The sequence below is a fragment of the Deltaproteobacteria bacterium genome (assembly GCA_016709225.1).
Lineage (GTDB): Bacteria > Myxococcota_A > Polyangia > Nannocystales > Nannocystaceae > Xiheibacterium > Xiheibacterium phototrophicum.
This window is the reverse complement of sequence record JADJEE010000002.1, coordinates 344,751-402,421: the sequence shown is the minus strand read 5'-3', so window position 1 is coordinate 402,421 and position 57,671 is coordinate 344,751. Positions and strand designations below refer to the sequence as shown.

At 71.2% G+C, this 57,671-nt stretch carries 46 protein-coding genes (2 of these 46 cut by a window edge); 26 read left to right on the top strand and 20 right to left on the bottom strand.

All coding sequences use genetic code 11. The features are described 5' to 3' along the window. The 3 genes from IPH07_15890 to IPH07_15880 all read right to left on the bottom strand — a co-directional run. On the bottom strand, positions 1-1,049 hold the 5' portion of the coding sequence (locus tag IPH07_15890; GenBank protein ID MBK6918874.1) for a tetratricopeptide repeat protein. Its footprint begins 316 nt before the window's first position; 1,049 of the gene's 1,365 nt are visible here — the first part of the coding sequence; the start codon lies at positions 1,047-1,049; its stop codon lies beyond the left edge, outside the window. 1,362 nt (positions 1,050-2,411) lie between these two features. Next, complete coding sequence (locus IPH07_15885) at positions 2,412-7,607, bottom strand: hypothetical protein (GenBank protein ID MBK6918873.1); 5,196 nt, start codon at positions 7,605-7,607, stop codon at positions 2,412-2,414. A 3-nt stretch (positions 7,608-7,610) separates the two neighbouring features. Then, positions 7,611-9,467 (bottom strand): peptidylprolyl isomerase, encoded by a 1,857-nt coding sequence (locus IPH07_15880; GenBank protein MBK6918872.1) that lies wholly within the window; start codon positions 9,465-9,467, stop codon positions 7,611-7,613. 491 nt (positions 9,468-9,958) lie between these two features. Here IPH07_15880 and IPH07_15875 point away from each other — a divergent pair, with 491 nt between their 5' ends. The 7 genes from IPH07_15875 (at position 9,959) to IPH07_15845 (ending at position 18,494) form a co-directional block, all read left to right on the top strand. Continuing rightward, positions 9,959-10,990, top strand: coding sequence for a rod shape-determining protein (locus IPH07_15875; protein MBK6918871.1), 1,032 nt, complete (start codon positions 9,959-9,961; stop codon positions 10,988-10,990). 40 nt (positions 10,991-11,030) lie between these two features. Beyond that, positions 11,031-11,915, top strand: a complete 885-nt coding sequence (gene mreC, locus IPH07_15870; GenBank protein MBK6918870.1) for a rod shape-determining protein MreC — start codon at positions 11,031-11,033, stop codon at positions 11,913-11,915. A 20-nt stretch (positions 11,916-11,935) separates the two neighbouring features. Then, positions 11,936-12,481: a hypothetical protein gene (locus IPH07_15865; GenBank protein ID MBK6918869.1), complete on the top strand. Its 546-nt coding sequence runs from the start codon at positions 11,936-11,938 to the stop codon at positions 12,479-12,481. Beyond that, complete coding sequence (mrdA, locus tag IPH07_15860; GenBank protein ID MBK6918868.1) at positions 12,478-14,616, top strand: penicillin-binding protein 2; 2,139 nt, start codon at positions 12,478-12,480, stop codon at positions 14,614-14,616. The genes IPH07_15865 and mrdA overlap by 4 nt, the downstream gene beginning before the upstream one ends. Next, a complete protein-coding gene (gene rodA / locus IPH07_15855) occupies positions 14,616-15,734 on the top strand; it encodes a rod shape-determining protein RodA (GenBank protein MBK6918867.1) in 1,119 nt (372 codons plus the stop codon). Before mrdA ends, rodA begins: the two co-directional genes overlap by 1 nt. A gap of 110 nt (positions 15,735-15,844) precedes the next feature. Beyond that, positions 15,845-16,882, top strand: coding sequence for a hypothetical protein (locus IPH07_15850; protein ID MBK6918866.1), 1,038 nt, complete (start codon positions 15,845-15,847; stop codon positions 16,880-16,882). Positions 16,883-17,066: 184 nt separating this feature from the next. Then, on the top strand, positions 17,067-18,494 hold the full coding sequence (locus IPH07_15845) for an MYXO-CTERM sorting domain-containing protein (GenBank protein ID MBK6918865.1): 1,428 nt from the start codon (positions 17,067-17,069) through the stop codon (positions 18,492-18,494). Here IPH07_15845 and IPH07_15840 read toward each other — a convergent pair. Continuing rightward, complete coding sequence (locus IPH07_15840) at positions 18,491-19,033, bottom strand: DUF2062 domain-containing protein (GenBank protein MBK6918864.1); 543 nt, start codon at positions 19,031-19,033, stop codon at positions 18,491-18,493. The two genes, IPH07_15845 and IPH07_15840, sit on opposite strands and share 4 nt — an antisense overlap. 313 nt (positions 19,034-19,346) lie before the next feature. Between IPH07_15840 and IPH07_15835 the strand changes: the two genes are divergently transcribed. The 4 genes from IPH07_15835 (at position 19,347) to IPH07_15820 (ending at position 22,469) form a co-directional block, all read left to right on the top strand. Beyond that, entirely contained in the window at positions 19,347-19,946 is a 600-nt protein-coding gene (locus IPH07_15835; GenBank protein ID MBK6918863.1) for a TetR/AcrR family transcriptional regulator, read from the top strand. Beyond that, positions 19,943-21,097, top strand: a complete 1,155-nt coding sequence (locus IPH07_15830; GenBank protein ID MBK6918862.1) for a ferritin-like domain-containing protein — start codon at positions 19,943-19,945, stop codon at positions 21,095-21,097. The genes IPH07_15835 and IPH07_15830 overlap by 4 nt, the downstream gene beginning before the upstream one ends. 9 nt (positions 21,098-21,106) lie before the next feature. Then, positions 21,107-21,709, top strand: coding sequence for an HAD-IA family hydrolase (locus tag IPH07_15825; protein MBK6918861.1), 603 nt, complete (start codon positions 21,107-21,109; stop codon positions 21,707-21,709). A gap of 391 nt (positions 21,710-22,100) precedes the next feature. Further along, entirely contained in the window at positions 22,101-22,469 is a 369-nt protein-coding gene (locus IPH07_15820; GenBank protein ID MBK6918860.1) for a ribosome-associated translation inhibitor RaiA, read from the top strand. A 30-nt stretch (positions 22,470-22,499) separates the two neighbouring features. Here the strand turns inward: IPH07_15820 and IPH07_15815 are convergent, their stop codons facing one another. The 4 genes from IPH07_15815 to aroC are packed head-to-tail and all read right to left on the bottom strand — an operon-like array spanning position 22,500 to position 26,716. Beyond that, a complete protein-coding gene (locus IPH07_15815; GenBank protein ID MBK6918859.1) occupies positions 22,500-23,819 on the bottom strand; it encodes a glutamate-5-semialdehyde dehydrogenase in 1,320 nt (439 codons plus the stop codon). 10 nt (positions 23,820-23,829) lie between these two features. Further along, a complete protein-coding gene (proB, locus tag IPH07_15810) occupies positions 23,830-25,023 on the bottom strand; it encodes a glutamate 5-kinase (protein MBK6918858.1) in 1,194 nt (397 codons plus the stop codon). Further along, positions 25,020-25,607, bottom strand: coding sequence for a hypothetical protein (locus IPH07_15805; GenBank protein ID MBK6918857.1), 588 nt, complete (start codon positions 25,605-25,607; stop codon positions 25,020-25,022). Before IPH07_15805 ends, proB begins: the two co-directional genes overlap by 4 nt. Then, a complete protein-coding gene (aroC, locus tag IPH07_15800; GenBank protein MBK6918856.1) occupies positions 25,604-26,716 on the bottom strand; it encodes a chorismate synthase in 1,113 nt (370 codons plus the stop codon). Before aroC ends, IPH07_15805 begins: the two co-directional genes overlap by 4 nt. Here aroC and IPH07_15795 point away from each other — a divergent pair. Continuing rightward, the gene (locus tag IPH07_15795) at positions 26,615-27,547 is read left to right on the top strand and encodes a hypothetical protein (GenBank protein ID MBK6918855.1); all 933 of its coding nucleotides are present in this window, start codon (positions 26,615-26,617) and stop codon (positions 27,545-27,547) included. The two genes, aroC and IPH07_15795, sit on opposite strands and share 102 nt — an antisense overlap. Before the next feature lie 27 nt (positions 27,548-27,574). On the opposite strand, the gene IPH07_15790 is transcribed toward IPH07_15795, so the two are convergent. Together IPH07_15790 and IPH07_15785 are read right to left on the bottom strand one after the other, a co-directional pair. Beyond that, positions 27,575-28,480 carry an alpha/beta fold hydrolase gene (locus IPH07_15790; protein ID MBK6918854.1) on the bottom strand — a complete coding sequence of 302 codons (906 nt, stop codon included), beginning with the start codon at positions 28,478-28,480 and terminating at the stop codon, positions 27,575-27,577. After that, positions 28,465-29,151, bottom strand: coding sequence for a hypothetical protein (locus IPH07_15785; GenBank protein ID MBK6918853.1), 687 nt, complete (start codon positions 29,149-29,151; stop codon positions 28,465-28,467). Before IPH07_15785 ends, IPH07_15790 begins: the two co-directional genes overlap by 16 nt. A 110-nt stretch (positions 29,152-29,261) precedes the next feature. Between IPH07_15785 and IPH07_15780 the strand changes: the two genes are divergently transcribed. The 6 genes from IPH07_15780 to ftsZ all read left to right on the top strand — a co-directional run bounded on the left by IPH07_15780 (position 29,262) and on the right by ftsZ (position 34,769). Then, complete coding sequence (locus IPH07_15780) at positions 29,262-29,474, top strand: hypothetical protein (protein MBK6918852.1); 213 nt, start codon at positions 29,262-29,264, stop codon at positions 29,472-29,474. 52 nt (positions 29,475-29,526) lie between these two features. Beyond that, entirely contained in the window at positions 29,527-30,981 is a 1,455-nt protein-coding gene (gene xseA / locus IPH07_15775) for an exodeoxyribonuclease VII large subunit (GenBank protein MBK6918851.1), read from the top strand. 7 nt (positions 30,982-30,988) lie between these two features. Beyond that, on the top strand, positions 30,989-31,759 hold the full coding sequence (locus IPH07_15770; protein ID MBK6918850.1) for a TerC family protein: 771 nt from the start codon (positions 30,989-30,991) through the stop codon (positions 31,757-31,759). Next, positions 31,756-32,589 carry a shikimate dehydrogenase gene (locus IPH07_15765; GenBank protein MBK6918849.1) on the top strand — a complete coding sequence of 278 codons (834 nt, stop codon included), beginning with the start codon at positions 31,756-31,758 and terminating at the stop codon, positions 32,587-32,589. Before IPH07_15770 ends, IPH07_15765 begins: the two co-directional genes overlap by 4 nt. A 24-nt stretch (positions 32,590-32,613) precedes the next feature. Further along, the gene (locus IPH07_15760; GenBank protein MBK6918848.1) at positions 32,614-33,207 is read left to right on the top strand and encodes a hypothetical protein; all 594 of its coding nucleotides are present in this window, start codon (positions 32,614-32,616) and stop codon (positions 33,205-33,207) included. Positions 33,208-33,452: 245 nt separating this feature from the next. After that, positions 33,453-34,769 (top strand): cell division protein FtsZ, encoded by a 1,317-nt coding sequence (ftsZ, locus tag IPH07_15755; GenBank protein MBK6918847.1) that lies wholly within the window; start codon positions 33,453-33,455, stop codon positions 34,767-34,769. A gap of 183 nt (positions 34,770-34,952) precedes the next feature. Here ftsZ and IPH07_15750 read toward each other — a convergent pair whose 3' ends face one another. Continuing rightward, the gene (locus IPH07_15750) at positions 34,953-35,492 is read right to left on the bottom strand and encodes a hypothetical protein (protein MBK6918846.1); all 540 of its coding nucleotides are present in this window, start codon (positions 35,490-35,492) and stop codon (positions 34,953-34,955) included. 184 nt (positions 35,493-35,676) lie between these two features. On the opposite strand from IPH07_15750, the gene IPH07_15745 reads away from it, so the two are divergent. Further along, positions 35,677-36,021: a hypothetical protein gene (locus tag IPH07_15745; GenBank protein MBK6918845.1), complete on the top strand. Its 345-nt coding sequence runs from the start codon at positions 35,677-35,679 to the stop codon at positions 36,019-36,021. On the opposite strand, the gene IPH07_15740 is transcribed toward IPH07_15745, so the two are convergent. After that, positions 35,997-37,304 carry a hypothetical protein gene (locus IPH07_15740; GenBank protein MBK6918844.1) on the bottom strand — a complete coding sequence of 436 codons (1,308 nt, stop codon included), beginning with the start codon at positions 37,302-37,304 and terminating at the stop codon, positions 35,997-35,999. The genes IPH07_15745 and IPH07_15740 overlap by 25 nt on opposite strands. Before the next feature lie 179 nt (positions 37,305-37,483). Here IPH07_15740 and IPH07_15735 point away from each other — a divergent pair, with 179 nt between their 5' ends. Next, positions 37,484-38,563, top strand: coding sequence for an FtsQ-type POTRA domain-containing protein (locus IPH07_15735; protein ID MBK6918843.1), 1,080 nt, complete (start codon positions 37,484-37,486; stop codon positions 38,561-38,563). 12 nt (positions 38,564-38,575) lie between these two features. After that, positions 38,576-39,847 (top strand): cell division protein FtsA, encoded by a 1,272-nt coding sequence (gene ftsA / locus IPH07_15730; GenBank protein MBK6918842.1) that lies wholly within the window; start codon positions 38,576-38,578, stop codon positions 39,845-39,847. Here ftsA and IPH07_15725 read toward each other — a convergent pair. Further along, positions 39,844-40,605, bottom strand: a complete 762-nt coding sequence (locus IPH07_15725) for a PrsW family intramembrane metalloprotease (GenBank protein ID MBK6918841.1) — start codon at positions 40,603-40,605, stop codon at positions 39,844-39,846. The two genes, ftsA and IPH07_15725, sit on opposite strands and share 4 nt — an antisense overlap. Positions 40,606-40,727: 122 nt before the next feature. Here IPH07_15725 and IPH07_15720 point away from each other — a divergent pair, with 122 nt between their 5' ends. Then, entirely contained in the window at positions 40,728-41,618 is an 891-nt protein-coding gene (locus tag IPH07_15720; GenBank protein ID MBK6918840.1) for an alpha/beta hydrolase, read from the top strand. Positions 41,619-41,781: 163 nt separating this feature from the next. Here IPH07_15720 and IPH07_15715 read toward each other — a convergent pair whose 3' ends face one another. The 5 genes from IPH07_15715 to IPH07_15695 are packed head-to-tail and all read right to left on the bottom strand — an operon-like array spanning position 41,782 to position 49,953. Further along, positions 41,782-45,396, bottom strand: a complete 3,615-nt coding sequence (locus IPH07_15715) for a CHAT domain-containing protein (protein MBK6918839.1) — start codon at positions 45,394-45,396, stop codon at positions 41,782-41,784. A 34-nt stretch (positions 45,397-45,430) separates the two neighbouring features. After that, positions 45,431-46,276, bottom strand: a complete 846-nt coding sequence (locus tag IPH07_15710) for a caspase family protein (protein ID MBK6918838.1) — start codon at positions 46,274-46,276, stop codon at positions 45,431-45,433. A gap of 31 nt (positions 46,277-46,307) precedes the next feature. Further along, positions 46,308-46,706, bottom strand: coding sequence for a hypothetical protein (locus tag IPH07_15705; GenBank protein ID MBK6918837.1), 399 nt, complete (start codon positions 46,704-46,706; stop codon positions 46,308-46,310). A 15-nt stretch (positions 46,707-46,721) separates the two neighbouring features. Beyond that, a complete protein-coding gene (locus IPH07_15700; protein MBK6918836.1) occupies positions 46,722-47,087 on the bottom strand; it encodes a hypothetical protein in 366 nt (121 codons plus the stop codon). A gap of 7 nt (positions 47,088-47,094) precedes the next feature. Then, the gene (locus IPH07_15695; protein ID MBK6918835.1) at positions 47,095-49,953 is read right to left on the bottom strand and encodes a protein kinase; all 2,859 of its coding nucleotides are present in this window, start codon (positions 49,951-49,953) and stop codon (positions 47,095-47,097) included. A 131-nt stretch (positions 49,954-50,084) separates the two neighbouring features. Between IPH07_15695 and IPH07_15690 the strand changes: the two genes are divergently transcribed. From IPH07_15690 to IPH07_15680, 3 genes are all read left to right on the top strand, one after another. Then, positions 50,085-50,699 (top strand): sigma-70 family RNA polymerase sigma factor, encoded by a 615-nt coding sequence (locus IPH07_15690; GenBank protein MBK6918834.1) that lies wholly within the window; start codon positions 50,085-50,087, stop codon positions 50,697-50,699. 234 nt (positions 50,700-50,933) lie between these two features. Then, complete coding sequence (locus IPH07_15685; GenBank protein MBK6918833.1) at positions 50,934-53,372, top strand: hypothetical protein; 2,439 nt, start codon at positions 50,934-50,936, stop codon at positions 53,370-53,372. 6 nt (positions 53,373-53,378) lie between these two features. Further along, on the top strand, positions 53,379-55,328 hold the full coding sequence (locus IPH07_15680; GenBank protein ID MBK6918832.1) for a hypothetical protein: 1,950 nt from the start codon (positions 53,379-53,381) through the stop codon (positions 55,326-55,328). Positions 55,329-55,375: 47 nt separating this feature from the next. Here the strand turns inward: IPH07_15680 and IPH07_15675 are convergent, their stop codons facing one another. Together IPH07_15675 and IPH07_15670 are read right to left on the bottom strand one after the other, a co-directional pair. Next, positions 55,376-55,768 carry a hypothetical protein gene (locus tag IPH07_15675; GenBank protein ID MBK6918831.1) on the bottom strand — a complete coding sequence of 131 codons (393 nt, stop codon included), beginning with the start codon at positions 55,766-55,768 and terminating at the stop codon, positions 55,376-55,378. Continuing rightward, positions 55,765-56,184 (bottom strand): hypothetical protein, encoded by a 420-nt coding sequence (locus tag IPH07_15670; protein ID MBK6918830.1) that lies wholly within the window; start codon positions 56,182-56,184, stop codon positions 55,765-55,767. Before IPH07_15670 ends, IPH07_15675 begins: the two co-directional genes overlap by 4 nt. Before the next feature lie 139 nt (positions 56,185-56,323). Between IPH07_15670 and IPH07_15665 the strand changes: the two genes are divergently transcribed. Further along, positions 56,324-57,671, top strand: partial view of a hypothetical protein gene (locus tag IPH07_15665; GenBank protein ID MBK6918829.1) — the 5' portion only. 599 nt of this gene lie beyond the right edge of the window; only the first 1,348 of its 1,947 coding nucleotides appear in the window; the start codon lies at positions 56,324-56,326; its stop codon lies beyond the right edge, outside the window.

The window sequence follows — 57,671 nt, the reverse complement described above, 5'->3', positions numbered from 1 at the left end:
TTGCAGCCCTCGTCGAGCAGGGTGTCGTAGGTCTTCTTCTTGGTCGCGTCCGGCTTGGCGGCGGTCGGCTTGCTCGGCGTCGCGGGCGTGGGCTTGCTCGGTGTCGGGTTCGACACGGCGACCGGCGAGGGCGCGTCGTCGTCGGGCGTGGGCTCGACGGGAGCGCGCGGCGACGGCTCGCTCGGGGGCGGCGGCGCGGTGGTCGGGCCGCCGTCGGTCTCTGCCATCGCCACCACCGCAGCGTCGTTGCGGAGCAAGCGACGCTGCATCGCTTTGGCCAGCGGTTGACGTGGGATCTCGCGCAGTACGCCGTCGACGATGTCGCGGGCTGCCGCGGTGTCACCCTCGTGCGCGATGGCGCGGGCGGTCAGCAGGCGCACGAGCGTGGTCTGCCGCTCGCACGTGCGCAGCTGGTTGGTGATCTCGTGGGCGAGCTCGGCCGCGACGGGCTCGTCGAGGTCGCGCCACAGCGGCACCGCGATCGCGGCCGCGCGCAGCTCGGGATCGCGGAAGGTCGGCATCAGCACGACGGGGTGGCTCTGGGTGAGGTCGGCACCCGAGGCCAGCTCGGCGCGGGCGAGCGCGGCGTCGAGGCGGGCGCGATCGATCGATGCGTCGGACAGGCCGTCGGCGAGCGCGCGGGTGCGGGTCACCTCGCGGCCGACGCGGTGCAGCGCCGCGTCGCGACCCTCATCGTCGAAGCGCGCGCGCACGGCCGCCTCGAGTGCGAGTGCGGCGTGGATCTCGACCAGCTCGAGGCGGGCGGTGTTGGCCTTGGTCGCAAGCGTGGTCTGCTCGGCGAATTGCTCGAGCTCCTCGGCCGCGCGCTCGAGCGCGTCGAGGTCGAGGCTCTCGCGGGCGGTCTGGGCCCGCGCGACCAGCTCGCCGAGACCCGCGCTGACCCTCACCGCGGGCGCGTGGGCCTCGATGCTGGCGGCCGGGCGCGGCGTGTTGGCGGCGTACGCGACCATCGCGCTGCCACCGAGCAGCCCTGCGAGCACGACGGCCGCGCGACCGGTGTGCGGATCGGGGGGGAGTGGTTTGCGCATGATCGGCTCCCCGCTCGCGCCGGGGCGCAAGACGGTCGTCGCTAGTTTCGCAGATCCCCGCGGCGATCGGCAAACCCGCGCCGGCGACGGCCCCGCGTCGGCGCTCACGATCACGCGATCAGCCGCGCGGGTCCGCCGGCCGTGGGCTCGCGATGGCGGCACCCGGCAGGCCCAGCGCCCGCAGCAGGCGCTCGGCCCGGTCGCTGCGCAGGGTCGCGACGGCGTCGAGCTCGGTGCCTTGTCGCGCACCGACCTCTTCCGCGAGGGTCCGCAGCGCGCCGCGAAGCTCCTCGCAGGTGCGGATCGAGGTCACCCACCAACGCAGGGACAGCTCGCCGCGCAGCTGGTGCAGGCGCTCGGGTGTTGCGAGCCAATGCTCCAGCTCGCCGAGCATCGCCACGCGCGTGACGGCATGCAGGGCGACGGGCCGCGCGGCGAGGACGTCCGCAAACCGACGGGCGCGCACGCCGGTGGTCGCGTGGGCCGGGTTCGCCAGGGTCGCGAGCGCGTCGAGCCGATCGGCGAAGGTATCCTCGTCGTCGGCCAGCAGCGACGCGAGGCCGGAGTCGTGGCCGACCTGGGCGTGGCACTCGCGAAAGCGCTGCTCGTCGTCGGTCCACTCCGGGCGCCGCGGGAGTCGGCGGGCCGGCACGGTGTCGAGCGCCGCCATGGCGGCGAGCGCCGCACGGATGCCGGCGTGTCCCCCGAGCCAGCCGGCATCGTCGTCGTCGTGGACCTCGCCGAATCGGATCGCCGGCGGCAACGTGTCGGCCAGCGCACCGCGACCGGCGAGGAACGCCGCCACGTGGGTGAGCCGCTGCGCGATCTGGGCGTCGCCGTGACGCTCGTGCAGCTGGGCCAACAACCACGCGAGCCCCGATTGCAGCGGTCGGTCGGCGGCCCAGCGCTGCGCGGCCTCGAACAGACCCAGCGGTCCTCCGACCAACGCGGCCGCGGCGGCCAGCAGCGGCGGCATGCGGTCGAGTGGTCCGCGGACCGCGAGCTCGCTCGCCAGCTGGCGCAGCGACGGCAGCAGCACACGCGCCACGTGCACCGCGTCGATGCGGCCGAGCGCACGGACCCACGTGTCGCGGCCGTGTGCGTAGACCTCGTGCAGCGCGGCGAAGATCATCACCGGATCGCGTTCGCGACCGTGGGCTTGCAGCCATGCGCCGATGCTGTCGAGCTCGGCGCCGCGGCCGGCCGCGAACGCCAGCGGCAGTGCGAGCGTGCGTGCGGCAAGATCGTCCGGGTCGGCCTCGCGCGCGCGCGCCAGCAGGTCGGCGGCGGAGGCCGCAGCCGACTCGCGTTGGCTCGGCGTGTGGGCGGTCGCGCCGCGGTCGAGCGCGATGCGGGCGGCCCTCACGTAGTTGCGGGCTCGCTCGCGCGGTGAGGCGCAGACCTCGGCGTAGCGCACCAACGCCGATGCGAGCTCGCCCGGCATGTCGTGGTGATCGAGGAGCTCGACCTGCAGGCGCAGCAGACTGCGGTGCTGCGGCTCGATGCGGAGGCCGGCTCGGCAGGTCGACAACGCGCGCGTGACATCGCCGCCGCCGTACTCGAGCGCGGCCAGCTCGGCGGCGACGTCGGCGAGCTCGGGCGCGTCGTCCATCGCGAGCTCGGCGAGGCGAGCCCGCAGTACCCCACGCGATCCTCCGGTGCGGCGACCTCGGCGAGCACGTGATCGAGCTGGGCGAGCGCGCGGCGTCGGAGATCGCGGTCGCCCGAGTTGGACAGGTGTGCGAGATCCTCGAGCGCTTCGGCAGTGCGCCCGAGCAGGCGGGCGAGGCTGGCCCGCTCCAGTCGCAGCGCCGGGCCGATGCGGGTCTCGGGGATCGCCGCCAGCGCGGCGAACACGTGCTCCTGAAGGGGCTGTGCGCACGAGAGCACGACGTCGCCGAGCAGCGGCGGCAGCTCGTCGTCGTCGCAGTCGGGACCGAGCGCGTGCAGCAGTGCCTCGGCGGCCCGCTCGGCATCGCCGAGGCGGTGCCACGCGACCTTGGCGGCGGCCAGCCAGGCCGGGCGTGCCGCAGTGCCGCCGGTGGCCTGGGCGCGCTGCCGATGGCGCTCGAGCTCCGCCATCAGCTCGTCGTCGTTCTCGGCGACGCTGCGGCCGGCCTCGCGCAGCCGCAGCAGCAATCGATCGATGCGCGCGCGCGCGTCGGGGTCGAGCGCGCGGGTGGTCGGTGGCGTGCTCGCGAGCTGATCGGCTGCTTGCTGCGGCTGTGGCAGGCGCAGCGCCAGGAGGGTGGCGCGCCGCTCGACCTCGTCGTCGTCGATCTCGACGACCGCCGCCGCCAGTCGCTGGCAGGCGCCGACGGCATCACCGTGCTCGAGCGCGAGCTCGCCGAGCTCGAGCTCGATGCGCGCGCGCGCCGGGCCCGGCCCGAGCGTGCGCAGGGCCGCCTCGAGTGCGGGCACCACCAGCGTCCACTCGTCGCGCAGTCGCGCGAGCTCGAAGAGGATCTGGCGCGCGCCGGGGTGGGTGGGATCCGACTGCAGCGCCGCGAGGGCGTCCTCGAGCGCGACCTCGGCCTCGGGCCCGCGGGGCTGCCGGCGCCAGCGATCGCGCAGTGCGATGGCGTGCCGGTGGTGGGTCTGCGCGCGCAACGAGGCCGGCAGGTTGAGCTCGCGCAGGTGTGCGAGCACGACGCCGAGCTCGACGCTGCGACCGGCCCGCTCGTGGATGCTCGCCAGCTCGAGCAGGGCGTGCGGGTGATCGGGGGCGTCGCGCAGCGCCGCCGACAGCAACGCGAGCGCCTCTTCGTCGCGATCGCGGCGCGCCAGCGAGCGGGCTGCGAGGGTGGCGAGCTCGGCCCGCACCGTCGGCGCGATGCCGGGGTGCTGCAGCCCCTCGCGCACGTAGGCGAGCGCGATGTCGAGTGCGCCGCGGCGCAGCTCGATCCGCGCGAGACCCTCGATCGCTCCTGCGGTCCGCGGCGCGAGCTCGAGCGCCGCCAGGTAGTGCTCGACGGCGGCCGAGGCGTGCTCGGGGTGGTGCGCGAGCACATCGGCGGTCAACGTCTCGAGCTCGGCGCGGCGGCCCTCGTCGCGATCGACCGCCTGCGCCTGCAGCCGTGCGACCACGCGTTCGGGCGTCGCGACCCCCGCCAGCAGCACGCGCAACCGCCGACCGACCTCGCGGTGGCCGTCGGGATCCGAGAGGAACGCGTCGAGGTAGGGCGCAATCGCGTCATGGGGACGGGCGAGCGGGCCGTCCAGCAGCTCGGCGACGCGCAGCCGCACTGCGGCCCAGCGCGTCGGATCGTCTCGCAACGCCGACGCTCGAAGATCGAGCACGCGCACCAGATCGTCGAAGCGGCGGTGCCGGCGGTGGGCGTGGGCGAGGCAGGCCAAGCCTTCGTCGGGTAGGGCACCCGCGCTCGCGAGCAGCTCGTAGGTCGCCGCGGCGGCATCCTCGTCGCCGAGCACCTCGCGCTGCAGGCGGGCGAGACGTCCCAGTAGCGCGAGTCGAGCAGCGGAGGTCGCCGCGTCGGGCGGCCCGCCCTGCGCGAGCTGGTGCTGCAGCTCGTGCGCGAGGTCGGTCCAGCGACCCTGTCGTTCGAGTACGTCGGCGAGCTCGAGCCGCAGCTCGTCGGCGACCGCGGCGTCGGCGAGCTCGCCATCGGCCAGCTCCATCGCGAGCCGCAGCGCCTGCTCGGCACGCGGCGCATCGCCGAGGTGGTCACGCAACAGCGCCGCCAGCCGCCGCAGCGTGTGCAACCGCTGCGTGCCACGCTGCCGGGCGAACGTGCTGCGGAGCAGCGTCGACAACTCGTTCCACCGCTCGCGCTGCTCGTAGAGCCCTGCGAGGCGCTCGGCCAGGTCGCTGCGCTGGGGCGCCTCTTCGATCGCGCGCGCGAGGTCTGCGATGGCCTCGTCGGGGCGGTCGAGCTGCTCGGCGAGCAGGTGCGCGCGCTCGTCGAGCGCCTCGATGCGGGCCGCGCCGGTGTGTCGCTGCGCGATGTTGGCGAGCAGGCTCGCGCGTCGCTCGGGCTCGACCGCGGTGGCCAGCACGTCCTGCCGACGCGCACGGGTGGCCGCGTGCTCGGGCATCCTCGCGAGCACGTCGTCGAGCAGCTCGATCGCGACCGCATGGTCCCCGAGTGCGAGTGCGGCGTCGACACCCCGGGCGGCGGCGGCGGCATAGGCGTCGTCGCCCATCGGCAGCTGCGACAGCATCTCGCGCACCACCGCGATCGCCCGCGCGAGCGCACCCTCGGCGAAGCACAGCTCGAGCAGCGCGAGCCAGCCGGCGGCGTCGTGGGGCGCTTCGTCACGGGCCACCGTCAGCTCGTCGATCGCAGCGTCGAGCGCTCCGGCGGCGGCGAGCAGCGCGGCGGTGCGCCGGCGCAGGCGTAGGCGCTCGTCGGCATCGGTCGCATCGTCGGCGCGGATGCGTAGTCGCTCGATGGCGACGGCTGCAGCGCCGAGGCGCTCGAGCGCATCGACGAGCAGCGCAGTGGCGCCGTCGTCACGCTCACGGCCGAGCGCGACCGCGAGCGTGATGACGGCGTCGGCGTGCTCGCGGTGACCCAGTGCGGCGATGGTGGCGTGTGCCCGCGCAACCGGGTCGATGGTGGCGATCGCGTCGGCAACCCGCGCGAGGCGCTCGTGCCAGCGGGCGTCGACTTCGTCGCGGATGGGCTGCGCCGAGACGCGATCGACCAGCGCCAGCGCGGCTCCGTGGTCGCCGGCGGCATGGGCCCGCTCGGCGGCACGCACCCACGACGGCACTGCGCGCGCGTCATCGCCGTGCAGCGCGAGGACGTGGGCGTCGAGCGCGGCGATGCGATCGGGATCGTCGCTCGCCGCCGCGATCACGCAGATCGAGGCCAGGTGGTCGGGTCGCACGGCGAGCATCCGCTCGCACGCGGCGACCACCTCGGGCCGCGTGGCCGCGGCGGCGATCCCCGCGAGGTGGTGCAGATCGACCTGCGCGTACGCGAAGTAGACGTCGAGGGCGACGCGGGCGTCCTCGTGGGTGGCAGCGCCTTGCACGGCCGCCCATTGGTGGGCCAGCGCGCCATGCACGTCACCCTGGGCATCGGCCATCGCCGCCAGCCGACGGTGGAGCTCGGCGTCGCCGAGCTCGTGCGCCGCCGCAGCCAGTCGCGCGTGCGTCGTGGCATCGGGCACGCTGCGGTCGAGCAGCTCGGCGGCGAGCTCGGCCCACGCGGGCCCGCCTCCGCTTTCGATCGCGGCCACCACCGCCGACCACGCCGCGGCGTCGTTGCGCACCGCGAGCCAGGCGTGCCCGAGATCGACGAAGCCCTGCGCGCGCGCACGCGGTCGCGCCTGCGCCGTGGCCTCGGTCATCGTGCGCAGCGCGAGCGGTGGATCATCGAGGTTGGCGAATGCGTGGGCCCGCGCGAGCTCGGCGGTCAGCAGCGGGGTCGCGGGCTCGTGGCTGCATGCGGCCAGCTGCGCGCGCGCCTGGGCGAACGCACCCGTCGCGGCGTGGGCGTAGGTCAGCGCCAGCGCGCAGCGAAGCCGCTGGGCGGGGCCCTGCAGCACCTGCGACCACACCCGCACGTGTCGCTCGAGCTCCTCGTGATCGCCGTGGGCTCGAAGCGCCGCGACCAGTCGGCGGTTGGCGTCGCGATCGGTCGGGCGCAGACGCAGCCGCGCGCGCAGATACGCGAGTCGCCGCCCCGGTAGCGGTGCCGCGAGCTCGCCGGCCCAGCGCAGCGCGGCGTGTTGCGCCATCGGAAGTCCGCGCGTGGCCTCGATGACCTCGTCGACGGCATCGCACGCGCGCGTCGCCTGGTGGTCGACGAGCGCCGCGCGGACGCGGGCACACAGCGCCGGCACGGGATCGTCGGCCGATGGCGTGGGCGTGGGCGCGGGCGCGGTCGCGCCGCTGCGCCAGGCCGCGCTCGCGCGCCGCTCGTCGAGCACCGCGTGCTCGAGGGTGAGCCGCTCGAGCGCGGGCAGCTTCCAGCCCGCGCGCACGAACGGCAGCCGCAACGCCTCCATCGCAGGGTCGAGCCGGATCTCGGACTGGTCGCCGCGGCGGGTCGGATCGAGCGCGCGCGCCAGCGCCAGCCACAGTGCGTCGTCACCCGGGTGGTGGCGACCGAACACCCAGCGGTGTCCCGGCGTCAGTGCGAGGCAGCGCCCCGCCCCGCCCACGCGCAACGAGGTGCCGAACCACGCCCACGCACCGGCGTGGCCGCGGCCGCCGATCGCGATCCACGGCGCGGGTCGATCACCCTCGCGCAGCGTGACTGCGGGCTCGAACTCCACCGTCTCGACGCGGATGCCCGCGACCACCCGCCCCAGCAGGCGCGCGGTCAGCCACGCCTGCACGCTGTGGCGCTCGACCTCGAGGCCCATGCGCTGCACCGCGCAGCGACGGTGACGGAAGCGGCTCGCCGACAGCGGCCCCTCGAGCGGGAACTGCACGCCGGGCACCACGGCCTCGTAGTCGACCAGGTGCACCCCCGGCGCGAGCGTGCGTCGCTCGACCGCGAGCAGCGCTCGATGATCGCGCAGCATGAGCGACAGACCCAGCAGGTTGCCGATGCTCGGCTGCGGCCGCTGGGTCTCGCTCATCGATCAGCCGTCGCCGGGAAACCCGCCGCGACCGCCGCCCCGGAGCATGCCGCCGCGGTTGCCCACGCGATCGCACAGCTCGTAGGGCTGCTGCGGCGCGGTGGTGCCGTCTTCGTTCGCGACCTCGTAGCTGACGAGCTTGGTCAGCTTGTCGGCGTCGCCACTGATCTGGCCCTTGGCCTTGCCCTCGATGCAACGCCGGTGGGTCCATCGCGCGGTGACCTGCTGCCCCTTGCGCGCGACCAGCTGGCGATAGAGCTCGCGCCTCGCGTCGGCGAAGCCGGCGTCGGTGGCCTCGCTCTTCTCGATCACGCCGGCGAGCGCGTAGTCCTGTCCGACCTCGAACACCTGGTCGAGCAGTCCCTGATCCGGGGTCCCGGCCCACGCCGCGGTGATGAGCTCCGGGGCGGTGCCGAGGCCCGGCGGCGCGTCGCCCTTGGCGAACGAGCCGGTCTCGCTGAGCTCGACGCGCTTGCGGGCGTCGCGGGCGTCTTCGATGCCACCGCCGTCGCCACCCAGCGCACTGCCGCCGCGGAAGACGTCGGTGAGCGCAGCGCCGGCGACGATCGCCGCGAGGTCCTCCTGCGCGGCGGTCTTGGCCAGCGCGCGACCCTTCTCGCGACGCAGACCCTCTTCGGCCAGCTCGGGCAGCGCGTCGGCCTCGGGGATGTCGCCCTCGCGACGCGCTCGCACCTGCACGAGGTAGAACGCGTTCGCGCCCTCGATCACCTCCGAGAGCGTGCCGGGCTTCGCGGCCTGCACCGCGGCATCGATCGCCGGATCGATGCCCGAGCCGACGCTCTCGCTGATCCAGCCCAGCTCGCCGCCTCGCAGCGCGCTCTCGTGGCGCGAGAACTCGCGGGCCAGCTTGCGGAAGTCCTCGCCGCGATCGATGCGGCCGCGCAGCGCGGACAGCTGCGCGCGGACCGTCGCCGCCGGATCGTCGCCCGGCTTGCCCTTGCGCGGCTTCGCGGCCGCGCCTGCGTCGGCGGCCGGCGGGTTCTTCGGCGGCCCCTCGCCGGCATCGTCGGTAGCGTCGGTGGCACCGTCGGCACCGTCGGCACCGTCGGCGGCCGGGCTCGCCGAAGCTGGCTTGTCGAGCGCGATCAGCCACACCCGCGACTGCTTGGGCAGCTTCGCGAAGCGGCTGCCCTGGCTGGCGTACTGCTGGCTCAGCTCCGCGCGGTGGGCCTCGAGGTACTTCGTGACCTCGGCGTCGTCGAGATCGATGAGCTCGCCGAACTGCAGCGGCTCGTAGCGGGCGTAGCGGAGATTGAGGCGGTTGGCGCCCTCGTCGTAGATGCTGCGCAGCTCGCCCTCGCCGACCACCGCCGAGCCGGCGAGCAGATCGCGGACCGTGCGAGCGAGCAGCTCGCGGCGTTGGATCTCGAGGTACTTCGGCTCCGACACCTGCAGCTGGGGCAGCAGCGACTTGGCGAAGATCTCGTAGTTGAACGCCAGCTCGGGGCTGAGCCAGTCGGCGGTCTCGCCGAGCACGATGAAGTGACCCGCGAGCACGAGATCTTCGGCATCGTGCGCGGTGGCTTCGAGCCCGAGCGCGTGGCCACCCTCGACCAGCACCTCGCGCTCGATCGCGGCCTCGAGCACCTCCTCCTTGACGCCCATCAGCTGCTGCAGCCGGGCATCCTTGGGCACGTTGACGACGCGGCGCAGGACGTTGAACTGGTAGCGGTACTCGTCGTCGCCGATCGCGGTGCCGTACGCCTTCGCGTACGCGCCCGCGCCGAAGCTCAGCGAGTCACTGGGCAGTCCGAACTGCAGACCGAAGACGAGCGCGAGCGCACCGAGGATGAGCCACGCGAAGACGCTCGAAGCAGAGCGGCGCAAGAAGTCGAGCATGGGCGGGCTAGGAAGGTAGCGAGAAGCGCCACAAACCGACAGCCACGGAGCGGGGGAACCAAGCGGGTGGGGACGGCGCGGCCTTCGCGTGGTGCGCCGTCGCGAGGGGCATCGACCCTCGCCGCCCCACGCGGGCGCTCGGCCGGCCCCGGCCTGGCCCCCGGCGGCGCGCGGCCTCGCTGGGGCTTCCGCGGCGCCGGGGCTGCACCCGTGCGATCCCGCGAATTCCCTCGCAGGGTGCCGTGGATCGCCCCTCCGAGCCGGGGCGCACCGTGGGGATCGGTGCCGGCGCGGCGCATTCCCGCCGGCGCGGCTCGGCCTCGTGTGATCCCGCGGCTTGCCGATCCCAGCAACCGTCGTGTATTGGAGTGCGACTCCACGGTCGCTCGCGCTGCCCCACCACGCCCCAAGCGTTCGGGTGGCCACTCGTCCGCCGCGGCGCGTTCCTCCACAGGTCCGTCGCCAAGGACCTCCGCTCCCGGCACCACGCGATGCTGTTCGACTGGGTATACGGCCTGTTCTCGAACGATCTGGCGATCGACCTCGGTACCGCCACGACGCTCACGTACGTGAAGGGCAAGGGCATCGTCGCGCACGAGCCGTCGGTGGTGGCGGTGCAGAAGAACGCCAACCAGAAGCGGGTGCTCGCGGTCGGCAAGGAAGCCAAGGAGATGCTCGGGCGCACGCCCGGCAACATCGTCGCGATCCGGCCCATGAAGGACGGCGTCATCGCCGACTTCGAGGTCACCGAGGCGATGATGCGCTACTTCATCACGCGCGCGCACAACCGCCAGACCCTCGTGAAGCCGCGGATCATCATCTGCGTGCCGTCGGGGATCACCGAGGTGGAGAAGCGCGCCGTCCGTGACTCGGCACTCGCCGCCGGCGCCCGCGAGGTCTTCCTCATCGAGGAGCCCATGGCCGCGGCGATCGGCGCCGGCCTGCCGATCACCGAGCCCGGCGGCAACATGGTCGTCGACATCGGGGGGGGCACCGCCGAGGTCGCGGTGATCTCGATGGCCGGCATCGTCGCGTGCAAGAGCTGCCGCGTCGGCGGTGACAAGATGGATGAGGCGATCATCCAGCACATCAAGCGCAAGTACAACTTGCTCATCGGTGAGCGCACCGCCGAGCGCATCAAGATCGAGATCGGCACCGCGGCGCCGACCGAGGTCGTGATGACGATGGAGGTCAAGGGGCGCGACCTCGTCGCGGGCATCCCCAAGACCGTCGTGGTCGACTCCGACGAGATCCGCGAGGCGCTGTCCGAGCCGGTCAGCGCGATCGTCGACGCCGTGCGATCGGTGCTCGAGCGCGCGCCGCCGGAGCTGTGCGCCGACATCGTCGACAAGGGCATCGTGCTCACCGGTGGCGGCTCGCAGCTCGCCAACCTCGACGTACTGCTCTCCGAAGAGACCGGTCTGCCGGTGTTCCTCTCCGACGAGCCTGAGTTCGCGGTCGTGCTGGGCTCCGGTGCCGCGCTCGACGAACTCGACCTGCTGCGCGAAGTCGCGTTGCAGTAAGGGAACAACGCGGCCCCGAGCGGCCGTCCGAAGGTGCCCGATGGCAGTGTCCCTCCGCAGCGTGCGCAATGGTGCCTTGGTGGCGCTGTTGCTCGGCATCCCGGTGATGCTGTTGCGCAGCAGCCTGAAGGACCCCCACCAGATGGGGGCGTTCGATCGCGCGATCCGTCGCATCGGCGGCCCGCTCGAGGCGGCGGTCTCGTACTCCTTCGGCATGCTCGGCGGGTTCTTCGAGCGCTGGGTGCTGCAGGCGCGCCTGCAGGACGCCAACGAGGAGCTCGCGGGCGAGAACCGCGAGCTCAAGCAGAAGATGCGGGATCTCGCGCAGCTCGAGGAGGAGAACACGCAGCTGCGGCGCGCGCTGCAGATGCGCGAGCGCGTGCCCGAAGACATGATCCCCGCGGAGCGCGTCGGCGTCGATCAGTCGCCGTTCTTCCGCGTGGTCAACATCCGCATCGACCGCGGTCGCAACGTCGCCGAGCCCGGCATGGCGGTGTTGTCACCCGACGGCGTGGTCGGCCGCATCGACAAGAGCTTCGACGACTACAGCGACGTCATGTTGATCACCGACGCGCGCAGCATGGTCGCCGTCGAGGTCGCACGCAATCACGCGCAGGGCATCCTCGAGGGCGACAGCGAGGACAGCTGCGTGGTCGATGTCTCGAAGGACTACGAGGTCCAGCTCGGCGACATCATCCAGACCAGCGGCGTCGACGAGCTGTTTCCCAAGGGCCATCCGGTGGGGCAGGTGGTCGGCATCGAACAGCTGGTGGGCGATCAACAGCGGCTGCGCGTGATGCCCAGCGTGCAGTTCGATCGCCTCGACGTGGTGTGGGTGGTGCTCGCCGCGGCGCCCGCGACCGACCCCCAGGCCGAGCACGTGTCGTCGCTGCCGCAGGCGCGCGGCCTGGTGCCGATCCGCTAGCCCTCGGGCCCGAGACCGTCATGCTGCGCGCGTTCACGTACCTCATCGTCGGCTGGCTGCTGGTGGCGGCGACCGGCGGCCTCGCCGAGGTGCTGGGACTCACGATCGTGCTACCGGCGACTTCGGCGGTGGTGATCGCACACGCTGCATTCACCGGGGAGCGTGAGCTCATCCCCGGGCTCGCCGTCGCGGTGAGCCTCGGCTACATCGAGGATCTCCACCAGGGCGCGCCGGTCGGCGTGCTCTCGCTGTCGCTGGCGGTGGCGTTCCTGGTGCTGCACTGGGCCGCCGGGCGCATTGCGGTGCGGGGCTGGCCGATGCGGGCGCTGGTGTCGCTGATGGCGGTCGCGCTGATCGACGCCGCGACCCTCGCGATCCTGCTCGCGCTGGCCGAGCCGCTCTCGGTTCGCACCGAGGCGTTGCTGCCGATGCTGATCGGGTTACGCTGGCATGCGCTCGCGACGGTGCTGGTGGCGCCGCCGGTGTGGGCGCTGCTCTCGCGACTGTTCGACCTGTTCCGCCTCGAGCCGCGCCCGCCCTCCGATCTCCATCTGGACCCGCGATGATCGACCTGCGCCAACCCGACAACCTCCGAGAGCTGCGGTCGCGGTTCTCCGGCATGGTGTTGGTGGTGTTCCTGGTGTTCTCGGGCCTGATGCTGCGGCTGTGCCAGCTGCAGGTGCTCGAGGGCGAGCACTACGCGCGTCGGGCCGAGCGCAACTTCGTCGACGTCGTCGATGTCGAGGCGCCGCGCGGCCGCATCTTCGACATCCAGGGCCGCCCGGTCGCCACCAATCGTCCCGCCTACACGCTCTACTTCACCGCGTGGACCCGCTTCCGAGCCGACGAGGACGGGGGCATCAGCGCCACCGAGGACGGTGAGCGCGAGAGCATCGACGACGAGACCGTCGAGCTGCTAGCCTCGTTGTTCGACTTCGTCGACGACGAGGACCGCGCGCAGACCCTGGGCCGCATCGAGGAGCTGCGCGGCGACGAAGACCGCGGTCGGCACGCGCAGATCCTCCGTCGCAACCTCGGCTGGGACGAGTTCGCGCGGCTGCAGGCGCGGCTGGGCGCGCTCGATCCGTGGATCGAGATCCGCGAGAGCTCGCGCCGCTTCTACCCCGAGGGCGAGCTGACCGGCTTCGTCACCGGACACATGGGCAACATCGATCGCGAGTCGCTCGAGCGCTCCGACCACCTCTCGTATCGCCCCGGCGATCGCGTGGGGCAGACCGGCATCGAGCGCATGTGGGAGAACTATCTGCGTGGGCGCCTCGGCTCGCGCTCGCGGGTGGTCGACGCCGCGCGCCGCGAGGTCGCCGAGCCCACCGCCGAGGCCCTCGCCGCGCTGCCGCCGGATCGCGATCCCATCCCCGGCCAGGACATCTACCTCACGCTCGACCTCGACCTGCAGCGCGTGGCCCACGACGCGGTCGCGGCCAAGCTCGCGGGGGCCGTGGTCGCGCTCGAGGCCGACACCGGCCGCGTGCTGGCGATGGTGTCGGTGCCGGGCGTCGACCCCAACCGCTACGAGCAGCCGATCCCCGGCGAGCTGTGGCGGCAGTGGTCGGAGAGCCCGCTCAAGCCGTTCATCGACAAGACCGTGCAGGAGCACTTCTTCCCCGGCTCGACCTACAAGGTCGTGTCGGCGCTGGCGGCCCTGTCCGATCCCGAGTTCGACCCCGACGCCGAGATCGAGTGCACCGGCTCGGTGCTGTTCGGTGGACGCCGCTTCAAGGACACCCACGTCCACGGCAACGTCGATCTCGAGCACGCGATCATCCAGTCGTGCAACACCTACTTCTACACGCTCGCGATGCGCAACACGCTGAGCCTCGAGCGCGTCGAGCAGTTCGCGCGCGCACTCGGCCTCGGTGAGCGCTCTGGCCTCGGCATCAACGGCGAGGTGAAGGGCACCATCCCGACCGAAGAGTTCGAGGCGCGCGAGGGCACCTACCAGGGCGGCGTGCGGCTCAACAGCGCCATCGGGCAGGGCAACGTGAAGGTCACCGTCATGCAGCTCGCGGTGGTCTATGCCGCGCTCGCCAACGGCGGTCGCGTCATGACGCCGTACCTGGTCGATCGCATCGAGACCAACGAGGGCAAGCTGGTGCTGGCCAACGAGCCCAAGCCGCGCAACGAGGCCCCGGTCATCAACGCCTACGATCGCGAGCGCATCCATCGTGGCCTGGTCGGGGTCGTCAACGATCCCAGCGGCACCGCCTACAGCGAGCGCCTCGCCAACGTGGTCGTCGCCGGCAAGACCGGCACCGCGCAGGTCGGTCGCGAGTCCGCCAACAACGAGATCGAGATCGCCGGCTGGGACACCACCGAGCACCACGCATGGTTCGCGGCCTACGCCCCCGCCGAGGCGCCACGCATCGTGGTCGTGGCGGTGGTGGAGCACGGTGGCACCGGCGCCGATGCAGCTGCGCCCATCGTGATGAAGGTGATCGATCACTACCTCGGCAGCACCACCTCGGAGACCGGCGAGCGACCGCGCGGCTTCGGCGTGCCGCCGCCGCTGCCCGGCCGCCCGGACGCCGACCCCGCGGCCGCCGATGGCGACGGCAAGCCCGGCGAGCGCCGCGATCCCACGCGCAACCCCCCGGAGACCAAGCCCAGCAAGCCGGCCCAGCAGCCCGCGAGCGAGCCGGCGCTGCCAGCCCACCGCGCCGACACCCGGAGTCCCGACTGATGCGATCGACGCTCGAGCGACCCCAGGATCTGCTCAGTCGACTGCGGCGGTCGATCGACTGGGTCATCGTGATCCTGACGTTTTCGATCGTCACGCTGGCGATCATCAACCTCAACAGCGCCGGCAAGGGCGACTGGACCGGTCGCGTGGCGACGCAGCTGCGCTGGGTCGGCCTCGGGACCATCGCGATGTTCGTGGTCACCGCGATCGACTATCGGGTGATCTACCGCGGGGCCTACGCTGCGTATGGCGTCGCGGTGGGGTTGCTCGCGCTGGTGCCGTTGTTCGGCATCAAGGTCAACAACGCCCGGCGTTGGCTGGGCACCGGCGACTGGCGCCTGCAGCCGTCGGAGCTGATGAAGATCGTCATCATCGTCGCGCTCGCGCGATACCTGCACGACTCGTCGTCGCGCACCAAGCCACGTGGGCTGCGGGACCTCGTGCTGCCGAGCGCGATGGTGCTGGTGCCGATGGCGCTGGTGGTCTATCAGCCCGATCTGTCGACGGGCTTGATGATCGCGATGCTGGCGATGTCGCTGCTCGCGATCACCGGCCTGACGCTGCGCAGCGCGTTGGTGCTCATGTCCGCCGGCGTGATCGCGTTCGCGTTGGGTTGGAGCTACATGCTTTCGTACCAGCGCAAGCGCATCGACGTGTGGCTCAACCCCGAGCTGTATGCCGACGACGAGGGCTACCAGACCATCCAGGCGATGATCGGCGTCGGTGACGGCGGGTTCTTCGGTCGCGGCATCGACAAGGGCACCCAGAGCTCGCTGGGATTCCTGCCCGAGCCCTTCACCGACTTCCCGTTCGCGGTCTACGCCGAGGAGTGGGGCTTCGTCGGCGGGGCAATGCTGCTCACGCTCTACATGAGCCTGATCCTGTGGGCGATCAACATCGCGTCGCAGGCGCGGGACCGCTTTGGTGCGTTGGCATGCGTCGGCGTCGCCGCGTTGTTCTTCTGGCACGTCACGATCAACGTCGGCATGGTGCTGCAGCTGCTGCCGGTATCGGGCGTCACGCTGCCGTTCATCAGTGCGGGTGGCTCGAACGTGCTGACGATCATGCTCGCGCTGGGCGTGCTGATGAGCGTCTCGCGATCCCGCCACGTCCGCTGACGTTGGGGCAGCTCGCCGCGCACCGGCTTGCACAGGCGTTGCGGCGAGCCTGCGCAGGTCGGTTCGCACGGTGACGGCGCGGGAAACCATGGCCATACTCTGCGACCGCAATGCGCCCCATCGTCGGCGTGCTCACCAATCCGAATTCCGGCAAGAACCGCCGGCACCCCCAGCGTCGCCGCGACCTGGAGCGGGCCGTCGGTGCGGCGGGGATCGTGCGCGAGACCTGCGACGTGGACTCGCTGCCCCGTGTGCTGGAGGAGTTCCTCGACGCGGGCTGCCGCTGGTGGGTCTGCGATGGCGGCGACGGCACGCTGCACTGGATGTTGTCGGTCGGGCACGAGCTCGTGCGCGCGCGGCGTGCCGCGGGCGTCATGGTCGACTGGCCGGGCATCGTGCCGGGTAACGGCGGCAGCATCGACTTCGTCGCCCACAAGGTCGGCATCCGCGGCGACGCAGCGCAGCTCGTGCGAGTGCTCGTGCACCGCGTGCGGGCGGGCGTGCCGCTCGACACCGTCTCGATCGACACCCTGCACGTGCAAGGTCGGCGCGCCGACGGCAGCGGCATCGATCATCTCGGCTTCGCATCGGCGGTCGGGGGCATCGCGCAGCGCTTCTTCGACAAGCTGTACGAGCGCAAGCCGGTCGACGCGTGGTCGATCGCGCGGGTGATCGGTCGTTCGACCGCCGGCGCGTTCGCCAATCACACCCCTGGGCTCGGCCAGCTGTTGCCAGCCGAGCTCCGCGACTACGCCGAGGCGGTGTTCGAGCCGACCCTGGCCCACGTCGACGTGGATGGGCGCGCGCTGCCGTTCGAGAGCTTCGCCTCGCTGCAGGTCGGCGCCATCGACATCAGCCTCGGTGGCGTCGTGCGGACCTTCCGGCACGCGCAGGCGCCCGGGGTCCTGCACGCGCAGGCGATCTCGACCTCACCGCTGGGCATCGTCGCGAACCTGCCCAACATCGTGCTGGGCACCCCCATCTGGGGTCGCCAGGTGTTCGACGGCACCGCGCAGTCGATGCAGGTTCGGGCCAAGGGCGGCAGCACGCTCGATCCGGTGATCGATGGCGAGCTGTTCCGCGGCTTCGCGGCGCTGGACATCGCACGGGGCCCGTCGCTCGACGTGCCGGTGTTGCACGCCGCCTGAGCACACGCGCACGCTCGTACCGTGGCGAGTTCGTGCGTGCCGAGAGGGAACGCACGGGTCGCCGTGGGCGCCTCGATCATCGGACGATCGATCGGCAAGGGCGACGGCGCTCGGACACGTGGTCGCCACCTGGACGGTTGACAGCGAGGGCTGCGACGCGGCAGCGTCCCGCTCGGAGTTTGCCATGAAGCGCACCATTGCCACTCTTTTCGCCACTTCCTCCTTCGCGATCGCTGCGACCGCCAACGCCGACGAGCTGCAGAGCCGTCCCGAGCCCCTCGGTGCGTACGATTACGACGCGGCGCCGGCGGTGCTCTTCGTGCCGACCGAGCCGGTCGACCTCGTGCCGGCCACCATGTGCCCGGTGTCGACGGGCGGTCAGAGCAACTCCGGCCTCGGCTGCATCGCTGGCCTCGAAGAGGCGGGTCCGAGCACCCCGGGTGCCGACGTCGCGGACATCGTCGACGGCCTCACGACCGCGTTGGCGCCGTACAACGTCCGCGTCACGACCACGCGTCCGCCCGAGTACGTGCCGTACCTGATGCTGCTGGTCAACGACACCGTCTCGAAGACGGGCACCAGCTACACGTGCACCGGCGCGCCGATCGGCTGCGACGCCAAGCCCCGCCACGAGATCGCGTCGATCAGCGGCGGCACCATGAACTGCGACATGCCCGACCGCGTGCAGTCGGCGCTGATCGCCTTCGGCTACATCTCGGGCCTCGAGAACACCGACGATCCGACCGACGTGATGTACTACCGCCCCGCGTCGGACACCGGCGGGCCCGACTGGACCATGCCGTCCACCACGTTCGTCGACACCTGCGTCAACCAGGTCGAGAGCATCGATGGTGAAGACAACACCATGACCAACAACCTGGTGTGCGGCTACGTCCACGAGTCGTACTGCGACATGCAGGACGGGCAGATCAACCCGCACCAGGAGCTGCTCGGTGTGTACGGCGCGGGACCGTTCGTCGAGGACACCACGCCGCCGACCGTCGACATGATGACGATCGCGAACGACGGTGACGTGCTCCCGGCCGGCAGTGGCATCGACTTCCAGGCGATGGTCTCGGACGACAGCAACCTCGTGTTCGCGCGCTGGACCATCGAGTCGCCCGCGCTCGCAGGGCTGCCGGGCGCCGACGAGAACGGCCGCACCTGCAAGGGCACCAACGGCGTGTGCGCAGTCGAGTACTCGGGCGGCGCGGCGCCCTACTACGACTCGTCGGCGGGCTTCAGCACCGGCCCCGAGTTCGCGGGCGCGCTGCCGGGCGGCGACTACACCGTGACGTTCGAGGCCTCGGACCTCTCGGGCAACACCATCGAGCCCATCGTCGTGCACGTGACCATCGAGGGCGATGGCGGCACCGGTGGCGCGGATACCTCGGGTGGCGGCAGCGCCAGCGCCAGCGCCAGCGACACCAACGCCAGCGACAGCAACGGCGATAGCAGCAGCGAGGGCTCGGGCGGCGGCTCGGCCGACAGCGGTCAGACCGACGACAGCGACGGCGGCTGCAGCTGCACCACCGAGCCCGGTGCCGGCGGAGGTGCGTTCGCGCTGGGCCTGTTCGGCCTCGCGTTCGCCCGTCGTCGCAACCGCCGCTAGTGCGGCGAGGTGGTGCTCGGCGTCGGAGCCTCCGACGCCGGCCCAGCCGAAGGCGTCGCGCCGCGCTGCGGTTCGACGCCTTCGTGCGTTGGGGCGCCGGGGTGACGCCAGCGGCGGACCGCGAGGTGGACCAGCGGATAGCCGAGCGCAAGCGTGACCGCGACCAGCACCGCGGCACCGATCGCGAATGGCAGCAGCATCGACTGCAGCAGCGCGAAGAAGCCCGCGGCATCGAGCGCGCGCAGGCTCGCGAAGCTCGGCGCGGGTCGGCCCAGGAGCGCCAAGCCGATCCACAGCTCGCTCGCGTAGAAGAACGCGCCGGTCAGCGGGTTGACGACCGCGGTGCCGACGTAGGTCGCCGGGAGGTTGCAGCGCAGCAGCGGCGCCAACGCGAGCGCGACGAACATGCCCGCGAACGGGACCGGCAGCAGCGACAGCGACAGCCCCAACACGAAGCCGCCCGCCACGCCCCGCGGGGTCCCGCCCAGCGTCAGGAGCGACCGCAGGCCGGAGCGGAGCGAGCGCGTGCGCGGTGCCATCGTCGGGGGAGGCCCGCGGCGACCGTGGCGGTCGCCGCGTCGGGTCCATTCGCAGTCTAGTACCTCGACACAGGGATTGTGACGGGCCATAACACCGCCCTGACCGCGCCTCGCTGCGTTGCCGCACCTTGAAATACGCCCGGTATTCCGGCGGCACGGCGCCTTGCGGAGTCGCGGCCATGACGGCGTTCTGACCCATCACAATCCCTGTGTCGAGGTACTAGCCGCCGCGGGTGGGGTTTCGAGGCGGTCGGTGCGATCGTCCGCCCGCTGAACTTGCGAATCTACCCGCAGGTCGATTAGCCTCTTGGGCGTGGGACGTCCTCCGCTCTCGGCGATCTCGACCGCGACGCCGGAGCGAATCCTCGACGCCGCACGGATCGAGTTCGCCGCCGCCGGCTTCGCGCAAGCCAAGCTCGCCGACATCGCCGCGACCGCTGGCATCACGCGTCCGTCGCTGCTCTACCACTTCGACTCGAAGGAGGCGCTGTACGCCGCGACCGTGGCGCGCTGCTTCGATGGCCTCGCGCGCGCGCTGGCGGCCCAGGTCACCGCGACCGGGCCGTTCGTCGACCGGCTGCGCGCGACCATGCAGAGCTACCTCGCGTTCGTCGAGTCGGAGCCCGAGGTCGCACGCATCGTGCTGCGCGAGCTGGTCGCGGGCACCGGGCCGGGCGCCGACATCCTGATGAACCAGGTCGCACCGCTGGTCGATCTCGTCGAGCGGTTCATCCGCATGCAGGGCCGCGGGGTCGTGCGGGGTGACGTGCCGCTGCGTGCGGCGATCCTGCAGATCGCGACCGATGGGCTCGTCCGCGCCGCGGCCGGCCCGCTGCGCGTGCCGTTGTGGGGCGCAGAAGATCACGCGCAGAAGCTCGCCGAGCTGTTGCTGCTGGAGGAGGAGTACCGATGAGCACCGAGTCCAACGTCCGTGACGTGTCGGCCCTGTCCGCGGTGGGGCGCTCGCGCAACCCCAAGGTGTTCCTCGATCTCGTGGGTCCGGCCGTGCGCGGCTTCTTGCTCGAGCGCGGCAAGCAGGGGCCCCGCACGACGCTGGCGACCCGCAACGACGCCCAGTTCGTGTGGGACTACGAGCGCAACCGGGCCGATCTCGCCAAGCTCTACGACGCCGCCAAGCGCTCGCAGTGGAACGGCGACACCGATCTCGACTGGAGCATCCAGGTCGATCCGCACGACGAGCGCTACGAGCTCATCCCCGACGCGTGGTTGCCGCTCACGGATGTGCCCGAGTACCGCACGCTGCCCAAGCACACGCAGCAGACCCATCGTTGGGCGCTCACGTCGTGGATCCTGTCGCAGTTCCTACACGGCGAGCAGGGCGCGCTGTTCGCTGCCTGCCAGGTCACCGAGGCGGTCGAGTGGCTCGACGGCAAGCTCTACGGCTCGACCCAGGTGGTCGACGAGGGCCGACACGTCGAGGTGTTCCATCGCTACCTCGACGAGAAGCTCGGCAAGCTCTACCCCATCAACGACAACCTCTACACCATCATCGATGCGCTCATGACGGACGGCCGCTGGGACCTGAAGTTCCTCGGCATGCAGATCATGATCGAAGGCCTCGCGCTCGGTGCGTTCGGGACGCTGCGGCAGGGCACGCGCGAGCCGCTGCTTCGCGAGCTGCTCAAGTACGTCATCACCGACGAGGCCCGGCACGTCACCTTCGGGGTCATCGCGCTGCGCGACTACTACGGCCGCATCGCGGAGCGCGAGCGTCGTGAGCGCGAAGACTGGGCCTACGAGATCACGGTGCTGTTGCGCAACCGCTTCCTCGGTCACGAGTTCTACGACGAGTACTACGCCCACGTGATGCCCCGACGACGGTGGGACAAGCTCGTGCTGGGCTCGACCTTCATGCAGCGCTTCCGCGACACCATGTTTCGCCGCCTGATCCCGAACCTGCGTCGCATCGGCTTGCTCGGCGATCGCGTGCGGCGGCACTACGAGCGGCTCGGCCTGCTGGCGTTCGAGCACCTCCCGGCCGCGCCCGACCTCACGGCGGCCGAGATGTTCGGCGACGACGGCAATCCGGTCGGAGCCGTGTAGAGTCTCGTCATGGCCGATGGCGCGCCGGTGCTCCTGCTCGACGTGATGGGCACGTTGGTGCACGACCCGTTCTTCGTCGAGGTGCCGGCGTTCTTCGGCTGCGATCTCCAGGCGCTGGTGGTGCGCAAGCACCCGAGCGCGTGGGAGCAGTTCGAGCGCGGCGAGATCGACGAGCCCGAGCTGGCGTCGATGTTCTTCGCCGACGGCCGCACGCTCGACGTCGCGGGCCTGAAGGCAGCCATGCAGGCGGCGTATCGCTTCCTCCCTGGGATCGAGGCGCTGCTGCAGGAGCTGGTGGCGGCGCAGGTGCCGATGCACGTGCTCTCGAACTACCCGCACTGGTATCGCCTCATCGAGGAGCGCCTGGCGCTGTCGCGCTACGTGCCCTGGACGTTCGTTTCGTGCGAGACGGGCGTGCGCAAGCCGGAGCCTGCGGCGTATGCAGGCGCGGCCGCGACACTCGGCGTCGACGTCGGCGCCTGCGTGTTCGTCGACGATCGCCGGGTCAATTGCGAGGCTGCCCGGCAGCTGGGCATGCGTGCCGTGCACTTCCGGGACGCTGCGACGCTGCGTCACGCGCTCACCGAGCACGGTGTGCGGCTACCCACCTGATCGCGTGGGAGCGGGATTTCGAGCGGGCGAACGCCGTGGGCGCGCGCACCGACAAAACGGCCACGTGCGGTCCGCCGCATTCGCGTCAGCTCGGGTCCCGGCCACGGCCGCACCGAAGGGGCGAACCCCGTCGAGGCCGCGGGGGGCCGCCCTGCGCCGATGCCCCAACCGCCCCTTTGCGGCGCGGCCTGGCCGGCGACGCGGCAGGGACTTGGACCCGGCAAGGTTTTCGGTGCCATCACCCCATCCAAGCTGGCAGGTCCGCCCCGAATTCGGTCATCATGGACAGTGGTTGTCCGTGTCGTGGAACCAGTCCCCGGGCCCGCAGCCTGGTCGCCGTCGCGGCCAGGTGATTCGTGCGTGCTGCGAGGGGTCGTGAAAAGGAGCGCACATGAAGCTGCCAATCGAGATCACGTTCCGCAACGTCGCCCACACCGAGGGGGTCGAAGAGCGCATCAAGGCCAAGGCCGCGAAGCTCGACAAGTTCTTCGACAACATCACGAGCTGCCGCGTGGTCGTGGAGGCGCCGCACAAGCACCACCACAAGGGCAACACGTACCACGTGCGGATCGAGCTCACGGTCCCGGGCGGTGAGATCGTCGTCAACCGTGATCCCCAGGAGGCGGACCACGAAGACATGTCGATCGCGCTGCGCGACGCGTTCAACGCTGCCCAGCGTCAGCTGCAGGCATACGCCGAGAAGCACAACCCCTCGACGTCGCACTCCAACATGCGCATCACCGAGGTGCTCGGCTCCTAGACGGGCTGCTCGCGCGCGCCTCGCAGCCGCTCACGTGCGGTTGCGATGGCGGAAGCGACGCTTGCCCGGGCCGTAGTCGCCGGCGACCTGGCCACTGCCGCGGAGGATCCAGCGGTAGGTGACCAGGCCCTCGGCGCCGACGGGCCCGCGCGCACCCAGCTTGCTGGTGCTGACGCCGACCTCGGCACCGAGCCCGAAGCGGTAGCCGTCGGCGAAGCGCGAGCTCGCGTTGTGGAAGACGCAGGCCGCGTCGACCTGCGCCAGGAACTCGGCCGCCACGGCATCGTCGCTGGCGACGATGCACTCGGTGTGGCGCGAGCCGTACTGCTCGATGTGGGCCAGGGCGCCGGCGAGGTCGTCGACGCCGCGCACGACCAGCTCGAGCGCGCCGAACTCGTGGCCGTAGTCGTCGTCGCGCAGCGGGCCGATCGCGCCGTGGCGGGCCCGGGTGCGCTCGCAGCCGCGCAGCACCACGCCGGCGGCGGACAGCGCTGCCACGGCCGCGTCGAGCGCTGCGGTCGCGCCCGGCAGCCACAGCAGCGCCTCGATGGCGTTGCACGCCGCGGGGTAGCTGCACTTGGCGTCGAGCGCGACGCGGGCGGCCATCGCCGGCTCGGCGCTGTCGTCGAGCACCAGGTGGCACACGCCTTCGGCGTGCGCGAGCACCGGGATGCGACTGTGCTCCTGCACGTGGCGTACGAACGCCGACGACCCGCGGGCGACGACGAGGTCGACGTCGCGGTGCAGCGTCAGCAATGCGTCGACGTCGGCGCGGTCCTCGAGCAGGGTGATCGCGGCGCGATCGAAGCCCTCGCCTGCGAGCGCGTCGCACAGCACTTGGGTCAGCGCGGCGTTGCTGCGCGCGGCCTCGCGGCCACCCTTGAGCACGACCGCGTTGCCGCTGCGGATCGCCAGGCCGACGATCTGCGGCACCGCGTCGGGGCGGGCTTCGAACACCACCGCGAGCACCCCCAGCGGGCATGCGATGCGGCGCAGGTTGAGGTCGTCGTCGAGGTCGCGATCGATCGTCACGCGGCCCAGCGGATCGGGCTGCGCCGCGAGCTGCCGCAGCCCCTCGACCAGCCCGGCGAGCTTGGCATCGTCGAGCCCGAGGCGGGCGAACGCCGCGGCGCCCAGCTCCCCGCGCTCGACCGCGGCGCGGGCGTCCTCGAGGTCGGCCGCGTTGGCGCGTAGGATCGTCGCGCGCAGGCTCGGGCGTTCCAGCGCGTCGGCCATCGCGAGCAGCACCGCGCGGCGTTCGGGACCGCTGACGCGGCCCAGCGTGTGTCCGGCGCGCCGCGCAGCGCGGGCTGCGGCCGCGATCGTGGCGGTGCGTGCGTCGTCCGTCATGGCGGTGTTGTTAGCGGCCGTCGGTGGTCAACACGAGGTTGTCACGGGTCACCAGCGCATCGTAGCCGCGATACCCGAGGATCGCATCGATCTCCGTGCTGTGGTGACCGGCGAGCGAGCGGCACGCCGCGGCACCGTAGTTGACGAGGCCACGGCCGAACACGCGGCCCGAGCGATCGCGGATCTCGACGAGGTCGCCGCGGTCGAACTCACCCTCGATCTGCAGCACGCCGATCGGGAGCAGCGAGGCCTTGCGTTGCAGCAGCGCTGCGATCGCGCCGTCGTTCACGACCAGCGCGCCGGTGCGCGGGCCTTGGGCGAGCGCGCGGCGGCGGGCCGGGCGTGGCGCGGTGGGCCAGAACACGGTGCCGAGGTCCTCGCCCGCGAGCAGCCGCGTGAGCACCTGTGGCGCGTCGGCGCCGACGATCGCGGCCGGGATCCCGGCCTCGGTGACGAGCTGCGCCGCCGCCAGCTTGCTGGCCATGCCGCCGGTACCGCCGCCGCTGCTGCCGTCGGCGCGGCCGCGATCGTCGTCGGCGACCCCGAGGCGATCGGGGATGCGACGCGCGTCGGGGTCGATGCGGGGGTTGGCGGTGTAGAGCCCGTCGACGTCGGTGAGCAGCACCAGCAGGTCGGCATCCAGCGCGCGAGCGACGAGCGCCGAGAGCCCGTCGTTGTCGCCGAACGCGACCTCGGGGCCCTGACCGCCGTCGGCGATGCGGATCTCGATCAGCTCGCGCACACTGACGCTGTCGTTCTCGTTCAAGACCGGTAGCGCGCCGAGCTCGAGCAGGCGCATCAAGGTCGTGCGCACGCACAACGCCCGATCGCGATCGGCGAGGTCGTCCTGCGTCAGCAGCACCTGCGCCGCCGTGACCCCCAGCTGGGCGAACGCCTGGGTGTACAGCGCCATCAGGTGGCCCTGACCGACCGCCGCGCAGGCCTGGCGCAGGCCCAGCGATCGCGGGCGCTCCTGCAGCGACAGCGCACGCATGCCCATGCCGACCGCGCCGCTCGATACGAGCACCAGCTCGAGCCCACGTCGACGCAGGCGCGCGAGCGTCTCGAGCAGCGCGTGCACGCGGCCGGCGGCCAGCTCGATGCCGTCGTGGGTCACCACGTGGGTGCCGAACTTCACGACGATGCGGCGGGCGGCGGCGAGCTCGCTGCGGGCGGGCACGTGTGGGCGGCCGGGCAGGTTCATGGCAGCCATCCCATCGGATCGTCGAGGCCCTCGCGGGTCTGCACGCGGCCGCGGCGTTGGCTCGCGATGGCCTGTCGCGCGTCGTTCAGGATCGCGGCCGGGATCCGCACCGAGGCCTTGGCACCGTGCAGCGCGATGCCGCCGCGCAGCAGATCGCGGCGCACGCTACGGACGTTGTCGAAGCCGAGCCGCTGGCTGCGGCCCGCGGGATCGACGTCGAGGATGGCGCCGTCGGTGACCATCACCGAGCGTCGTGAGAGCCGCTCGCGCACGATCGCGAACACCACTGGCAGGCTGACCGCCGCCAGCGGCTGCCACAGCGATGACAGCGGCTGCAGCCAGAACTCCGGCACCACCAGGGTGACCAGCAACAGCGCGACGCCGACCAACGTCGCGCCGATGACGATGGGGGCCCGCTCGATCTCCTGCTTCTCGCCCCACCACACCAGCGCCTCGCCGAACTCGAGGTGACGCGCGAGATCCAGCGGCACGACCCCGGGGGAGGGCGGTGCGCCGTGGGCGAGGATGCGTCGGCCACCGCCGCCGCCGCCTTCGCTGCCGCCCGGTAGCACCGACAGCGTCACGGCTGCAGCTCCTGCACGCGCACGCCACTGCGACGCAGGAGCGCGTCGAGCACGACCAGCGCCGCCATGGCCTCCACCATCGGCACCGCCCGGGGTAGCACGCAGGGATCGTGGCGCCCACGCGCGCGGAAGCGGGTGGCCTCACCGGTGCGCGTCACGGTGTCTTGCTCGACGAACACGGTCGCGACGGGCTTGAACGCCACTGCGAAGCGGATGGTTTCGCCGTTGCTGATGCCGCCCTGGATGCCGCCGCTGCGGTTGGTGCGGGTCGCGACCGCCAGCGGTGCGCGCTCGGGCGCCGGCACGAACGCGTCGTTGTGGGCGGTGCCGTGCATGCGCGTGGCTGCGAAGCCCTCGCCGAGCTCGAAGCCGCGACTCGCCGGCAGGCTCATCATCGCGTGCGCGAGCGTGGCCGAGAGCTTGTCGAACACCGGCTCGCCGAGCCCGGCCGGCACGCCGCGCACGATCGCGCGGATGATGCCGCCGACGGTGTCGCCGCGCTTGCGCGCGTGCTCGATGCTCGCGGCCATCGCCGCGGCCGCGTCGAGGTCCGGGCAGCGCACGTCGGTGGCGTCGACGCGCGCACGGGTGAGGTCCGCCTCGTCGATGGGTCCGGCATCGACGTCGTGCACGCGCTCGACCCACGCCACGACCTCGATCCCCCGCAGCGCCAGCAAGTCCTCCGCGAGGGTGCCGGCGGCGACGCGCGCGACGGTCTCGCGGGCGGAGGCCCGTCCACCGCCCTCGACGAAGCGCAGCCCGAAGCGCGCGTCGTAGGTGAAGTCGGCGTGCGACGGCCGGTAGACCCGGTGCAGCTCGGCGTAGTCGCCGGCCTTGGCGTCGGTGTTGCGCACCATCATCGCGATCGGTGTGCCGAGTGTGAGGCCGCTGGCCGGCTCGACCCCCGACAGCAGCTCGATGGTGTCGGCCTCACGGCGCTGCGAGCCGAGCGGCTGGCCCGGTCGGCGCCGCGCCAGCTGGGCCGCGATCCGCTCGTGGGGGAAGCGGTGGCCGGATGGACAGCCGTCCACGATCACACCCACGGCACCACCGTGCGACTCGCCGAAGGTGGTGACGCGGAATCGTTCGCCGATCGAGTTGCCCGCCACGAATCGCCGTTCGCCCGCGAGTGTAGCAGGCCCGCAGCCGGCCCGCGGGGGCGGCCCTACGGTCGCGAACTCGACAGCCGCGCCGCGTTCGTGATCCACTGCGAGCTGCAGATGGCCGACGACGAACGACTGTCGCGACTCGAGACGTTGCTCCGCATCGACGAGCGCATCGCCGTGCTCGAGAAGGCGCGGCCCGAGCGCTCGCCGTGGTGGCGCAACGCGCCGCTGGTGGTCGCCTACGGCGGGGTCCTGGCGCTGGTACCCGCACTGGTCACCGGCGTGTCGAGCTACTTCCAGAACCAACGGCAATACGAGCTCGCCCACCGCGAGCACGAGCAGCAGCAGACCCTGGCGTATCTGCAGCTGGCGGTGGACGCCGCCGCCCCCGAGGCCACCCGCGCGCAGGTGCTGCGATTCCTGGTCGCGCTCGATGCCGACGATGCCGTCGGGATGTGGGCCACGGGCGAGCTCGCGCGGGTCGAGCAGAAGCTCGACGTGTTGGGGGTCGAGCACGAGTCCGCGGTCACCGAGGCCGAGAGCGCCGAGCAGCAGGCCAAGCTGGCCGAGCGCGACGCCGCGGCGGCCGAGGCCAAGGCCAAGGCCAACCCGCAGGAGGCCGCGATGGCGGCGGCGAAGGTCGCCGACGCCAAGAACCTGCGTCGGCTCGCCGACCGGCGGCACGATCGCGTCGATGATCTCGCGACCCGCACCGGTGATGCGCCGCTCAAGGTGATGGAGCTGCGCAACGCCGGCGTCGAGGCCAAGCCGGTGGTGATCGATCGCTCGGCGTTGGATCTCGCGCTGCGGACGGCGGCCGTGGTCGAGAAGTGACGTCGCCGACGGCGGGGGCGATTGGCTTCAGCGATCGAGGAACCCCTCGAGCGCCGCGCGCCACGGCTGCGGCGCTTCGATCGCGACCGTGTGGCCGACGTCGTCGATGATGATCGCGTCGGCGTGCAGGCGCTCGGCGAGCGCGCGCACGTCGGCCGGGGCCGCCAGGCGATCGAGCGCGCCGCCGATGCACAGTGCGTCCACGCCGGCCGCGCCCGCGCGCTCCGCCAGCGCGGCGGTGGTCCACGGCGAGTCGTCGGCGAGCTGCTGGGTCTGCCGCATCAGCGCCAACACGCCGTCGTAGCGGTTGCGCTCGATCGACGCGCGGACCATCGCTTCGATCGAGCCGGCATGCCGGGCCAGGTAGGCCGGGCCGAGGATGTCGGGCAGGCTCACCCGCGCCAGCGCCTCGAGGTCGCCGGTCGCCAGCGCGGCGATCCAGCCCTGCACGACGAGCCGCGCGAGCACGCTGCGATCGAGGCCAACCCCGCAGATCGCGACCCGCCGCAGCAGCGCCGGCGCGGCCGCGGCGATCGCCAGCGCGACGCGCCCGCCGAACGAGAACCCGCACAGGTCGACCGGCGTGCGCAGGCCCAGTGCGTCGACCAGCGCGGCGAAGTCCTCGACCTGCTGCGGCAGCGAGCAGTCGTCGAGCGGTAGCTCGGTCATGCCCTGGCCGCGGGCCTCGTAGACGATGGTCTCGCGGCGCTCCGACAGCGGTCGCAGGTGCGCGCCCCAGCTCGCGAGGGTCTGCGTCATGCCGCCGATGAGCAGCAGCGCGGGGCGGTCGTCGGCCTCGCATGGTCGTCGGTCGACGCGCATGCGGCCGCCGCGTCGGGCGAGATCGATCCACTCGGGCATGGCAGCGGGCGCGAGCTTAGCAGGCCGCGGCCGCGCGGCGCTGCCGACCTGCGGCGTCAGCCGGTCGGCCACCAGGGATCGTCGGTGCCGTCGTCCTGATCGCACAGCGCGCGCTCGAGGGTGCAGTCGCCACCACCGAACTGGATCGCCTCGGCCACGCAGTCGCCGCACGCGGCCTGGTCCTCGTGGCACGCGGTGTCGCAGTATTCGTTGGCGCAGAAGACCAGCGCGCCATAGCTGCGGATGGTCTCGGCGTTGGTGCGCGAGAAGCAGGTGTCGGCGCAGCCGGCGGGCGCCGACTGGCTGGCCTCGCACGCGCGCAGGCAGTCCTCGAGCCCGGTGCACGACAGCTGCTTGCCGGCGCCCGGCACCACGCACCAGCACGCGTGCTGGCCCTCGGTACTCGCGAGCAGGCACGAGAAGTTGAGGTTGCCACCGCAGACGTCGGTGCACGAGTAGACGGTCGCCTCGCCGGTGCTCGGATCGCAGCTGCGCAGGGTGTCTTGGTTCTCGCAGCGATCGTCGCTGGCGATCACGCACGCGTGGGCCTCGGCGCCGCCGCTGCCGCTGCCGCTGCCGCTGCCGCTACCACTGCCGTCACTGCCGCCGCTGCTGCCGTCGGTGGCGGGCGTCGAGGAGTCGGCCGACTGCAACTCCTGGAACAGCGAGCAGCCGGCGACGGCGATGCCGACGGTCAGGGCCGCGGCGACGGACGCCGCGCGGGCGGTTCGGTGCGTGGTCACGGCGGCAGTAGACCCCCCGGCTTCGCCTCCAGGCCAATAACTGGCCAAAGCCGCCGCTTGGGTCGGTGGGGCTGCCGCGACGCTCGCGGTTGCCCTACCATGTCCAACCGATGGCCGACCCCGAACGGACCCCATCGGGCACCCCGAGCGGAGCCACGGCTGCGCCGTCGGGCCGGGAGCAGATGCGGGTCGCGTTGGGGCTGCCCGCCGGGCGCACGCTCGCCGAGGTGCTCGGCGAGTACGAGGCCCGCGTCGCGCGACTCGAGCGGGAGCTGCGGGAGCTCCGAGGCTTGTTGGAGTCGGCGCATCGCGCCGTGGTTTGACGACCCGCGGCGCCCGACGGCCGCCCCCCACCAAGAGCCGAGACGTTCCGAGATGGCGCAGACCGAGCTGTCCTTCCGACCCGGGCGGCCCGCACGTGACGGCGACGGCCCCAACGTGCTGACCGTGAGCGCGCTGGTGCGGCTCGCCCACGGCACCCTCGACGGGCGCATCGGCGTGGTCTGGGTCGAGGGCGAGGTCTCGAACCTGCGCATCGGCGCGGCCGGTCACGCCTTCTTCACGCTCAAGGACGACGACGCGATGTTGCCGGTCGCGATGTGGCGCTCGAGCATCGAGCGGCTGCGCTTCCGGCTCGGCGACGGTCAGTCGCTGCGCGTGTGCGGCCGGGTCGGCATCTTCGCCAAGCAGGGCCGCTTCCAGCTCTACGCCGATCGGGCGGAGCCCGCGGGGCTCGGCGCGCGCATGCTCGAGCTCGAGCAGCGCAAGGCCAAGCTGGCCGCGATGGGCCTGTTTGCGGCCGAGCGGAAGCGACCGCTGCCGAGCTGGCCGCGGATCGTCGGCGTGATCACGTCGGCCCACGGCGCGGCGCTGCACGACATCGTCGAGGTCGGTCGTCGCCGCTGCCCCACGCGGTTCCTGCTCGCGGCCGCGGTGGTGCAGGGCGACGACGCGCCGCGCTCGCTGCGGCGCGCGCTGGTGCGCTTGCAGGCGTGGCCGCAGGTCGACGTGATCATCATCGGCCGTGGCGGCGGTTCGACCGAGGACCTCTGGGCCTTCAACGACGAGGCGCTCGCCCACGCCATCGCCGCGTGCCCGGTCCCGGTGGTGTCGGCGGTCGGGCACGAGGTCGACGTCACGATCTGCGATCTGGTTGCCGATGTCCGCGCCGCCACGCCGTCGCAGGCGGCCGAGCTGGTGGTGCCGGATCGCACGGCCGCGAGCTCGCGGCTGCGCGTGCTCGCGGCGAGGGCCGTGCGCGCGCAGCAGCGAGCGCTGCTCGATCGTCGCGGCGAGCTCGAGCGGCTGCGCATGCAGATGTCGGCGCTGGCGCGCGCGCTGGTCGGTCCGCCCCGACGCGCGCTCGCGCGGCTCGAGCGGACGATCGCGCAGCACCATCCGCGCTCTCGCATCGCCCGGGATCGACGGCGGCTCGCGGTGCTGCGCGACGCGTTGGCGCGGCTCGCCGCGGTGCGACTCGCGGCCGCGCGCACGCGGCTGCGCGAGCTCACCGCGCGGCTCGAGCGTGCCGGGGCGCGGCTGCCGATCGTCGCAGCCGCGCGGCTCGACGCGCTCACGCGGCGGGTGCTCGCGCAGGGCGCTCGCCTGCCGTCGGGTGCCCGCCTGCGGCTGGCCCGCGCGGCCGCGCGGCTCGACGCGCTGTCGCCCCTGGCGGTGCTGCAACGCGGCTATGCCGTGGTGCAGGGCCCGTCCGGGCGGGCCCTGACCGCCGCCGACGAGGTCACCCAGGGCGACTTGATCCGGGTGCGGCTGATGCGAGGTATGTTGCGCGCCACGGTCGACGACATCGCCGTCGACCCCGAGGACTGACGCCGTCATGCTCGAGCTGCTCTCCGATCCGGAGGTCTATGTCTCGTTGCTCGTGCTCTCCGTGATGGAGATCGTGCTCGGCATCGACAACATCGTGTTCATCACGATCCTCTGCGGTCGCTTGCCCCGCGAGCAGCAGCTCGGCGCGCGGCGGCTGGGCCTGTTCATGGCGTTGTTCTCGCGGCTGGGGTTGCTGCTCAGCATCAGCTGGGTGATGCACCTGCAGGACCCGCTGTTCACGCTCGTGCGCGAGTTCAACGGCAAGGATCTCATCCTCGTGGGCGGCGGCCTGTTCCTGCTCTACAAGGCGACCCACGAGATCTTCGTCGCCGTCGAGCATCCCGGTCAGGAGAAGTCGGAGGTCGAGCACGACGCCGATCGCGTCGCAGCCCGGAAGTCCGGTCGCGGCGCCTTCATCGGCATCATCGCGCAGGTGATGGTGCTCGACATCGTGTTCTCGCTGGACTCGGTCATCACCGCGGTGGGCATGGCCAAGCACATCCCCGTGATGATCGGCGCGATGATCATCGCGGTGGTGGTGATGATGGTGTTCGCCGGTCCGGTCGGCGACTTCATCGAGCGCCATCCTTCGGTACGGGTGCTGGCGCTGGCGTTCTTGGTGTTGATCGGGGTGATGCTGGTCGCCGAGGGTACCGGCGCCCACGTCTCGAAGGGCTACGTCTACTCGGCCATGGGCTTCTCGTTGTTCGTGCAGATCCTCAACCTCCGCGTCGACGCCAAGTCCAAGGCCTCGACCGACAGCCAGGCGGCGAAGTGAGCGAACCAGTCAACGATCCCGGCCGCTGCTTCGGCGTGTTCGGCGACCCCATCGGGCACTCGCGCTCGCCCGACATGCACAACGCCGCGTTCGCGGCGATGGGCATGCCCCACCGGTACTTCGCGTTCCAGGTGCGGCCGCACGCCCTCGCCAACGCGCTCGCCGGTGCCCGCGCGATGGGGCTGGGCGGGCTCAACCTCACGGTGCCCCACAAGCGCACCGCGGTCGCGCACATGGATCGCCTGGCGCCCGAGGCCGCGCGCATCGGGGCGATCAACACGGTGATCATCCGGCGCGGCGAGCTGGTCGGGCACAACACCGACGGCTCGGGGTTCCTCGATGCGTTGGCGGAGCTCGGCGGCAACTCGCCGAAGCGGGCGGTGGTGCTGGGCGGTGGCGGGGCCGCGCGCTCGGTGGTCGACGCGCTGCGGCACTGCGAGGCCCCGGCCGACGTCGTCTGGGTCAGCCGCGAGGCCGGGCGCCTGCCCGTGCTCGACGGCGTCGCGCGCTGCGGCTACGACGGCATCGCCACCGCGTTCGACGGTTGCGAGCTGCTCGTGAACGCCACCACCGTGGGCATGCGCGGCGGGCCCGATCGCTTCGCGAAACCGCTGCCGCTCGACCGCCTCGGCCGCGGCGCACGGGTGGTCGACCTGGTCTACCCGCGGCCGAACGGCGGGCTGCTCGACGATGCCGCTCGCCTGGGCGCGCGCACCCAGGACGGGCTCGCGACGCTGCTGTGGCAGGGCGTGCGCGCGCTCGAGCTGTGGCTGGGCATCGCGCTGCCGGCCTCGGTGGTGGCGACCATGCGGCGCGCGCTCAACCGCTAGCGTCGCTTCGGATCCTCCATCGCCATGCCCCGCCGACCTCTCACCGTCCTCGCGCTCGTGCTCACCGTCACCGTCGCCGCGTGCGGCCACGCCGACGACGGTGCGGCGGGTGGCGCGAGCGGGGACGCAGGCGCGACCGGCAGCACCGAGGCCAATGCCACTGCGGCCAGTGCCGCCACCGAGGGTGGCGCCGTCGCCGAGTGCGAGCAGCCCGGGCTCGTCTGGCGCAGCGGCAACAAGACCACCTACGAGTCGTATCCCGATCCAGGCAGCGACGAGTGCGTCCTCTACAACGGCTGCGCGTACGTGGGGCAGTTCGCGGCCTGCGCGAACACGATGCCCAAGGCATGGGTGATGGAGCACGACCTCGCGGCCGTGTTCCCCCTCGGTGAGCTCGCGCTGCACCGCATCTGCGTGCGGGCGGCCGGTCACGTGCGGGTCGTGACGGTGGTCGACACCTGCGCCGACAGCGACTGCGACGGCTGCTGCAGCGAGAACCGGGGCAGCGCGGACGCGCTGGTCGACCTCGAGTCCTTCACCGACGCCCGCTTCGGGGTCGGGGACGGGCCCATCGAGTGGGCCGACCTCGGCCCCGGCGACCCCGACGGCTGCAACTGACGCCTGGGGGCCAGGGGCGCGGGCCTTTCGAGCCCTGCGCCGCTTGGGGCCGAGCTCGGCCCCCAAGCGGCCGGGCCGAGCGCGGCCCCCAAGCGGCCGGGCCCGAGGGGTGCCCGAGCGGCCGACCCCCGCCGGCGCGCCGATTTCTTGCGCGCGGTGATCACCGACTGATAGGGGGCGTGAAGACCGACTCCGCGATCGTGGTTCGAGATCCGATCCGGAGCCTGTGGAGAGGCGAACCCACCATGGCGTACTTCGAGCTCGAAGAGGCGTTTCCGGATCACGCGCGCATCAAGGTGATCGGCGTCGGCGGTGCTGGCGGCAACGCGGTGAACACGATGATCGGCCACGGGGTCGATGGCGTCGAGTTCATCACGGCCAACACCGACGTGCAGGCGCTCGAGAAGAGCCGCGCCGGAGTCCGCCTCCAGCTGGGCTCGCAGATCACCCGCGGCCTCGGGGCCGGCGCCAACCCGGAGCGAGGCCGCGAGGCCGCGCTCGAGAGCGTGCCGGAGCTGACCGAGGCCCTGCGCGGTGCCGACATGGTGTTCGTGACCGCGGGCATGGGCGGCGGCACCGGCACGGGCGCGGCGCCGATCGTGGCGCAGGTCGCCCGCGAGATCGGGGCCCTGTGCGTCGGCGTGGTCACCAAGCCGTTCCGCTTCGAGGGCAAGCGACGCCTGCGCATCGGTGAGGAGGGCATCGCCAACCTCGAGAAGGCGGTCGACACCCTCATCACGATCCCCAACGATCGCCTGCTCGACGTCACCAGCACGTCGACCAGCCTGCTCGACAGCTTCAAGCTCTGCGACGAGGTGCTGCAGCACGCGACCCAGGGCGTGTCGGACCTCATCACGATCCCCGGCATCATCAACGTCGACTTCGCCGATGTCCGCACCATCATGTCCGGCCAGGGCCGCGCGCTGATGGGCATGGGCATCGCGTCGGAGGAGGGCCGCGCGGTCGCGGCCGCGCAGCAGGCCATCAACAGCCCGCTGCTCGAGGACGTCACCATCCACGGCGCCCGCGGCATCCTCATCAACATCACCGCCGGCACCGACCTCAAGCTCCACGAGGTCGAAGAGGCCGCGTCGCTGATCCAGGAAGCCGCCCACGAGGACTGCAACATCATCTTCGGCGCGGTCATCGACGAGAACATGGGCGATGCCCTGCGCATCACCGTGATCGCGACCGGCTTCGATCTGCACCTGCCGGCCCACGAGGATCTCGAGGAGGCCATCCGCAGCCACAGCGGCCGTCGCCGCCAGTCGCAGATGGTCGCCGCCGGTGCGATCGGCCCCGGCACCGGGCCCGTGAACCGCAAGGACATGGCGCAGGCCAACACCACCCGCCAGGGCGGGCTCTTCTCGAGCACGCAGCTGCACGCGCCGCGCGTGCAACAGGTCCAGGCGCCCGCGCCCGCACCCAGCCGTCCGGTGACCCCGCCGACCGTCAACAATGCTGCGCAGACCTCCTCGTGGTCGCGTGCCGAGGTCGCCGCCGATCCCTCGGAGATCCCGGCGTTCCTGCGCCGGCGCGACGAGAACGGCTTCTTCCGTTGATGCCGGGGCGCGACAGCGCCCGGCACTTGGCTTGGCTTCATCGCTCGTTTCTTCGTCCTTCGTCCTTCGAGCAACGGTAACGGCAGACTCCATTCGAAGGGGCGGTCCTCCACGAGGATTCGCCCCTTCGTCATGTCGTGGTGCCGACACGGTGGCGCGTCGGCGCGGGGGCGTGCGACGGCGTCAACCCGCGACGCACATCCCAAGATCCGCGAGGCATTCCTGCGGTGCGTTGTTAGGTTCGAACCACAGGACGCATGAGGTGCCTTCGATCTCGCACTGGGTATCGCCGAGATCGATGTCACAGAAGTGGGTGCAACAGTAGGTATCGGTACAGTTCGGTACGAGGGGGGGCTCGGCGCAGAATAGTCCGTCGTCGCAGTGGTTCAGCGCCGAGCATGGTTCACCGGGACCCGCCGGAGCGGCCCTCATGGGTGCGCACACGAATTGCGTGTCGACGGACACGCACCCGAAGTCCTCCGCACAGTCGTCGGCGAGCGGATCGCAGGTCGCGACGCAGACCGGGAGGTTGCCGCCGTTGGTCACGGTGCAGGTCGTGCCCGCCCCCTGGCAGGTCGGCGCCTCGGGCCCGCAGCCGCACAGCTCGACGCAGACACCCGTTAGCGTCTCGGCGTCGACGGCCCAGCACATCAGCCCCAGATCACAGTCGTCGAGCCCGCTGGTGGCAGCACCCTGGGTCTGGCACGGCTGCCCCACCTGCACGGGGGCCGGCGCGAGCGGGACACACCCGGTGGAGTCCCACGCTCCCCCATCGGTGGCGTAGGGGTTGCACTTCTCCCCCTCGGGACAGTCCTGGGAGAACGGATCGCAACTTCCGGACCCATCGAAAGGGGACGGCGATGCGCAGCGCTCACCGCCTCTGGGCACCTCGCACGCGGGCTCGACGGTGCCCGTCGTCGAACTGCCCTCGCTCCCGCTCGAGCTGGATCCATCGGTGGTCCCCGGCGAAGACGCCGACGTCTCGCTTCCCTCGGTGGCCGCCACGGACGATTCGGTCGTCGCCGATGAATCGCTCCCCGAGGATTCGGCGGTGGCGGTGCTCTCACCGTCGCCGGTGCTCGACGTCGTCGCTGCGCCGCTCCCCGCTGTCGTTCCGCAGCCGCCGACGAAGCCCAACAAGACGATGACCCAATCCCACGATGCTCTAGACATGCTCGGGCCCATTGCGGATTGCGGGCCCGTCGATGACGCTACGGACGACGGCGGTCACGGGGAGAGTGAGACGACGTAGCCGTAGGCATCGAACCCCGAGCGACCGCCGAAGTCGATCGCGTAGCCGGACGCCGCCACGCGACCCGTGGCGGTCGATGCGACGGCGTCGAACCGGGCCTCGCCGAACGGCGGGGTGAGTTCGACCTCGGTGACCCAGCGGTACGCGCCGGCCGGGTCCAGGCGGGCGATCACAGGCCGCGCGTAGCCCGTGCCGAGGTCTGCGCCCGCGACGACGAGGTCACCGGCGGCATCGGCCACCGCCGACCATCGCGAGTCCTCGCGCGTGCTGGTCCACTGCACGTCGAGCTGGGGTGTGTACAGCCGAACGAATCCCATCGGGGCGTCGGAGGACGGTGACAGCTGGCCGACCACCGCGACCCCGAGCCCCGCTATGGCCGCGAGGGCGTCGGGGTTCGCGTCCAGCAACGGCGTGCCCTCGGCGATGACCGCCCCGCCGGCGTCGTACGCGAGCACGCGACGATCGGCCTGCGAGTCGTCGGCGGCGAGCGCGAACACGACGCCGTCGCCGACGGCGACGTCGACGACATAACCGGCGTCCAGGATCCACACGACGTTGGCGTCCGCGTCGAGCGCAGCGATGTGCGCGCCGTCGCTCACCACGACGACGTCACCGCAGAGATCGGCGTCGCGGATCTGGTCGATCTCGGTCAGCAGGAGGTCGCTCGCGTCCACCGCACGCGTCCGGCGGATCCAGCCCCGTGTCGGGCTCGTGCCGAAGATCCAGTAGGTCCCGTCCCCGGCGAGGCGCACGTCGGAGAACGATGCATCGTCGCCGGCGTCCTCGTCGGTCGAGAACGCCAGCAGGCCGTCTGCGTCGAGTCCGCGCACCGCGGCGAGCGCTTGGCCGTAGATGAAGTCTCCCGAGTAGCCGACCGCGACCGTGTTGCCCGCCGCGTCGCCTGCGACGCCGCGCAAGCGCCCCACGGTCGGCTCGGCGTGGACCCACTGAACCTCGCCCGATGGCGTGCAGTCGCGGTTGCAACCGTCGGCGTCGAGTTCGTTGCCGTCATCGCATGGCTCGTCGGCATCGAGCACGCCGTCGCCGCAGCGCGAGCCGACCTCCGACGTCGAACCGAGGCCCGTGTCACCGCTGGTATTGGTTTTGTTCGTGTCGGTCTTGTCGTCAGATGCGGCGACGGACGAGCTGTCGTCCGTCGGCGTCGAGCTCTCGGGCGCACTCGACGTCGAACTCGACTCGCCGCCAGCAGCGGGATCGAAGGGCGCCGAGAGGCAGCCCGCGGAGTAGAGCAGCGCGAGCGGCGCGGGTCCACGCATCGTCATGCTCGCCCCTTGCGGCCGACACCGTCGATGATGACGCGGGGCTCGTCCGGCCTCGGCGTTCCATCTCCGGCGAAACCCGCCGGCACCCGGTTTTTTGCGTCGCCTGACGCACTGGGGGTATTGGGCAAGATACCCGCCGCTGCCCCGCGCGCGGCACTCCGCGAAGAGCCGACGCCCCGATGTCGAAGCGCGCCACCGATCGCAAGACTCGACCCGCCAAGCGCGGCGGCAACGTGCGCCGCGTGGCGCGCGAGCAGGTCGCGGACACGGTCGTGCAGGCCAACGTCCGCGCCGAGGCCAAGGCCGAGCTGCGCCCGCCGAGCCGCATGCGACGCGTGCTGCGGAGCACGCTGCGGCTCGGGCTGCGGGTCGGCATCTGCGTGGGCCTGGCCTACGGTGTGCTCGTCGGTGTGCGCGAGGGCTATGCGTACGCGACCACGTCGCCGCGCTTCGAGGTGCGCGGCCTGCAGTTCCAGCCCACCGCCCACGTCGACGAGGCGCACCTGCGGCAGCTGCTCGCGCTCGAGCCCGGCACCAACATCCTGTCGCTGCAGCTCGACGAGCTCGCGACGCGCGTCACCGCGGAGCCGTGGGTCGCACACGCGGTCGTGAACCGCGAGCTACCCGACGCGCTGCGGGTCGAGATCACCGAGCACGAGGCCGTGGCCGTGCTGGCGGCCGGCCGCCAGCTGCTCGTCAATCGCGAGGGCGAGCCGTTCAAGCAGCTCGGCGTCGGCGAGCGCGGGCAGCTGCCCGTCGTCACCGGCGTGACCTCGGCGATGCTCGTCGCGGAGCCCGAGGTGGCGAATGCAACCATCGCGCGGGCACTCGAGGTCATCGAGGCGTACGGCAGCAAGGTGCGACCGCTGCTGTCGGAGATCCACATCGACGCGTGGGGCGGCGTCACGCTGTACACCGCGCAGATCGGCACCCAGCTGCGACTCGGTCGCGGCGACGTCAGGGCCGCGCTCGCGCGCTTCGACGCCCTGCGTGCCGCGATGGGTGACGACGCCGAGAAGCTCGCCGTCGCACACCTCGAGGGCCAGGACAACGCCGACGACGCCACCCACGAGCGCGTGGTCGCGAGCTTCTTCCCCGCCAAGGACGCGCCGGCGCTCGTCATCGACGCCCACGAGCGCGCCGCCCAGGCTGCACTGCAGCCCGCCGCCGAAGTTCCCCCCGGGGCCGACAGCCCCGAAGCCGCCGATGCGTCGCAGCCGCGACGCAAGCGCGTTCCCCGAATTCCCAGGCATCACTGACGGAGAAGGTTCATGGCGCAGGTCGGAGAAGTCATCTGTGGCCTCGATATCGGCACCACCAAGGTCGCCGCGATCATCGGCGAGGTCACGCAGAACGGGGTCGAGATCCTCGGCGTGGGTACCAGCCCGTCCGACGGTCTGCGGCAGGGCGTGGTGGTGAACATCGAGGCCACCACCGCGAGCATCCAGGCCGCGATCGAAGAGGCCGAGCAGATGGCGGCGGCCGACGTGCAGTCGGTCTTCGTCGGCATCGCCGGCGGTCACATCCGCGGCTTCAGCAGCAACGGCCAGGTCAGCATGCGCTCGCGCGAGGTCGAGGACGGCGACGTCGCCCGCGTGATCGAGCAGGCCAAGGCGGTCAACATCCCGCTCGATCGGCAGATCATCCACACCGTGCCGCTCGAGTACATCATCGACGGTCAGGGCCAGATCCGCGATCCGATCGGCATGAACGGCGTGCGCATGGAGGTCCGCGCCCACGTCATCACCGCCGCGGTGACCAGCGTGCAGAACATCGTGAAGTGCTGCAACCGCGCCTCGCTCGATGTCGTCGAGGTGGTGGTCGAGCCGCTCGCCAGCGCGATGGCGGTGCTCCACGAGGACGAGCGTGACCTCGGCGTCGTGATGATCGACATCGGCGGTGGCACCACCGACATCGCGGTCTACTACGAGGGCAGCAACGTCTTCACCTCGGTGATCGTGCTGGGCGGCCATCGCATCACGCAGGACGTCGCCCACGGGCTGCGCACCAGCGTGCCCGAGGCCGAGGCCATCAAGCGCAAGCACGGCTGCTCGCTCATCAGCATGGTGCAGGACGACGAGGAGATCGAGGTGCCCGGCGTGGGCCCGCGACCGCCGCGATCGTTCAAGCGTCGGTTCCTGGCCGAGGTCATCGAGCCGCGCGTCGAGGAGATCTTCTTGATGGCGCAGCAGGAGCTGCTCGCCAGCGGCTGCGCCGACCTGGCCGCCAGCGGCCTGGTGCTCACCGGCGGCGCCGCGATGATGGACGGCATGCTCGAGATCGCCGAGGACATCTTCCAGATGCCGGTGCGCCGCGGCGTGCCGACGGCGACCGGCGGCAGCCGAGCGCGGCCCGACGCGCGCCTGGCCGAGGGTGGCTTCGCGGGCGTGATCGCCGACCCGAAGTACGCCACCGGCGTGGGCTTGGTGCTGTTCGGCGCCACCCACGAGCCGATGCGCGCGGTCGAGACGCCCCGTCGCGTGCGCGACGAGGGGCCGGGCATCGCCCGTCGCTTCGGCGCCTGGGTCCGCGAGATGTTCTAGCTTCGCTCGGCGCTGGCGGCTGCGAGCGCGTCGCGCAGGTCGAGCGCGCGGGCACGCCGGGCCAGCGCGATCACGGCGAGGATGCCGGTCGCCGCTGCGCCGAGCGTGATCGCGACGCCCAGGAGAAATCCAGCGGCGTCGGCCGTGTCGTCGCCGAGCATCGCGAGCGTGAGGCCGAGGTCGAACAGGCCGTGACCCAGCACCGCGATCGCGAGGCCGCCGACGAGGCCGGGGCCGACGCCATCGAGATGGCGGCGCGCGGCGAAGTAGCCCATCACGGCCGCGTAGGTCGCGTGGTTGGGTACCGACAGGCACGCGCGCGCGACGAACAGCGCCACGAACTCGTGCACGTCCTTGGCGGTCAGCGAGTACGCCATGTTCTCGACCAACGCGAAGCCGAGGCCGGCGCGCGCGCCATAGACGATGCCGTCGATGCGCTCGTCGAACTCCACGCGGTGCCGCATCAGCCAGCGCAGGCACAGCGCCTTGCCGGCCTCCTCGGGCAGCGCCGCGACCACGAAGCTGGCGAGCACCCCGGTGCCGAGATTGTGACCACGGGCGGGCAGGCCGGCGACCACCATCGCGAGCTCGAGCCCGAGCACCGGGACGATGGTCAGCGCGCCGAGCAGCGCGACGCGGCGCAGCAGCCAACGCGGCTCCGCGCGTGTGCGGTCGAGGCGATCGACCAGCAGCATCATCACGACCGCGGGCACGGCCCCGAGCGCGGCGAACACCAGGCGTAGCGCCAGTGCGCCCATCGGTCAGGCCCGTGCGGCTGGGGTCCGCATGCTGCCGCCATGGTAGCCCGCCGACCTGCCACTTGGGGGCCGCTCGGGCGCTTGCGCGGCGGCGACGAGGTGCGCGACGCTTGCCGCCACCGATGCAGCACACCGAGCACACGTGCACCGTCGCCGATGGCACCGCCTTGCACGTCGACGTGTGGCGCAGCGCCGAGACTCCGCGCTTCGTGATCGTCATGGCCCACGGCGGGGCCGAGCATGCCGGGCGCTACGCGCAGCTGGCCGGCGAGATGGTCGAGCACGGCGGGCTGGTGATCGCGATGGATCACCGCGGGCTCGGTCGCTCGACCGGCACCCGCGGTCACGTCGAGCGCTTCGAGGACTACGCCCACGACATGCTGGCGATCCTGCGCGAGCGGGCCGCGGCGCTCGATCCGGCGCTGCGGCCCGAGGCCCTGCCGTGGTTCCTGTTCGGCCACTCGATGGGCGGGCTCATCTCGCTGGTCTATCTGCACGAGCACGAGCGCGATCTGCCGCTGAAGGGCGCCATCATCTCGAGCCCGCTGCTGGGCCTGACCATGAAGGTGCCGCCGATCAAGCTCTTCGCCGGCAAGCTCGCCGCCCGCATCGCGCCCAAGCTGGCGCTGCCCTCGGGCATCCCCGCCGACGCAGTCTCGCGCGACCCCGAGGTCGTGGCGCGCTACGTCGCCGATCCCTTGCGCGTGGGGGTCGTGACCGCGGGGTGGTTCGCGGCCATGAACGCCGCGATCGCCCGTGTCGAGCGCGAGGCCGCGAAGATCCGCCTGCCGTCGCTGTGGTACGTCGGCACCGGCGATCGCATCGTCGATCACACCACGACCCAGCGCATCTTCGGCGCGCTGCCCGAGGCCAAGACCCGCGACCAGACGCTGCGCACGTTCGAGGGCTACTACCACGAGCTGCACAACGAGCCCGCCGAGCTGCGCGCGCCGATCGTCGCGATGATCCGCGACTGGATCGACGCGCACGTGGTCACGTCGGCGGCGCGCTAGCCGGTGGAGCACGCGGGTCGCCCTGCGCGACCGCGTCGCCAGCATCGGCGGGGCGCTGGCTAAGGGCGCTTGCGCGACGCTCAGGATCCATCGGGCCTGCGCTCGACGCTCGACCACGTGAGGCGGAGCGTCGCCGTGCGTGAGCCGGGGCGTCGCGCGGTCATCACAGCGTCAGGCCGTGGTCGCCGTACAACACGAAGTTGGCCCAGTCGGGGCGCCCTGCGCCGAACAGGCGCGCACGGGCGTCGCGGACCGCGAGCCCGAGGGTCAGTCCGCGCAGCAGGCCGCCGTAGGTGCCGAGCGCGAAGTCGCGGGCCGCGTCGTCGTTCACGACGAAGCTGGTGCCGAGCATCGATCGCACGCCGCGTCGCAGCAGCCCTTCGGCGAACGACCACCGCGCCGCGGTCGGAACGACGGCCGGCGTGGCGGACGACGGGCCGCGCAGCCGGGTCGATTCGCAGGCCCCAAGCACGACCAGCCGCGGCACGTGGGCGTCTTCGACGTGGGCCGCAGTGAACACGCCGTCGGCGAGCTCGAGACCGCTGCGCTCTGGGGCGGTCGGATCGAACCTCGCGTGCCCGGCATAGTGGAACACGTCGAAGGCCCCCGTGCTCAGGGCCGCGGTCACCGCGTCGAGCGTCGCGGCGGGGCCTTGGAACGCGACGAGGTCGACGTCGCCGCGGGCCGCCATCGCCGTGCGGACCGCCAGCGCCTCGTCGCGCGCGCCCTCGAGATCACCCGCGGCATCGAACACCAGCAGGAATCTCAGTCGGCCGCTGCGCCGCGTGGCGGCGGCCGGGGTGCCGACCTCGTCACCCAGGGCGATGCGACGGGAGAACGGCACGGAGGTCGCGGGTGTCCAGCTCGGGTCGACGCTGGCGAGCGCCTCCCACGGCAGCGAGGCGGCGACGTCATCGACCAGCAGCGAGAGCAGCCCGTCGCGCTCCGCACAGAGCTCGCGCTGCACGCTCTCGGGCAGCAGACGCTCGAACAGCAGCTGTCCGCGCGCGAGCGCCTCGTCCATCGTGCACACACGCGTACGCAGGATCGTCCAGGTGTCGGCGTCGATCGGACCCGAGCTACCGCCGGGCACCGCCGCGCCGAGGTCGTCGCGGAACAGTCGCGCATGGATCACGCCGGGGGTTTCGTCCGTCGGTGCGCGGCCACCGAGGTGCAGCAACGTGCGGCGTGGCGGCGCGCTCGGGAGTGGGCCCTCACGCAGCTCCTGGAACGCGCCGGCGGGCAGCGCTGCGCGCAACTCTGCCACGCGCCCCCCGTCGATCTCGCAGAACGTCACGATCGCAGGTGCTCCGGCGCGATCGAATCCGCGGCGCATGGCATCGAGGGCCGACGAGACCGCGATCCCCAGCGTGGCGCCGAAGATCGGGCACGCCAGCGACGTGAGCCCCAGCCGCGCGCACGCACCACCGACCGCGGCGGCCGCGTCCTCGATGGCGGCGACCGACAGCGGCGCGCCGGCTTCCGGTAGCTCGAGCGTCGCCACGATCACGTGGCGTCCCGCCAGCGCGGCGCCGTGCACGGCGACGACCTCGACGCCGCGAGCCAGCACGGCGCGCCGCAGGCGACCGCCGCAGCGGGCGTCGAGCGCAGCCGAGGCGCCGACCGGCTCCAAGCCCGGCGAGAGCGTCACCCCGTATGCATCCACGCCGGCGATCGAGGCGATGTCGCCGTGGTAGCAGCGCAGGCGGATCTCGCCGGCCGGCGCTGCCCGCCGCCGCAGACGTGACACGCCGGTGAACACCAGCTGCGCGAGCTCGACTTCGTCGGTCGACGTGAACAGCGTGCGGTTCTCGGCCACATCGAGCCCATTGGGCCACGCGCTCGCATCTCCAGCGATGAAGCGTCGCCAAGCATCGCGCACTCGCGCGCGTAGATCCGCCTCACGCAAAGGACCACTGGTTTCGATCAGCAGCAGATCGAGGTCGGCATCCGAGCGGGCGGCGAGCTGCAGCCGCGAGGCCTCGAATCGCTCGCGCAGGTTGGCCACCCGCGCATCGACGGCCTCGACCTCGGGGCCATCGTGGTCGAGGTCGAGCCTGCGTGCGAGCTCGCCCGCATAGCCTCCAAAGCCGCCCAACAGATACAGCGCGCGATGGGCCTGGACGGTGCGGTAGGCCTCCTCGAGCACGCCTGGCCACGCGCCGTGGTAGCCGCCGTCACCGTCTTCGATGCGCGGGCGCACCCGCCCACCGAGCACCAGCCGCGCCTCGGCCATCTGCGACGAAGCGCGACGCATCGCGAGATGCCACAAGCAGGAGCGGACCTCGACGTCGTCGCACGCCTCGGCACCCACGGGCGAGGCGACCTCGTACGGCTCGTACTCGACGATCGCGTCGCCCGAGCGGCGGCCCTCGGCGAGGAAACACAGCAGCCGCGGGCGCCCGACGAGGCCCAGTCGGCGGTGTGCCTGGAGCAAGAAACCGAGGCGCTCGGCGAAACCACCCCGGCGGAAGTCGCCGCCGAAGCACACCCGCGCGCCACTGTGCACGCTCGCGAGCACGATCGCCGCAAGGGCATCCTGTGCGTGGGTCTGCGTGAGCCCTGCGCCGATCACCAGCTCGTCGATCGCCGGGAGGGTCGGACTCGGTGAGAGCGAGAAGGCGAGTGTCATGCCACACAGCGGCGGTGCAGTGTCGCGGTCGAGGAGTACGCGTCCGAACAGCGTGCTCGGGGTTGCGATGCGTACGTCGGGCCGCAGCGCCCGCAGCACGTCGCGCTCGGCCTCGGGCATCGGGGGATCGGGATAGACCACGAGGGCGCGGGGGTCGGCCGAGAGGTCCAACAGCTCCGGTCGACGCGACAGCACCGTGCTGTCCTGGGGCAGCCCCGCCAGCTCGAGCGCCGCGCGCCCGAATGCGAGAAAGTGATGGTGCTGCAGCCATGCCTGCACGCAGCGGCCCGCGACCTCCCACTCGCGTCCGGCCTGCCAGTGCACCGTGCGGTGGTTGCCGGCATACGCGGAGGCTCGCGGCTCACCGGCGGTGGTCGCGAGGACCGTCAAGATGGGCACGCGCTCGCTCTTTGCGACCAGTAGCTCCTCGGTGCACCACGGGCTCTCCGACCAGGCGTCGGTGCGAATCACCAGCAGCAGCGCGTCCCGTGGCGACGAGCGGAGCCGCGACCGCAGCTGCTGCGCGCGGGCCTCGTCGCGATCGTTGAACTCGCAGCGCATGGCGGTGCGGGTGACGAGGTGCTCGTGGAGACGCGCGGCGAGGTGATCATTCGCGAGCTGGTCGACGGCGGCGTGGCTGATCGAGATCTGCGGACACGCGTCGATACCCGCCGGTCCGAGCAGTGCGCGCGCGACCTCGATGCCGACGTGGACCCCGAGCGACCACCGTCGGTCGTCTTCGCTGCGCGCTTGCGCGGAGAGCTCGATCGTGCGGCCGCGCACTGACGACAGCGCGTCGAGCCAACGGGGGTCGAGCACGACCGGCACGAGCACGAGGTCGTCGCCGTCGTTGGCCGCGAGCTGCTCGATCGCGGCGCGAAACCCGGCGTCGGCATAGCCGGCCGATGCGAGCATCGCGACCACGACACGCACGCCGACGGTGGCCAGCGCGCCGACGCGCAGTGCCTGGACCAGGCGGATCGCGTCGCATCCGATACGGGTTGCGATGCCGAGACCCGGCCGCAGCACCGGGTCGTCGCCAGGCGGCCGATCGAGGAACTCGTATAGCTCGCGTGCGAGCGGACCCACCGACTCACGGTCCCGGTCGGACCAGCACAGTTGCACCTCGAGGGGTCGTACGAACATCGTGGACCTCGCGATGTTGGGTGCAGCGGGCCCGCTAGTCCAGGAATACGGCCTGGTCGGCGCTGGCGGGGGCAAACACGGGGCGCGACGGTGACCGGTTCGAGGGGTCGCTGGCTGCAATCGATGCTCGCACTGCGTCGCGCACCGCGACGTTGGTGATGCCGCGCGCCGCCGTGGCCAGCACGGCCGCCAGGTGGTGCGTGAACTCGCCGCGGATTTCGGTGTCGTAGCGACACTCTCGGGCGAGCGAGCCGGCGAGACACGCACCGAAGACGACCGGTGAGGCCCCGCCATCGCGGGTGCGCGGCACGTCGGTCATGCGGTGGACACGACGCAGCACTCCGGAGCGCACGGCCTCGGACCACCGGCCCTCGATCGTCGCGAGGCTGCGCGCCCGGACACCCTCGTCGCCCGCGTTGATGGGGCCGCGCACGACGTCGCGTGCGGCCAGGCCTCCCGCGAAGCAACAGTCGAAGATGGCAGTGATGCCAGCGCCGCGCGCGATGGCTTTGGCGAAGAGCTGGTGCAGCTCGGTGTCACGGATTGCGCGCGACGGGTCCTCGCGGCTGAAGTCGTGCGGGCAGATGGCTTCGTGGTAGTCGACGGCGCCGGTCTCATCGAGACCCTCGCCCGTGTCGGCGACCTGGGTGCCGTGACCGGCGAAGTAGAACAGCAACCTGTCGCGCTCGCGCGCCGCCGAGACCAGCTCGTCGAGCGCGGCGAGCACCCCGTCGCGGGTCGCGGCGCGATTCGGCAACGTCCGCGCTAGCAGTTCGAACCGCTCGCAGATTACCGCGCGCACCAATGCGACGTCCGCCGCGGGGCCGCGCAGGTCTGCGGCGGGACAGCTCTCGACGCCGACGAGGAGGGCAGTACGCATCGTGGCAAGCGGGTGTCGCGAGCGCCGTTCGCTACAGAGTCGGTCGCATCAGAACCACCCGGAGCGCTTGCGGCGGAAGGTGCATGTCGGTGATGTCGAAACCGGTCGATGCGGCGTCCGCACGCAGGTCGAGCTGGACACCCGCGGCGCTTGGTTGCCAGACCGCACTGCAGCTGTGCCCCGCGGTCGTGCACAGCGCCATGCGAACGTTCTGCTCACCGACCGCGCCGCCATCGCCCGCCACCACCACCAAGGTCGCGCTCGGCCCGGTGGTGCGAAGCTCCCGGACGATCTTGCCGTTGTGCTGGTAGCTCGTCCACGGCTGCGTCGGCGGGGGCAGTGGCGACGGCACGCGATTGACCAGCGTCAGCACGCGGTCGTCGATGTCGGCGGTCTTTCCGTCCATGTAGATGATGCGGTAGTTGGGCATCTCGACCTCGTGCCGTCAGCGCGTGAGGGTGATCTCGATGTTGCCACCGCCGCTCGCCTCGAGTCGCGTCGCGTGTTGGGCGTTGGCACCCGCGGGCAGTGACATCGCAAGCGTGCCCTTGGTGGGCGACTCGGCCGTCCAGCGCGTGGCGACCGGCAGCCCGACACTGGGGCCCCCGCCGCCGAAGCACAGCTGCACGGGCAAGCTGGTGCCGCTCGCGACGACCTCGACCCGGGCCTCCGAGGCCTGACCCATGGCGAAAGCGATGGCGTCGATCGGCCGGTCGCGGTGACGGTAGTCACCGTCGACGACCGCGACGATCGTGATCGTGTTGTCGCTCGCGCTGAAGCTGCTTCCATCTTGGTACGTGACCGTGAACATATTGGCGTTACTCGTGGTCTCGTGGCCTGCGATGCGCGCCCGGGAGCTGCCGTGCGAGGCGGCCGAGCGCTTCGATTGCGAGGGCGTCGCTGCCGCTCGCCTGATAGTATGCGACAGCGCGCTCGAGATGAGTTCGCACCGAGCTCGCGCCGCGGTGGTTGGCGAGCTGCGCCTCGGCCAGGTGCCACTCGATCTCCGCGATGAGATCGGCGGGCGCGGCCTCGCCGAGTGCCTGCGCCGACGCGAGCGCGCCCGCGAGCTGCTCCTCGGCGACCATGGGTCCGTCGAGCAGGAGTGCCGCGTGGCCGAGCCCGCCGCGCGCGTACGCCCGCTGCACGTCGTCGCCGTCGGCGAGCGCGCGCTCGTGGTGGGTTCGGGCGTTCTCCGGGCGTCCGAGCCGAAGCTCCAACCAGCCGAGGTTGTTCTCGATCGCAGGCAGGGTTGCGTCGTCGTCGAAGTGCGCGCGCTCCAGCGCATACTCTCGATGCACGCGTAGTGCGCCCTCCCAGTCGCCGCGGGCGAGTTCGACCCGCGCGAGCACGGCGAGCGCGCTGCCCCGCTCGCGGTGGCCCTCCGGGAGGTGCTCGCGCTGCAGGTCCCAGGCCGTCGCCGCGAGGCGACCCGCGCGGTCGAGTTCACCGCGCAACAGAGCTACCTCGGCGTGTAGCGTGGTGATCGTGGCGATCACGTCGTCGTTGTGGCCGGACCCGAACTGCATGATCTCTGCCGCGCGGGCCAGCGTCGCATCCGCTTGCGCGAGGACATTCGGGTCACGGCTGCGGTCATAGCTGGCACGGGCAATCATCGCCCGCGATAGCAGGATCGTCGCGACGCGCGGGTGGAGCGGGCCGAGTCGAGCGATCGCGAGACGCTCGGCGCGTTCGTACAGGGTACTCGCGGAATCGGTGCCGCCAGCATCCGCGTGCGCGTGCGCGAGCAGCAGCCACGAGGAGATCCAGCTGGGATCATCCGCCGCTACGCTGTCGCCGAGCTCGGACAGCGCGAGCTCGTGTCGCGCGACGGCCCCCGTGGCATCGCCACCGAGGCGTAGCAGCAAGCCCTCGACGTGGAGCTGCTCGGCGCGGGTGCGGGGTTCGGGGCCGAGTCGCGTGGCGGCGACCTTGGCCGCGCGGGCGTTCCGCCACGCGCGGTCGAGATCGCCGAGATCGGTGGCGGCCACCCACGCGGCGCGTCGCCACGCCTCTGCGGCGAGGTCGTCGCGTCCGGCGGCAACGCTGGCGTGCGCGGCGGACTCGAGGTCCTGCAGTGCGTCGGCGTCCCGCGCGAGCGCGTCCGCAGCGAGGCCTCGGACCAGGAGTGCCTCTGCGACGACCGCCGCGGCGTCGAACATGCGGGTCGCTCGCATCGCCGCCTGGGTGCGCGCGTCGGCTTCGGCAAAGCGGCCGGCAGCGAGGTCGAGTCGCGCGCGATCGAGGTCGGCGAGCACCGCCGCGGCCTCATCCGCCGCGACGGGGTCCAGCCTGCCGTCGGTCCTTCCTGCGTGGCACTCGGCGGCGTCGCCGACCACCTCGAGGAGCGCATCGGCGCGCGTGCCCTCGCCGTGGTTCGCAATGAGTTCGGTGGCTCGGTCGAATCGCGCCGTGAACCGTCGCAGGCAGTCCAGCCGGTGCTCATCGGATGCGGCGGCGCTACAGGCCACTTCGAGCTCGCGGTCGGCGGTGGCGGACATCACGTCGAGCCGTGAGAGCACCGCCGCGGCAGACGATGCCGGCAACGTGTCACCGCCGCCGTGCAGCGCACGCGTGACCGCCTCGCGCCGCGCGCTGCTCCATGCAGGAGGCGAAGGCCCGTCCACGTCGTCGCAGCCGGGAGCCCGCCCAGCGCGCGCGCCTGCGAGTGCTGCGGGGACGGTCGCGAACAGGGCCACGCCCGCGACCACCGTCTGCCGAAGGCGCGCCGGCCCGCGAAGGGCGTGGATCAGCGCCTGCATCGACGGCCACCGATCGCCGGGCCGCGGTCGTAGTCCCCGCCGAATCACGTGATCGATCCACGTCGGGCAGCGCTTCGCGCCACGCCGCGCGGGCATCGGCGCCTGCTCCACGGCCATCGAAAGGCAATCCGCAGCGGTGTACGGCAGGACGCCGTGGAGTGCCTCGTGAAGCGCGGCACAGAAGGCGTACTGATCGGCCGCGGCCTCGACGACGCCGCCGAACAGCTGCTCTGGTGCCGCATATCCGACGGTCGCACCGTCGGCTCGAGTGACGCGCAGCGTCCCGGCGCCGAGCGACGGCTGCTCCGAGGTCGAGCCCCGCGCGATCCCGGGGCCGCCGGCGAGGCCGAAGTCGAGCACGCGCGCGCGGCCATCGACGCCGACTCGTACGTTCTGGGGCTTGAAGTCGAGGTGGAGGATCCCTCGGTCGTGGGCGGCCGCCAGCGCGAGCGCTGCGTCGCGGTACTTCGCCAGGACCTCGGGCCATGAGCGGTCGCGCTGCCACGCGTCGAGCGACGCTCCCTCGACGTACTCCATGACGATGAAGGTGCCCTCCGTCGCGTCCCCAACGTGGAAGACTTGTACGACGTTGGGGTGGTTGAGCTGGGCGAGCGCGTGTGCCTCGCGACGCAGGGATGACGCCTCGCGCCCCACCCGTTGGCGATGGAGCAGCTTGATGGCGACCCGGCGATCGAGGCTCGGTTGCGCCGCGAGGTAGACGTTGCCGAAGCCGCCGCTACCGATGCGCCGCTCGAGTACGTAGCCAGCGATGACGACTGGGGGATGCTCGACGCCGAGGCTGCGGAGGTAGTCGACCGCGGCGACCCGCGCGTCGAGGTCGTCGTGCGGTGCCGCCGCGACGAGCTTCGCTGCAGTGGGGTCGTGGAACCGACCGTCGTCCTGGCTTGGCGCCACCACCAAGGAGTGTCGCAGAAACCCGAAACTGATCCCGATGATCCCCCGTTGCCCGGTGGCGTCGGGCCGCCCGCGACCGACGAGCGGGTCCCAGGATTCGTGTGGCTCGACGTGGTACCGTACGGCCCGCCATGACCGCCGCCGACGACCCGTGGGCGCAGCTGCTGGATGTCCGGCAGCAGGCTTGGGCCGCGGGGGTCCTGGCGGTGTTCGGACGCGTCCGTGGCTTCTTCGTGAACAAGGTCGGAGACGACGCCGACGAACTCACGCAGCGAACGTTCACCCGCGTGCAGCAGATCCGCGAGCGCTACGATGGCCGCGGCAGCGCGCGCAGCTTCGTGCTGGGCATCGCCCACCTCGTGCTGCTGGAGCACCTGCGCGAGCGGTACCGGCATCAGGTCGAGCCGCTCGAAGACATCAGCATTGCCGCCGTCGATCCGCGCCCGTCGTCGGTGCTCGCTCAACGCGCCGAGCAGCGTCTGGTACTGCAGGCCCTGCGCTCGCTGACGCTCGAGCACCAGACCGTGCTCGAGCTCTACTACTGGGAAGACATGTCGGATCCAGAGATCGCCGACGTGCTCGCGACCAACGCCAACACCATTCGCGGCCGACGTACCCGGGCGCGAGAGCGACTGCGCCTCGCCCTGGCGGCCATCGATGGTCAAGCGGGCGCCGTCGAGTCGACCTCGACCGACCTCGAGCGCTGGGCGCGGAGCATCCGCGAGCAGCTCGGCGCGGCGACCTGACGCCGCCTCCGGGGCGGGCCGGCGCACCTGTTCGACGAGCGCCCCGTGCCACAGGGCGCGTGCATGCATGGGACCACGGGCCGCAGCCGACGCGACCTTTCACGTGCCCCTGCGGATCATTTGCCGCGCCGCGCGACACTCCCTCGACGGACGCTCCATCGCCCGTGACTCGAGAGGCGAGGTACGGTCGAGCGTACGTGCTCCCAGATACTCGAAAACGCAAAGGTTAGACCCATGGACGAAATCACTCGTATGGTCGCGTTTCGTAGCGCGGCACCACTCAAGGCACCCTCGATCTCCATCACGACCAACACAGAGTTGCAGGCGCGAGTCATGGAGCGTATCGCAGAACGCGACCCAGATCTTCGCGGCAGCGTAGCAATGCTAGTGAAGCGTTTTCCGGAGGCAGTCGTCGACCGCTGGGAAGGCGACTTGTGGCGCCTTGATGAGCTTGTCGCGGCATTCAAAGCCACGCGGCTGGCGCCGAGCGCACTGCTCGGGTTCGTCCGGTCGGAGTTTCAGAACCTGCTGCCGCTCTTCAGCGATCCTGCGGCATGGGCACGTGCTCGCGACCGCGTGTGCGACACAGTTCTCGTCGCTTACGTGATGCTGCGTCGCAGCCCAGTTCCGCTGGCCGCGGCGGTTCGAGCACTGCGGGCGCTCGAGCTGATCAGGCTCATCGCGTTCAACGGCGCGAACCTGTCCGGCGAGGACGTCGCTGCCCAGGTGGAGGACCCAGTGGTCGCCCTCCCGCTGATCGCTCCAGCGACGGGCGAAGTGCCGATGAACGGAATCATGGACGTGTTCTCGCTTCGCCATCATGTGATTGCGTACCGGGCGCACGAGATCAAGGCCATCGAAAACGTCATGGCAGGCGAGACTCGAACGCTCGAGACCAAGGAAACGATGACTTCAGAGTCCGAGCGAACCGAGGAATCGGAGAGCCAGACCGAGACGAGTGAGGAGACAAGCGTAGTCGATCGGTTCGCATTCAAGCAGGAGATCGAGTCGAAGTCGAAGGAGCAGTTCGGCGTGAAGGCAGGGCTCGACGTGGGCTACGGCGGGGGTGGCTTCCACATCTCTGCCAGTACCAGCATGGATTTCCAGCGGTCGAAGGAGACCGCGGTGAAGAATGCAAGCGAGGTTGCAAAGGAGGTGACCCGCAAGAGTGCGTCCAAGCTCACCGAGCGGGTGAGTTCGTCGCAGCGCAACCGTCTCACGTTTACACGGAAACGGGGGGAAACGCACGTGTCGACTTCGCCGGGCCCCGAGCACGCGGTTGGTGTCTATCGGTGGGTCGATGCAGAACACGAATGCGGCCTATTCTTCGAACCAGGGCGGATGATCGTGGATGCGATGGTCCCTGAGCCTGCAGCGTTCCTGAGATGGATCGAGCGAACTCAGCGCCAGGCCGCGCCATCGCAGGCTCCGCCGCCCTTCGTCAAGGCAGACGCGAGCGGCGCGATGGTGCCGGTCATGCCAGTCGACCTGGCGATGCTGCCAAGCGGCAATGACGGTGCGACGGAGTACTACGGTAAGTGGGCCGCGACGTACGGCGTGCAGGGGCTCATGGGCCCGGAACAGCTGACGTTGTCGCTCTCGTCGGCGCACGTGGCCGCAGCGGACGGTGATAGTGGATTTATCGTCAAGGGCACCCTCGAGATTCCCAGCGGGTACGAGGCGACTTCGGCGGTCGTGACGGGGACGTTTCGCAATCCCAACGCGGATCCATCTCCGTTCTTCGTCGCGGTCGGAGGAATACCGCAGATCTTGGTCTTCGCGGATTCTTCGGACAAGAAAACCCAGACGTTCGCCAGTGACCGATTGTCCTTCTTTCCGCGAGTGCGCGGAACCATCGCGTTCGAAGCTCACAGTGAAGCAAACAAGGTAGACGGCTCGGTCGTGGTTCATGTCGAATGTGCCATGACGCCAGAGGCTCGAGTTGCCTGGCAGGACAAGACGTTTGCGGCGATCCTCGCGCAACTGCGAAAGCTGGAGGCGGAGGAGCGCGAGCGAGAGGCCGCGCTGGCCTATGCGCCGGCGGGGATGGGCCGCTTCGCCGCGAGCACTCCTGGTCGATGTCGCCAGATCGAACGCGAAGAGCTGAAACGGTCCCTGTCCGCCATCTTGCTGCGTCGCCGCCTCACGGACCTCGAACTTGGTGCGGTGTCGCCCGAGAGTGATGGCGCGGCGAGCGTGCCGTCCAACTACCCCGAACCCGACGTCGCGAAGGCGCAGAGCGACGGGGCCGTGGCAAGGTTCATCGAACAAGCATTCGAATGGGAGCAGATGGGATACGTATTCTACCCCTACTGCTGGGGACGTCGCACGACCTGGCCCGCGAGTGCCGCGGAGACGCATGAAGACGCGGCGTGCCAGGCCTTCCTGCGGGCGGGCGCTGCGCGGGTCGTAGTTCCGGTGCGCCGCGAGTTCGAATGGCGAGTTCACTATGTACTGAACACCGGAAATCTCCCGGACTCCACGCTGCTTCCATCGATTGGAGATCCGGCGTATCTCGCACTCTCAGCGGAGCTGGAGGCGGCGTTCGCGCAACCGATGGATGCGCCGGTTCGCGATGAACTCGGAAATCCGGTTCGCTGGCGGGTCACCGTTCCCACGGATCTCGCAATCGTCGAGTCAGGGCTGCCGATGGATCTCAAGGTGTGGGAGTAGACGAGGATGTCTCTCACGCGAGCTGCATTGGCGGCAGGAGAGCTTCCGCTCGTGCTGGCGGGCCCAATCCTCAGGCGCGCCGATGTGAATGGAATCTACGTGTGGCTCGCGACGAGCCGGCGCCCAAGCTATGTCTCGGGCGAGGTGCGTCGGCCGCCTACGTATGGCGTCATAGGTCGGAGCGAGCCGGACGTTCGCGCGGTTCACGGGTTCGGCGGCCGCTTGTTCATCACGTTGCTGCGCATCGCGCCAATCGACGGTGAGTTTCCGCGAGGCGTCGTTCTGGTCTACGACATCACGATCGAAGGGCGGCGTCTGGGCGACATGTTTGTCGCCTCAGAGATCGCGTATCCGGGATTTGCGCTGCCGAGTTTCGTTCTGGCGGTCGAGGGCGGTGGTCTCAACCTCGTCCACGGGTCGTGTCGAAAGCTTCACGGGCGCGGGGAGGATGCGATGACGCTGATAGATGCGGAGCTGAAGCGAACGGCTGATAGACCCGCGCTTCGCCCGTCCCTTCTGTGTCTCACAGGCGATCAGATCTATGCGGACGACGTCGCGGAGCCGCTCGTCGGGCATATCAGGGCGCTCGAGGAGGCGCTCGGACTAGTCGAGCGGTTGCCTGACGGAAGTCCGAGTTGGTCGCTGACCTGCGGTCGCGTCGAGCGATTGATGAAGGCGCCCGGGCGCGGAACCGTGGGCGAGAAGGATGTCACGAAGCCGGGGTTGACCTCGACCGAGATGCGCAATCAGGCGCTGTCATTCGGACAGTTCGTCGCGCTCTACCTGTTGGCGTGGGGGCCTGCTCTCTGGCCGGGGGAGGCTGGCCTCTCGGCGCCGACGTGTCGCGCTGCGCCCGCGGAGCGCGGGAAGGTGAAGGCGCAACTCGAGGCGCTGAAGGATGCCGAGAATTCCGCGGCGGCGGTGCAACGCGTTCTCGCAAACGTTCCGTGCTATATGATTTGCGATGATCACGAGGTGTCGGATGATTGGAACATCGACGCAATTTGGCATGCTCGTGTCCAGAACAACGCCTTCATGCAGCGTCTGGCTGCGAACGCATTGGCCGCGTTCTGGTGCTTTCAGGCATGGGGTAACGATCCAGAGCGATTCGGTGGTAGGCTGGACACGGTCCGCGAACACCTTCGAGTTCCCTCGGCAGGGACGAGCGCAGCGACGCTCGTGGGGTACGAGTGGTCGTTCGTCACCCCGGAGGGCGTGGTGTTCGCGGATACCCGTACTCGCCGCAGCTTCGACGCGTCCGAGCCGAAAAAGCCTGGTGGACTGCTCGACGCCGCGGCGGCGGCGTCTCTCACGAAGGCACTTGCCGGGACGCCGCGCAAGGCACCGGCCATGCTCGTCCTACCGGCGCCGGCTTACGGTCCGCCCGCGGTTGACCTCGTGCAGCAAGGAGAGGTGGTCCTGACGGGTGTCGGTTACAAGACGGACGCGGAGGGGTGGAGTGCGCAGCATGGGCACGACACCCTCACGGAGGTGTTCACGAAGGCGGGTGTGCAGAGCGTCCTGCTGCTCTCCGGTGATGTCCACTTCGCCTACGTTAGCCGCGTGATGTCGGGGATGGTTCCAACGGTGCAGTTTACGTCGAGTTCATTGAAGAACCAGCCTTCGCGGGCCGAATGCGAGCTGCTCGCACGCTGGATCTCCGGTCGCAAGGACGGGCTCGCGGTGGGTCTCGAGGTCGAGTCCTTCGACAGGGCGGCGTTCGTACAGTTGTTCCGCATGGCACTGGCGAAGCCGCAGGCCCTCTTCAAAGTCGTGGTCAGCATGCGCGACGTGATCGAGGCGCCGACGGGGACGAGCGAAGCTTGGGTGCGCGGGGAGAACAACATCGGCGTCGTGCGGCAACGCGCGGGCGTTCTCGACCTTCAGATTCGCCGCATGGAAGGCGGAAATGTCGCCTATCGCTACGATCCGCGCACGTTACTTCGTCTTCGGTGAAGTCGCGTGCCGCCCCGCAGGCGAGCACTGCCTACCGTGCCCCGCTTTCACCGCACCAGTCGCAGCACGATCGGCGCCAGCATCACCAGCAAGAACAACCCGCCGACGAGCAACACGATCACGCCCTTGATCGCGTACACCACGTGCAGGCTGCCGACCGCGCGCTCGATCTCCCGATAGTCGCGCGAGCCACCCGGCAATCGCGACAGCACCATACCCGCCTGCAGCGTCAGCGCCGAGAGCAGCCCGGGCAGGCCCGCACCGAGGGCGATCGAGATCAGATCGGCGCGGTACGAGGCCAGCAGGCCCACGACGGCGGCGACGAGGCCGATGACACCGGCGACGCGCATGACCTTGCCCGCGCCGACCAGCAGCGCGCGCTCCTCGGCGAGCAGGGCCTCGTGGGAGCGGGGGCCTTCGATGCGGTACGGATCGCTCATGACCACCCCAGCGCGACGGCGTTGCGCACCAGCATCAACACGCCGAGTGCGAGGTCGAGGACGAACACCGAGCGCAGCCGCGAGAACGCCAGCTGCAGGTGGTCGTGGGCGTCGTCGGCCTCCTCGCCGATGTCGATCAGATGCTCGGCCGCCGACTGCAGCCCGAGGCCCTGGCGGAACAGCAGCAACAGCATGACGACCCACATCGCCAGCACCAGGCCATCGGCGCCGTCGTAGCGCAGCTGCACGAACACGCCGGCCGAGACCACCATGATCGCCAAGGCCAGCCCCGCGCACGCAGCTTGGACCAAGCCGACCAGTCGCATCCAACGGGCGAGCCGACCACCGCGCTCGCGGAGGCCATCGGGCACGGGGTATCGCACCAAGGCCACCTCGCCGGTGTCGACCTCTCGCATGTGCCCGAAAGCCTAGCACCCATGCCGCCGTTGTCCCGGCCTGGCCTGCGCGCCGGCGGTTCGCGCGGGGCCGCGCGGGGGCGGACCTGACCCCGAGGGTCAGCTATCGGCGTCGGTCCTGTGCCGTTACGCTGCGCTCGTGGCTCGCTTCCATCCCGTCCTCGCCGTCTTCGCCCTGTGTGCCTGCACCACGCCCGAAGCGTCGCGCGACGCACTGCGCAGCGCGGTCGCGCCCCCGCCCGACGACTACTGCATCGAGCCCACCGCAACCATCGATCCCGCCTACGCCGTGCCCACCAACGTCGGCACCGCCGGGCACCTCGCGGGCACGCTCACCGCCGATGGCGAGCAGCTCGACTTTCGCGGCGGGTCGTCGACGAAGTGGACCGCCGAGTTCGCGCAGGAGCTCGGGCCCGACGCCGCCGCGATCCAGCAGGCGGGCTACGCCGATCTCACGGTCCGTGGCCGCACCTTTCGGATCATCAACGCCACGACGCCGACGAACCGCCGCGTGCTCCCCGGTGCGACGGTGCTCGACATCGGCGCGCGTGCGTTCGACAGCGTGGAGTTGCAGCAGACGTTCAAGGTCACGCGCACCAGCGCGGTCACCAAGCTGGACCTCACGCACGTCGGCGTCATCGATGCGGCGGGTGCCGTCGCCGGCGTCGATGCCGGCTTCGATCTCGCGGCGCCGCCGACGAACTGCATCGAAGAGGCGTTCGTGCGCTTCGGTCCGATTCCCTGGAACATGCCGGAGGTCCACGTGCCCCAGCTCGTGTCGTGCAGCCAACAGGAGTGCGTGATGACGAGCGAGGCGTGGATCCGTGCCCACCATCACGCGTGGCGGCTCACCCAGATGATGGAGCTGCTCGCGGGGGTCGGCAGCACCTACCGTAGCTTCCTGTGGGGGCAGCCCGGCATGGACGAGAACTGGGAGGCCATCGACTTCACCAATGGGGCGTCGAGCCCGCGGTACTACTTCGGCAACTACAGCGACGCGCGCTTCACCGCGATCCGCGACGCCATCAACGGGTTGTGGTGGTCGTTGTACTTCGGCGGCATCGGTGGCCATGCGTACGAGATCAAGTGCGAGGCGACCTCGCAGAACTGGTACGGATCCCACCTCAACATCGGGAAGATCCGAATCTCCGACAACGCCTTCAACGACGTGAACCTCACCGCCCTGACACCCCAAGATGCGGTGACGCACACGCTCACGCACGAGCTCATGCACCATCGCTACGTCGATCTCAGCGGCATCAACACCCTGCTCGTCGACACCCAGTATCACGCGCATGGCAACTCGTGCCTCGAGTCGCCCAAGACGGAGTGGCATCTCGGTCTCGACGAGATCCGACACCTCGCGACCTACGAGGCGTTCGATCACGAGGCGTGCCGGCACCGCGAGAAGGCTCTGCGCGCGCCGGATGCCTATGCGCTGTTCGCGATGCACATCGGCGAGTCGATCCGCGACGGTCGGCTGGCGT

What these genes read in the sequence shown, in the direction of transcription:
- IPH07_15885 (MBK6918873.1), bottom strand. Translation starts at nt 7,607, where the DNA reads ATGAGCGAGACCCAGCGGCCGCAGCCGAGCATCGGCAACCTGCTGGGT.
- IPH07_15880 (MBK6918872.1), bottom strand. Translation starts at nt 9,467, where the DNA reads ATGCTCGACTTCTTGCGCCGCTCTGCTTCGAGCGTCTTCGCGTGGCTC.
- IPH07_15875 (MBK6918871.1), top strand. Translation starts at nt 9,959, where the DNA reads ATGCTGTTCGACTGGGTATACGGCCTGTTCTCGAACGATCTGGCGATC.
- mreC (MBK6918870.1), top strand. Translation starts at nt 11,031, where the DNA reads ATGGCAGTGTCCCTCCGCAGCGTGCGCAATGGTGCCTTGGTGGCGCTG.
- IPH07_15865 (MBK6918869.1), top strand. Translation starts at nt 11,936, where the DNA reads ATGCTGCGCGCGTTCACGTACCTCATCGTCGGCTGGCTGCTGGTGGCG.
- mrdA (MBK6918868.1), top strand. Translation starts at nt 12,478, where the DNA reads ATGATCGACCTGCGCCAACCCGACAACCTCCGAGAGCTGCGGTCGCGG.
- rodA (MBK6918867.1), top strand. Translation starts at nt 14,616, where the DNA reads ATGCGATCGACGCTCGAGCGACCCCAGGATCTGCTCAGTCGACTGCGG.
- IPH07_15850 (MBK6918866.1), top strand. Translation starts at nt 15,845, where the DNA reads ATGCGCCCCATCGTCGGCGTGCTCACCAATCCGAATTCCGGCAAGAAC.
- IPH07_15845 (MBK6918865.1), top strand. Translation starts at nt 17,067, where the DNA reads ATGAAGCGCACCATTGCCACTCTTTTCGCCACTTCCTCCTTCGCGATC.
- IPH07_15840 (MBK6918864.1), bottom strand. Translation starts at nt 19,033, where the DNA reads ATGGCACCGCGCACGCGCTCGCTCCGCTCCGGCCTGCGGTCGCTCCTG.
- IPH07_15830 (MBK6918862.1), top strand. Translation starts at nt 19,943, where the DNA reads ATGAGCACCGAGTCCAACGTCCGTGACGTGTCGGCCCTGTCCGCGGTG.
- IPH07_15825 (MBK6918861.1), top strand. Translation starts at nt 21,107, where the DNA reads ATGGCCGATGGCGCGCCGGTGCTCCTGCTCGACGTGATGGGCACGTTG.
- IPH07_15820 (MBK6918860.1), top strand. Translation starts at nt 22,101, where the DNA reads ATGAAGCTGCCAATCGAGATCACGTTCCGCAACGTCGCCCACACCGAG.
- IPH07_15815 (MBK6918859.1), bottom strand. Translation starts at nt 23,819, where the DNA reads ATGACGGACGACGCACGCACCGCCACGATCGCGGCCGCAGCCCGCGCT.
- proB (MBK6918858.1), bottom strand. Translation starts at nt 25,023, where the DNA reads ATGAACCTGCCCGGCCGCCCACACGTGCCCGCCCGCAGCGAGCTCGCC.
- IPH07_15780 (MBK6918852.1), top strand. Translation starts at nt 29,262, where the DNA reads ATGGCCGACCCCGAACGGACCCCATCGGGCACCCCGAGCGGAGCCACG.
- xseA (MBK6918851.1), top strand. Translation starts at nt 29,527, where the DNA reads ATGGCGCAGACCGAGCTGTCCTTCCGACCCGGGCGGCCCGCACGTGAC.
- IPH07_15770 (MBK6918850.1), top strand. Translation starts at nt 30,989, where the DNA reads ATGCTCGAGCTGCTCTCCGATCCGGAGGTCTATGTCTCGTTGCTCGTG.
- IPH07_15760 (MBK6918848.1), top strand. Translation starts at nt 32,614, where the DNA reads ATGCCCCGCCGACCTCTCACCGTCCTCGCGCTCGTGCTCACCGTCACC.
- ftsZ (MBK6918847.1), top strand. Translation starts at nt 33,453, where the DNA reads ATGGCGTACTTCGAGCTCGAAGAGGCGTTTCCGGATCACGCGCGCATC.
- IPH07_15740 (MBK6918844.1), bottom strand. Translation starts at nt 37,304, where the DNA reads ATGACGATGCGTGGACCCGCGCCGCTCGCGCTGCTCTACTCCGCGGGC.
- IPH07_15735 (MBK6918843.1), top strand. Translation starts at nt 37,484, where the DNA reads ATGTCGAAGCGCGCCACCGATCGCAAGACTCGACCCGCCAAGCGCGGC.
- ftsA (MBK6918842.1), top strand. Translation starts at nt 38,576, where the DNA reads ATGGCGCAGGTCGGAGAAGTCATCTGTGGCCTCGATATCGGCACCACC.
- IPH07_15725 (MBK6918841.1), bottom strand. Translation starts at nt 40,605, where the DNA reads ATGGGCGCACTGGCGCTACGCCTGGTGTTCGCCGCGCTCGGGGCCGTG.
- IPH07_15720 (MBK6918840.1), top strand. Translation starts at nt 40,728, where the DNA reads ATGCAGCACACCGAGCACACGTGCACCGTCGCCGATGGCACCGCCTTG.
- IPH07_15715 (MBK6918839.1), bottom strand. Translation starts at nt 45,396, where the DNA reads ATGTTCGTACGACCCCTCGAGGTGCAACTGTGCTGGTCCGACCGGGAC.
- IPH07_15710 (MBK6918838.1), bottom strand. Translation starts at nt 46,276, where the DNA reads ATGCGTACTGCCCTCCTCGTCGGCGTCGAGAGCTGTCCCGCCGCAGAC.
- IPH07_15705 (MBK6918837.1), bottom strand. Translation starts at nt 46,706, where the DNA reads ATGCCCAACTACCGCATCATCTACATGGACGGAAAGACCGCCGACATC.
- IPH07_15700 (MBK6918836.1), bottom strand. Translation starts at nt 47,087, where the DNA reads ATGTTCACGGTCACGTACCAAGATGGAAGCAGCTTCAGCGCGAGCGAC.
- IPH07_15690 (MBK6918834.1), top strand. Translation starts at nt 50,085, where the DNA reads ATGACCGCCGCCGACGACCCGTGGGCGCAGCTGCTGGATGTCCGGCAG.
- IPH07_15685 (MBK6918833.1), top strand. Translation starts at nt 50,934, where the DNA reads ATGGACGAAATCACTCGTATGGTCGCGTTTCGTAGCGCGGCACCACTC.
- IPH07_15680 (MBK6918832.1), top strand. Translation starts at nt 53,379, where the DNA reads ATGTCTCTCACGCGAGCTGCATTGGCGGCAGGAGAGCTTCCGCTCGTG.
- IPH07_15675 (MBK6918831.1), bottom strand. Translation starts at nt 55,768, where the DNA reads ATGAGCGATCCGTACCGCATCGAAGGCCCCCGCTCCCACGAGGCCCTG.
- IPH07_15670 (MBK6918830.1), bottom strand. Translation starts at nt 56,184, where the DNA reads ATGCGAGAGGTCGACACCGGCGAGGTGGCCTTGGTGCGATACCCCGTG.